A 57,671-nucleotide genomic window follows, 5' to 3' on the forward strand; every position below is an offset into this window, starting at 1 on the left:
AACCACATCGTCAATTGCATCGATTATCGCTTTTCCAACGGTTACTGTTACCGTAGCGGTATCACAATTGCTTGGGTTTAGTTTTTCACAAATCGTGTATTGTATCGTGTACTCTCCTGCTGGTGTTCCTGCAGCAACACTTACGCTTCCGTCGGTGTTTACGCTTAAGGCGGTAGTCGCTGTCGATGTTATTACTACATCTGCTGGAACTACTTTTACTCCATTTAAGGTATCATTAATCAATACATTGATCCCTGCGTCTCCTCCGTCTTTTCCATTGATTGGACCGGCAACCACATCGTCAATTGCATCGATTATCGCTTTTCCAACGGTTACTGTTACCGTAGCGGTATCGCAATTGCTTGGGTTTAGTTTTTCACAAATCGTGTATTGTATCGTGTACTCTCCTGCTGGTGTTCCTGCAGCAACACTTACGCTTCCGTCGGTGTTTACGCTTAAGGCGGTAGTCGCTGTCGATGTTATTACTACATCTGCTGGAACTACTTTTACTCCATTTAAGGTGTCATTAGTCAATACATTGATCCCTGTATCTCCTCCGTCTTTTCCATTGATTGGACCGGCAACCACATCGTCAATTGCATCGATTATCGCTTTTCCAACGGTTACTGTTACCGTAGCGGTATCGCAATTGCTTGGGTTTAGTTTTTCACAAATCGTGTATTGTATCGTGTACTCTCCTGCTGGTGTTCCTGCAGCAACACTTACGCTTCCGTCGGTGTTTACGCTTAAGGCGGTAGTCGCTGTCGATGTTATTACTACATCTGCTGGAACTACTTTTACTCCATTTAAGGTGTCATTAGTCAATACATTGATCCCTGCATCTCCTCCGTCTTTTCCATTGATTGGACCGGCAACCACATCGTCAATTGCATCGATTATCGCTTTTCCAACGGTTACTGTTACCGTAGCGGTATCACAATTGCTTGGGTTTAGTTTTTCACAAATCGTGTATTGTATCGTGTACTCTCCTGCTGGTGTTCCTGCAGCAACACTTACGCTTCCGTCGGTGTTTACGCTTAAGGCGGTAGTCGCTGTCGATGTTATTACTACATCTGCTGGAACTACTTTTACTCCATTTAAGGTGTCATTAGTCAATACATTGATCCCTGCATCTCCTCCGTCTTTTCCATTGATTGGACCGGCAACCACATCGTCAATTGCATCGATTATCGCTTTTCCAACGGTTACTGTTACCGTAGCGGTATCGCAATTGCTTGGGTTTAGTTTTTCACAAATCGTGTATTGTATCGTGTACTCTCCTGCTGGTGTTCCTGCAGCAACACTTACGCTTCCGTCGGTGTTTACGCTTAAGGCGGTAGTCGCTGTCGATGTTATTACTACATCTGCTGGAACTACTTTTACTCCATTTAAGGTATCATTAGTCAATACATTGATCCCTGCGTCTCCTCCGTCTTTTCCATTGATTGGACCGGCAACCACATCGTCAATTGCATCGATTATCGCTTTTCCAACGGTTACTGTTACCGTAGCGGTATCACAATTGCTTGGGTTTAGTTTTTCACAAATCGTGTATTGTATCGTGTACTCTCCTGCTGGTGTTCCTGCAGCAACACTTACGCTTCCGTCGGTGTTTACGCTTAAGGCGGTAGTCGCTGTCGATGTTATTACTACATCTGCTGGAACTACTTTTACTCCATTTAAGGTATCATTAGTCAATACATTGATCCCTGCGTCTCCTCCGTCTTTTCCATTGATTGGACCGGCAACCACATCGTCAATTGCATCGATTATCGCTTTTCCAACGGTTACTGTTACCGTAGCGGTATCGCAATTGCTTGGGTTTAGTTTTTCACAAATCGTGTATTGTATCGTGTACTCTCCTGCTGGTGTTCCTGCAGCAACACTTACGCTTCCGTCGGTGTTTACGCTTAAGGCGGTAGTCGCTGTCGATGTTATTACTACATCTGCTGGAACTACTTTTACTCCATTTAAGGTGTCATTAGTCAATACATTGATTCCTGCGTCTCCTCCGTCTTTTCCATTGATTGGACCGGCAACCACATCGTCAATTGCATCGATTATCGCTTTTCCAACGGTTACTGTTACCGTAGCGGTATCACAATTGCTTGGGTTTAGTTTTTCACAAATCGTGTATTGTATCGTGTACTCTCCTGCTGGTGTTCCTGCAGCAACACTTACGCTTCCGTCGGTGTTTACGCTTAAGGCGGTAGTCGCTGTCGATGTTATTACTACATCTGCTGGAACTACTTTTACTCCATTTAAGGTATCATTAATCAATACATTGATCCCTGCGTCTCCTCCGTCTTTTCCATTGATTGGACCGGCAACCACATCGTCAATTGCATCGATTATCGCTTTTCCAACGGTTACTGTTACCGTAGCGGTATCGCAATTGCTTGGGTTTAGTTTTTCACAAATCGTGTATTGTATCGTGTACTCTCCTGCTGGTGTTCCTGCAGCAACACTTACGCTTCCGTCGGTGTTTACGCTTAAGGCGGTAGTCGCTGTCGATGTTATTACTACATCTGCTGGAACTACTTTTACTCCATTTAAGGTGTCATTAGTCAATACATTGATCCCTGCATCTCCTCCGTCTTTTCCATTGATTGGACCGGCAACCACATCGTCAATTGCATCGATTATCGCTTTTCCAACGGTTACTGTTACCGTAGCGGTATCACAATTGCTTGGGTTTAGTTTTTCACAAATCGTGTATTGTATCGTGTACTCTCCTGCTGGTGTTCCTGCAGCAACACTTACGCTTCCGTCGGTGTTTACGCTTAAGGCGGTAGTCGCTGTCGATGTTATTACTACATCTGCTGGAACTACTTTTACTCCATTTAAGGTGTCATTAGTCAATACATTGATCCCTGCGTCTCCTCCGTCTTTTCCATTGATTGGACCGGCAACCACATCGTCAATTGCATCGATTATCGCTTTTCCAACGGTTACTGTTACCGTAGCGGTATCGCAATTGCTTGGGTTTAGTTTTTCACAAATCGTGTATTGTATCGTGTACTCTCCTGCTGGTGTTCCTGCAGCAACACTTACGCTTCCGTCGGTGTTTACGCTTAAGGCCGTAGTCGCTGTCGATGTTATTACTACATCTGCTGGAACTACTTTTACTCCATTTAAGGTGTCATTAGTCAATACATTGATTCCTGCGTCTCCTCCGTCTTTTCCATTGATTGGACCGGCAACCACATCGTCAATTGCATCGATTATCGCTTTTCCAACGGTTACTGTTACCGTAGCGGTATCACAATTGCTTGGGTTTAGTTTTTCACAAATCGTGTATTGTATCGTGTACTCTCCTGCTGGTGTTCCTGCAGCAACACTCACGCTTCCGTCGGTGTTTACGCTTAAGGCGGTAGTCGCTGTCGATGTTATTACTACATCTGCTGGAACTACTTTTACTCCATTTAAGGTGTCATTAGTCAATACATTGATCCCTGTATCTCCTCCGTCTTTTCCATTGATTGGACCGGCAACCACATCGTCAATTGCATCGATTATCGCTTTTCCAACGGTTACTGTTACCGTAGCGGTATCGCAATTGCTTGGGTTTAGTTTTTCACAAATCGTGTATTGTATCGTGTACTCTCCTGCTGGTGTTCCTGCAGCAACACTCACGCTTCCGTCGGTGTTTACGCTTAAGGCGGTAGTCGCTGTCGATGTAATTACTACATCTGCTGGAACTACTTTTACTCCATTTAAGGTGTCATTAGTCAATACATTGATCCCTGCGTCTCCTCCGTCTTTTCCATTGATTGGACCGGCAACCACATCGTCAATTGCATCGATTATCGCTTTTCCAACGGTTACTGTTACCGTAGCGGTATCGCAATTGCTTGGGTTTAGTTTTTCACAAATCGTGTATTGTATCGTGTACTCTCCTGCTGGTGTTCCTGCAGCAACACTTACGCTTCCGTCGGTGTTTACGCTTAAGGCCGTAGTCGCTGTCGATGTTATTACTACATCTGCTGGAACTACTTTTACTCCATTTAAGGTGTCATTAGTCAATACATTGATTCCTGCGTCTCCTCCGTCTTTTCCATTGATTGGACCGGCAACCACATCGTCAATTGCATCGATTATCGCTTTTCCAACGGTTACTGTTACCGTAGCGGTATCACAATTGCTTGGGTTTAGTTTTTCACAAATCGTGTATTGTATCGTGTACTCTCCTGCTGGTGTTCCTGCAGCAACACTCACGCTTCCGTCGGTGTTTACGCTTAAGGCGGTAGTCGCTGTCGATGTTATTACTACATCTGCTGGAACTACTTTTACTCCATTTAAGGTGTCATTAGTCAATACATTGATCCCTGTATCTCCTCCGTCTTTTCCATTGATTGGACCGGCAACCACATCGTCAATTGCATCGATTATCGCTTTTCCAACGGTTACTGTTACCGTAGCGGTATCGCAATTGCTTGGGTTTAGTTTTTCACAAATCGTGTATTGTATCGTGTACTCTCCTGCTGGTGTTCCTGCAGCAACACTCACGCTTCCGTCGGTGTTTACGCTTAAGGCGGTAGTCGCTGTCGATGTAATTACTACATCTGCTGGAACTACTTTTACTCCATTTAAGGTGTCATTAGTCAATACATTGATCCCTGCGTCTCCTCCGTCTTTTCCATTGATTGGACCGGCAACCACATCGTCAATTGCATCGATTATCGCTTTTCCAACGGTTACTGTTACCGTAGCGGTATCACAATTGCTTGGGTTTAGTTTTTCACAAATCGTGTATTGTATCGTGTACTCTCCTGCTGGTGTTCCTGCAGCAACACTTACGCTTCCGTCGGTGTTTACGCTTAAGGCGGTAGTCGCTGTCGATGTTATTACTACATCTGCTGGAACTACTTTTACTCCATTTAAGGTGTCATTAGTCAATACATTGATCCCTGCATCTCCTCCGTCTTTTCCATTGATTGGACCGGCAACCACATCGTCAATTGCATCGATTATCGCTTTTCCAACGGTTACTGTTACCGTAGCGGTATCACAATTGCTTGGGTTTAGTTTTTCACAAATCGTGTATTGTATCGTGTACTCTCCTGCTGGTGTTCCTGCAGCAACACTTACGCTTCCGTCGGTGTTTACGCTTAAGGCGGTAGTCGCTGTCGATGTTATTACTACATCTGCTGGAACTACTTTTACTCCATTTAAGGTGTCATTAGTCAATACATTGATCCCTGCATCTCCTCCGTCTTTTCCATTGATTGGACCGGCAACCACATCGTCAATTGCATCGATTATCGCTTTTCCAACGGTTACTGTTACCGTAGCGGTATCGCAATTGCTTGGGTTTAGTTTTTCACAAATCGTGTATTGTATCGTGTACTCTCCTGCTGGTGTTCCTGCAGCAACACTTACGCTTCCGTCGGTGTTTACGCTTAAGGCGGTAGTCGCTGTCGATGTTATTACTACATCTGCTGGAACTACTTTTACTCCATTTAAGGTGTCATTAGTCAATACATTGATCCCTGTATCTCCTCCGTCTTTTCCATTGATTGGACCGGCAACCACATCGTCAATTGCATCGATTATCGCTTTTCCAACGGTTACTGTTACCGTAGCGGTATCACAATTGCTTGGGTTTAGTTTTTCACAAATCGTGTATTGTATCGTGTACTCTCCTGCTGGTGTTCCTGCAGCAACACTTACGCTTCCGTCGGTGTTTACGCTTAAGGCGGTAGTCGCTGTCGATGTTATTACTACATCTGCTGGAACTACTTTTACTCCATTTAAGGTATCATTAGTCAATACATTGATCCCTGCGTCTCCTCCGTCTTTTCCATTGATTGGACCGGCAACCACATCGTCAATTGCATCGATTATCGCTTTTCCAACGGTTACTGTTACCGTAGCGGTATCGCAATTGCTTGGGTTTAGTTTTTCACAAATCGTGTATTGTATCGTGTACTCTCCTGCTGGTGTTCCTGCAGCAACACTTACGCTTCCGTCGGTGTTTACGCTTAAGGCGGTAGTCGCTGTCGATGTTATTACTACATCTGCTGGAACTACTTTTACTCCATTTAAGGTGTCATTAGTCAATACATTGATCCCTGCATCTCCTCCGTCTTTTCCATTGATTGGACCGGCAACCACATCGTCAATTGCATCGATTATCGCTTTTCCAACGGTTACTGTTACCGTAGCGGTATCGCAATTGCTTGGGTTTAGTTTTTCACAAATCGTGTATTGTATCGTGTACTCTCCTGCTGGTGTTCCTGCAGCAACACTTACGCTTCCGTCGGTGTTTACGCTTAAGGCGGTAGTCGCTGTCGATGTTATTACTACATCTGCTGGAACTACTTTTACTCCATTTAAGGTGTCATTAGTCAATACATTGATCCCTGTATCTCCTCCGTCTTTTCCATTGATTGGACCGGCAACCACATCGTCAATTGCATCGATTATCGCTTTTCCAACGGTTACTGTTACCGTAGCGGTATCACAATTGCTTGGGTTTAGTTTTTCACAAATCGTGTATTGTATCGTGTACTCTCCTGCTGGTGTTCCTGCAGCAACACTTACGCTTCCGTCGGTGTTTACGCTTAAGGCGGTAGTCGCTGTCGATGTTATTACTACATCTGCTGGAACTACTTTTACTCCATTTAAGGTATCATTAGTCAATACATTGATCCCTGCGTCTCCTCCGTCTTTTCCATTGATTGGACCGGCAACCACATCGTCAATTGCATCGATTATCGCTTTTCCAACGGTTACTGTTACCGTAGCGGTATCGCAATTGCTTGGGTTTAGTTTTTCACAAATCGTGTATTGTATCGTGTACTCTCCTGCTGGTGTTCCTGCAGCAACACTTACGCTTCCGTCGGTGTTTACGCTTAAGGCGGTAGTCGCTGTCGATGTTATTACTACATCTGCTGGAACTACTTTTACTCCATTTAAGGTGTCATTAGTCAATACATTGATTCCTGCGTCTCCTCCGTCTTTTCCATTGATTGGACCGGCAACCACATCGTCAATTGCATCGATTATCGCTTTTCCAACGGTTACTGTTACCGTAGCGGTATCACAATTGCTTGGGTTTAGTTTTTCACAAATCGTGTATTGTATCGTGTACTCTCCTGCTGGTGTTCCTGCAGCAACACTTACGCTTCCGTCGGTGTTTACGCTTAAGGCGGTAGTCGCTGTCGATGTTATTACTACATCTGCTGGAACTACTTTTACTCCATTTAAGGTGTCATTAGTCAATACATTGATCCCTGCGTCTCCTCCGTCTTTTCCATTGATTGGACCGGCAACCACATCGTCAATTGCATCGATTATCGCTTTTCCAACGGTTACTGTTACCGTAGCGGTATCACAATTGCTTGGGTTTAGTTTTTCACAAATCGTGTATTGTATCGTGTACTCTCCTGCTGGTGTTCCTGCAGCAACACTTACGCTTCCGTCGGTGTTTACGCTTAAGGCGGTAGTCGCTGTCGATGTTATTACTACATCTGCTGGAACTACTTTTACTCCATTTAAGGTGTCATTAGTCAATACATTGATTCCTGCGTCTCCTCCGTCTTTTCCATTGATTGGACCGGCAACCACATCGTCAATTGCATCGATTATCGCTTTTCCAACGGTTACTGTTACCGTAGCGGTATCACAATTGCTTGGGTTTAGTTTTTCACAAATCGTGTATTGTATCGTGTACTCTCCTGCTGGTGTTCCTGCAGCAACACTTACGCTTCCGTCGGTGTTTACGCTTAAGGCGGTAGTCGCTGTCGATGTTATTACTACATCTGCTGGAACTACTTTTACTCCATTTAAGGTGTCATTATCCAATACATTGATCCCTGCATCTCCTCCGTCTTTTCCATTGATTGGACCGGCAACCACATCGTCAATTGCATCGATTATCGCTTTTCCAACGGTTACTGTTACCGTAGCGGTATCACAATTGCTTGGGTTTAGTTTTTCACAAATCGTGTATTGTATCGTGTACTCTCCTGCTGGTGTTCCTGCAGCAACACTTACGCTTCCGTCGGTGTTTACGCTTAAGGCGGTAGTCGCTGTCGATGTTATTACTACATCTGCTGGAACTACTTTTACTCCATTTAAGGTATCATTATCCAATACATTGATCCCTGCATCTCCTCCGTCTTTTCCATTGATTGGACCGGCAACCACATCGTCAATTGCATCGATTATCGCTTTTCCAACGGTTACTGTTACCGTAGCGGTATCACAATTGCTTGGGTTTAGTTTTTCACAAATCGTGTATTGTATCGTGTACTCTCCTGCTGGTGTTCCTGCAGCAACACTCACGCTTCCGTCGGTGTTTACGCTTAAGGCGGTAGTCGCTGTCGATGTTATTACTACATCTGCTGGAACTACTTTTACTCCATTTAAGGTGTCATTAGTCAATACATTGATCCCTGTATCTCCTCCGTCTTTTCCATTGATTGGACCGGCAACCACATCGTCAATTGCATCGATTATCGCTTTTCCAACGGTTACTGTTACCGTAGCGGTATCGCAATTGCTTGGGTTTAGTTTTTCACAAATCGTGTATTGTATCGTGTACTCTCCTGCTGGTGTTCCTGCAGCAACACTCACGCTTCCGTCGGTGTTTACGCTTAAGGCGGTAGTCGCTGTCGATGTAATTACTACATCTGCTGGAACTACTTTTACTCCATTTAAGGTGTCATTAGTCAATACATTGATCCCTGCGTCTCCTCCGTCTTTTCCATTGATTGGACCGGCAACCACATCGTCAATTGCATCGATTATCGCTTTTCCAACGGTTACTGTTACCGTAGCGGTATCGCAATTGCTTGGGTTTAGTTTTTCACAAATCGTGTATTGTATCGTGTACTCTCCTGCTGGTGTTCCTGCAGCAACACTTACGCTTCCGTCGGTGTTTACGCTTAAGGCGGTAGTCGCTGTCGATGTTATTACTACATCTGCTGGAACTACTTTTACTCCATTTAAGGTATCATTAGTCAATACATTGATTCCTGCGTCTCCTCCGTCTTTTCCATTGATTGGACCGGCAACCACATCGTCAATTGCATCGATTATCGCTTTTCCAACGGTTACTGTTACCGTAGCGGTATCACAATTGCTTGGGTTTAGTTTTTCACAAATCGTGTATTGTATCGTGTACTCTCCTGCTGGTGTTCCTGCAGCAACACTTACGCTTCCGTCGGTGTTTACGCTTAAGGCGGTAGTCGCTGTCGATGTTATTACTACATCTGCTGGAACTACTTTTACTCCATTTAAGGTGTCATTAGTCAATACATTGATCCCTGTATCTCCTCCGTCTTTTCCATTGATTGGACCGGCAACCACATCGTCAATTGCATCGATTATCGCTTTTCCAACGGTTACTGTTACCGTAGCGGTATCGCAATTGCTTGGGTTTAGTTTTTCACAAATCGTGTATTGTATCGTGTACTCTCCTGCTGGTGTTCCTGCAGCAACACTCACGCTTCCGTCGGTGTTTACGCTTAAGGCGGTAGTCGCTGTCGATGTTATTACTACATCTGCTGGAACTACTTTTACTCCATTTAAGGTGTCATTAGTCAATACATTGATCCCTGCGTCTCCTCCGTCTTTTCCATTGATTGGACCGGCAACCACATCGTCAATTGCATCGATTATCGCTTTTCCAACGGTTACTGTTACCGTAGCGGTATCGCAATTGCTTGGGTTTAGTTTTTCACAAATCGTGTATTGTATCGTGTACTCTCCTGCTGGTGTTCCTGCAGCAACACTTACGCTTCCGTCGGTGTTTACGCTTAAGGCGGTAGTCGCTGTCGATGTTATTACTACATCTGCTGGAACTACTTTTACTCCATTTAAGGTATCATTAGTCAATACATTGATTCCTGCGTCTCCTCCGTCTTTTCCATTGATTGGACCGGCAACCACATCGTCAATTGCATCGATTATCGCTTTTCCAACGGTTACTGTTACCGTAGCGGTATCACAATTGCTTGGGTTTAGTTTTTCACAAATCGTGTATTGTATCGTGTACTCTCCTGCTGGTGTTCCTGCAGCAACACTTACGCTTCCGTCGGTGTTTACGCTTAAGGCGGTAGTCGCTGTCGATGTTATTACTACATCTGCTGGAACTACTTTTACTCCATTTAAGGTGTCATTAGTCAATACATTGATCCCTGCATCTCCTCCGTCTTTTCCATTGATTGGACCGGCAACCACATCGTCAATTGCATCGATTATCGCTTTTCCAACGGTTACTGTTACCGTAGCGGTATCACAATTGCTTGGGTTTAGTTTTTCACAAATCGTGTATTGTATCGTGTACTCTCCTGCTGGTGTTCCTGCAGCAACACTCACGCTTCCGTCGGTGTTTACGCTTAAGGCGGTAGTCGCTGTCGATGTTATTACTACATCTGCTGGAACTACTTTTACTCCATTTAAGGTGTCATTAGTCAATACATTGATCCCTGCATCTCCTCCGTCTTTTCCATTGATTGGACCGGCAACCACATCGTCAATTGCATCGATTATCGCTTTTCCAACGGTTACTGTTACCGTAGCGGTATCGCAATTGCTTGGGTTTAGTTTTTCACAAATCGTGTATTGTATCGTGTACTCTCCTGCTGGTGTTCCTGCAGCAACACTTACGCTTCCGTCGGTGTTTACGCTTAAGGCGGTAGTCGCTGTCGATGTTATTACTACATCTGCTGGAACTACTTTTACTCCATTTAAGGTGTCATTAGTCAATACATTGATCCCTGTATCTCCTCCGTCTTTTCCATTGATTGGACCGGCAACCACATCGTCAATTGCATCGATTATCGCTTTTCCAACGGTTACTGTTACCGTAGCGGTATCACAATTGCTTGGGTTTAGTTTTTCACAAATCGTGTATTGTATCGTGTACTCTCCTGCTGGTGTTCCTGCAGCAACACTTACGCTTCCGTCGGTGTTTACGCTTAAGGCGGTAGTCGCTGTCGATGTTATTACTACATCTGCTGGAACTACTTTTACTCCATTTAAGGTATCATTAGTCAATACATTGATCCCTGCGTCTCCTCCGTCTTTTCCATTGATTGGACCGGCAACCACATCGTCAATTGCATCGATTATCGCTTTTCCAACGGTTACTGTTACCGTAGCGGTATCGCAATTGCTTGGGTTTAGTTTTTCACAAATCGTGTATTGTATCGTGTACTCTCCTGCTGGTGTTCCTGCAGCAACACTTACGCTTCCGTCGGTGTTTACGCTTAAGGCGGTAGTCGCTGTCGATGTTATTACTACATCTGCTGGAACTACTTTTACTCCATTTAAGGTGTCATTAGTCAATACATTGATTCCTGCGTCTCCTCCGTCTTTTCCATTGATTGGACCGGCAACCACATCGTCAATTGCATCGATTATCGCTTTTCCAACGGTTACTGTTACCGTAGCGGTATCACAATTGCTTGGGTTTAGTTTTTCACAAATCGTGTATTGTATCGTGTACTCTCCTGCTGGTGTTCCTGCAGCAACACTTACGCTTCCGTCGGTGTTTACGCTTAAGGCGGTAGTCGCTGTCGATGTTATTACTACATCTGCTGGAACTACTTTTACTCCATTTAAGGTATCATTAGTCAATACATTGATCCCTGCATCTCCTCCGTCTTTTCCATTGATTGGACCGGCAACCACATCGTCAATTGCATCGATTATCGCTTTTCCAACGGTTACTGTTACCGTAGCGGTATCACAATTGCTTGGGTTTAGTTTTTCACAAATCGTGTATTGTATCGTGTACTCTCCTGCTGGTGTTCCTGCAGCAACACTTACGCTTCCGTCGGTGTTTACGCTTAAGGCGGTAGTCGCTGTCGATGTTATTACTACATCTGCTGGAACTACTTTTACTCCATTTAAGGTGTCATTAGTCAATACATTGATTCCTGCGTCTCCTCCGTCTTTTCCATTGATTGGACCGGCAACCACATCGTCAATTGCATCGATTATCGCTTTTCCAACGGTTACTGTTACCGTAGCGGTATCACAATTGCTTGGGTTTAGTTTTTCACAAATCGTGTATTGTATCGTGTACTCTCCTGCTGGTGTTCCTGCAGCAACACTTACGCTTCCGTCGGTGTTTACGCTTAAGGCGGTAGTCGCTGTCGATGTTATTACTACATCTGCTGGAACTACTTTTACTCCATTTAAGGTGTCATTATCCAATACATTGATCCCTGCATCTCCTCCGTCTTTTCCATTGATTGGACCGGCAACCACATCGTCAATTGCATCGATTATCGCTTTTCCAACGGTTACTGTTACCGTAGCGGTATCACAATTGCTTGGGTTTAGTTTTTCACAAATCGTGTATTGTATCGTGTACTCTCCTGCTGGTGTTCCTGCAGCAACACTTACGCTTCCGTCGGTGTTTACGCTTAAGGCGGTAGTCGCTGTCGATGTTATTACTACATCTGCTGGAACTACTTTTACTCCATTTAAGGTGTCATTATCCAATACATTGATTCCTGCATCTCCTCCGTCTTTTCCATTGATTGGACCGGCAACCACATCGTCAATTGCATCGATTATCGCTTTTCCAACGGTTACTGTTACCGTAGCGGTATCACAATTGCTTGGGTTTAGTTTTTCACAAATCGTGTATTGTATCGTGTACTCTCCTGCTGGTGTTCCTGCAGCAACACTTACGCTTCCGTCGGTGTTTACGCTTAAGGCGGTAGTCGCTGTCGATGTTATTACTACATCTGCTGGAACTACTTTTACTCCATTTAAGGTATCATTAGTCAATACATTGATCCCTGCGTCTCCTCCGTCTTTTCCATTGATTGGACCGGCAACCACATCGTCAATTGCATCGATTATCGCTTTTCCAACGGTTACTGTTACCGTAGCGGTATCACAATTGCTTGGGTTTAGTTTTTCACAAATCGTGTATTGTATCGTGTACTCTCCTGCTGGTGTTCCTGCAGCAACACTTACGCTTCCGTCGGTGTTTACGCTTAAGGCGGTAGTCGCTGTCGATGTTATTACTACATCTGCTGGAACTACTTTTACTCCATTTAAGGTGTCATTAGTCAATACATTGATCCCTGCATCTCCTCCGTCTTTTCCATTGATTGGACCGGCAACCACATCGTCAATTGCATCGATTATCGCTTTTCCAACGGTTACTGTTACCGTAGCGGTATCACAATTGCTTGGGTTTAGTTTTTCACAAATCGTGTATTGTATCGTGTACTCTCCTGCTGGTGTTCCTGCAGCAACACTTACGCTTCCGTCGGTGTTTACGCTTAAGGCGGTAGTCGCTGTCGATGTTATTACTACATCTGCTGGAACTACTTTTACTCCATTTAAGGTGTCATTATCCAATACATTGATCCCTGCATCTCCTCCGTCTTTTCCATTGATTGGACCGGCAACCACATCGTCAATTGCATCGATTATCGCTTTTCCAACGGTTACTGTTACCGTAGCGGTATCACAATTGCTTGGGTTTAGTTTTTCACAAATCGTGTATTGTATCGTGTACTCTCCTGCTGGTGTTCCTGCAGCAACACTTACGCTTCCGTCGGTGTTTACGCTTAAGGCGGTAGTCGCTGTCGATGTTATTACTACATCTGCTGGAACTACTTTTACTCCATTTAAGGTGTCATTAGTCAATACATTGATCCCTGCATCTCCTCCGTCTTTTCCATTGATTGGACCGGCAACCACATCGTCAATTGCATCGATTATCGCTTTTCCAACGGTTACTGTTACCGTAGCGGTATCACAATTGCTTGGGTTTAGTTTTTCACAAATCGTGTATTGTATCGTGTACTCTCCTGCTGGTGTTCCTGCAGCAACACTCACGCTTCCGTCGGTGTTTACGCTTAAGGCGGTAGTCGCTGTCGATGTAATTACTACATCTGCTGGAACTACTTTTACTCCATTTAAGGTGTCATTAGTCAATACATTGATCCCTGCGTCTCCTCCGTCTTTTCCATTGATTGGACCGGCAACCACATCGTCAATTGCATCGATTATCGCTTTTCCAACGGTTACTGTTACCGTAGCGGTATCGCAATTGCTTGGGTTTAGTTTTTCACAGATTTGGTAAACTAAACTGTAGTTTCCTGCTGGTGTTCCTGCTGCTACAACTACATTAGTTCCTGATAAGGTAATTCCTGTATTGGTTGCTGATACAAATGTTGTAGTCACTTTAGTTGGATCAACCAAAGATCCGTTTAAGGTATCGTTAGAAAGTACATTTGTTAATGATGTTCCGCCTATGAAGCCGTTTACACTTGCTCCTGCATCATCAATTGCATCGATTATCGCTTTAGTTACTGTTACCGTTACTGTAGCTTGATCACAATTCGTTGGGTTTAATTTCTCACAGATTTGGTAAACTAAACTGTAGTTTCCTGCTGGTGTTCCTGCTGCTACAACTACATTAGTTCCTGATAAGGTGATTCCTGTATTGGTTGCTGATACAAATGTTGTAGTCACTTTAGTTGGATCAACCAAAGATCCGTTTAAGGTATCGTTAGAAAGTACATTTGTTAATGATGTTCCGCCTATGAAGCCGTTTACACTTGCTCCTGCATCATCAATTGCATCGATTATCGCTTTAGTTACTGTTACCGTTACTGTAGCTTGATCACAATTCGTTGGATTTAATTTCTCACAGATTTGGTAAACTAAACTATAGTTCCCTGCTGGTGTTCCTGCTGCTACAACTACATTAGTTCCTGATAAGGTAATTCCTGTATTGGTTGCTGATACAAATGTTGTAGTCACTTTAGTTGGATCAACCAAAGATCCGTTTAAGGTATCGTTAGAAAGTACATTTGTTAATGATGTTCCGCCTATGAAGCCGTTTACACTTGCTCCTGCATCATCAATTGCATCGATTATCGCTTTAGTTACTGTTACCGTTACTGTAGCTTGATCACAATTCGTTGGGTTTAATTTCTCACAGATTTGGTAAACTAAACTGTAGTTCCCTGCTGGTGTTCCTGCTGCTACAACTACATTAGTTCCTGATAAGGTGATTCCTGTATTGGTTGCTGATACAAATGTTGTAGTCACTTTAGTTGGATCAACCAAAGATCCGTTTAAGGTATCGTTAGAAAGTACATTTGTTAATGATGTTCCGCCTATGAAGCCGTTTACACTTGCTCCTGCATCATCAATTGCATCGATTATCGCTTTAGTTACTGTTACCGTTACTGTAGCTTGATCACAATTCGTTGGATTTAATTTCTCACAGATTTGGTAAACTAAACTATAGTTCCCTGCTGGTGTTCCTGCTGCTACAACTACATTAGTTCCTGATAAGGTGATTCCTGTATTGGTTGCTGATACAAATGTTGTAGTCACTTTAGTTGGATCAACCAAAGATCCGTTTAAGGTATCGTTAGAAAGTACATTTGTTAATGATGTTCCGCCTATGAAGCCGTTTACACTTGCTCCTGCATCATCAATTGCATCGATTATCGCTTTAGTTACTGTTACCGTTACTGTAGCTTGATCACAATTCGTTGGATTTAATTTCTCACAGATTTGGTAAACTAAACTGTAGTTCCCTGCTGGTGTTCCTGCTGCTACAACTACATTAGTTCCTGATAAGGTGATTCCTGTATTGGTTGCTGATACAAATGTTGTAGTCACTTTAGTTGGATCAACCAAAGATCCGTTTAAGGTATCGTTAGAAAGTACATTTGTTAATGATGTTCCGCCTATGAAGCCGTTTACACTTGCTCCTGCATCATCAATTGCATCGATTATCGCTTTAGTTACTGTTACCGTTACTGTAGCTTGATCACAATTCGTTGGATTTAATTTCTCACAGATTTGGTAAACTAAACTGTAGTTCCCTGCTGGTGTTCCTGCTGCTACAACTACATTAGTTCCTGATAAGGTGATTCCTGTATTGGTTGCTGATACAAATGTTGTAGTCACTTTAGTTGGATCAACCAAAGATCCGTTTAAGGTATCGTTAGAAAGTACATTCGTTAATGATGTTCCGCCTATGAAGCCGTTTACACTTGCTCCTGCATCATCAATTGCATCGATAACTGCTTTAGTTACTGTTACCGTTACTGTAGCTTGATCACAATTCGTTGGGTTTAATTTCTCACAGATTTGGTAAACTAAACTGTAGTTTCCTGCTGGTGTTCCTGCTGCTACAACTACATTAGTTCCTGATAAGGTAATTCCTGTATTGGTTGCTGATACAAATGTTGTAGTCACTTTAGTTGGATCAACCAAAGATCCGTTTAAGGTATCGTTAGAAAGTACATTTGTTAATGATGTTCCGCCTATGAAGCCGTTTACACTTGCTCCTGCATCATCAATTGCATCGATTATCGCTTTAGTTACTGTTACCGTTACTGTAGCTTGATCACAATTCGTTGGGTTTAATTTCTCACAGATTTGGTAAACTAAACTGTAGTTCCCTGCTGGTGTTCCTGCTGCTACAACTACATTAGTTCCTGATAAGGTGATTCCTGTATTGGTTGCTGATACAAATGTTGTAGTCACTTTAGTTGGATCAACCAAAGCTCCGTTTAAGGTATCGTTAGAAAGTACATTCGTTAATGATGTTCCGCCTATGAAGCCGTTTACACTTGCTCCTGCATCATCAATTGCATCGATAACTGCTTTAGTTACTGTTACCGTTACTGTAGCTTGATCACAATTCGTTGGATTTAATTTCTCACAGATTTGGTAAACTAAACTGTAGTTCCCTGCTGGTGTTCCTGCTGCTACAACTACATTAGTTCCTGATAAGGTGATTCCTGTATTGGTTGCTGATACAAATGTTGTAGTCACTTTAGTTGGATCAACCAAAGATCCGTTTAAGGTATCGTTAGAAAGTACATTCGTTAATGATGTTCCGCCTATGAAGCCGTTTACACTTGCTCCTGCATCATCAATTGCATCGATAACTGCTTTAGTTACTGTTACCGTTACTGTAGCTTGATCACAATTCGTTGGATTTAATTTCTCACAGATTTGGTAAACTAAACTGTAGTTCCCTGCTGGTGTTCCTGCTGCTACAACTACATTAGTTCCTGATAAGGTAATTCCTGTATTGGTTGCTGATACAAATGTTGTAGTCACTTTAGTTGGATCAACCAAAGATCCGTTTAAGGTATCGTTAGAAAGTACATTTGTTAATGATGTTCCGCCTATGAAGCCGTTTACACTTGCTCCTGCATCATCAATTGCATCGATTATCGCTTTAGTTACTGTTACCGTTACTGTAGCTTGATCACAATTCGTTGGGTTTAATTTCTCACAGATTTGGTAAACTAAACTGTAGTTTCCTGCTGGTGTTCCTGCTGCTACAACTACATTAGTTCCTGATAAGGTGATTCCTGTATTGGTTGCTGATACAAATGTTGTAGTCACTTTAGTTGGATCAACCAAAGATCCGTTTAAGGTATCGTTAGAAAGTACATTTGTTAATGATGTTCCGCCTATGAAGCCGTTTACACTTGCTCCTGCATCATCAATTGCATCGATTATCGCTTTAGTTACTGTTACCGTTACTGTAGCTTGATCACAATTCGTTGGATTTAATTTCTCACAGATTTGGTAAACTAAACTATAGTTCCCTGCTGGTGTTCCTGCTGCTACAACTACATTAGTTCCTGATAAGGTAATTCCTGTATTGGTTGCTGATACAAATGTTGTAGTCACTTTAGTTGGATCAACCAAAGATCCGTTTAAGGTATCGTTAGAAAGTACATTTGTTAATGATGTTCCGCCTATGAAGCCGTTTACACTTGCTCCTGCATCATCAATTGCATCGATTATCGCTTTAGTTACTGTTACCGTTACTGTAGCTTGATCACAATTCGTTGGGTTTAATTTCTCACAGATTTGGTAAACTAAACTATAGTTCCCTGCTGGTGTTCCTGCTGCTACAACTACATTAGTTCCTGATAAGGTGATTCCTGTATTGGTTGCTGATACAAATGTTGTAGTCACTTTAGTTGGATCAACCAAAGATCCGTTTAAGGTATCGTTAGAAAGTACATTTGTTAATGATGTTCCGCCTATGAAGCCGTTTACACTTGCTCCTGCATCATCAATTGCATCGATTATCGCTTTAGTTACTGTTACCGTTACTGTAGCTTGATCACAATTCGTTGGATTTAATTTCTCACAGATTTGGTAAACTAAACTGTAGTTCCCTGCTGGTGTTCCTGCTGCTACAACTACATTAGTTCCTGATAAGGTGATTCCTGCGTTAGTTGAAGATACAAATGTTGTAGTCACTTTAGTTGGATCAACCAAAGATCCGTTTAAGGTATCGTTAGAAAGTACATTTGTTAATGATGTTCCGCCTATGAAGCCGTTTACACTTGCTCCTGCATCATCAATTGCATCGATAACTGCTTTAGTTACTGTTACCGTTACTGTAGCTTGATCACAATTCGTTGGGTTTAATTTCTCACAGATTTGGTAAACTAAACTGTAGTTTCCTGCTGGTGTTCCTGCTGCTACAACTACATTAGTTCCTGATAAGGTGATTCCTGTATTGGTTGCTGATACAAATGTTGTAGTCACTTTAGTTGGATCAACTAAAGATCCGTTTAAGGTATCGTTAGAAAGTACATTCGTTAATGATGTTCCGCCTACAAATCCGTTTATGTTTGTTCCTGCATCATCAATTGCATCGATTATCGCTTTAGTTACTGTTACCGTTACTGTAGCTTGATCACAATTCGTTGGATTTAATTTCTCACAGATTTGGTAAACTAAACTGTAGTTTCCTGCTGGTGTTCCTGCTGCTACAACAACATTAGTTCCTGATAAGGTGATTCCTGTATTGGTTGCTGATACAAATGTTGTAGTCACTTTAGTTGGATCAACCAAAGATCCGTTTAAGGTATCGTTAGAAAGTACATTCGTTAATGATGTTCCTCCTACAAATCCGTTTATGTTTGCTCCTGCATCATCAATTGCATCGATAACTGCTTTAGTTACTGTTACCGTTACTGTAGCTTGATCACAATTCGTTGGATTTAATTTCTCACAGATTTGGTAAACTAAACTGTAGTTCCCTGCTGGTGTTCCTGCTGCTACAACTACATTAGTTCCTGATAAGGTGATTCCTGTATTGGTTGCTGATACAAATGTTGTAGTCACTTTAGTTGGATCAACCAAAGATCCGTTTAAGGTATCGTTAGAAAGTACATTCGTTAATGATGTTCCGCCTACAAATCCGTTTATGTTTGTTCCTGCATCATCAATTGCATCGATTATCGCTTTAGTTACTGTTACCGTTACTGTAGCTTGATCACAATTCGTTGGATTTAATTTCTCACAGATTTGGTAAACTAAACTGTAGTTTCCTGCTGGTGTTCCTGCTGCTACAACTACATTAGTTCCTGATAAGGTGATTCCTGTATTGGTTGCTGATACAAATGTTGTAGTCACTTTAGTTGGATCAACCAAAGATCCGTTTAAGGTATCGTTAGAAAGTACATTCGTTAATGATGTCCCTCCTACAAATCCGTTTACTGAACTTCCTGTATCATTAATCGCGTCAATCACAGCTGCAGAAACAGGTACACTTACTGTAGCTGGGTCACAATTTGTTGGATTCAATACCTCACAAATTTTGTAAACCAAACTGTAGTTCCCTGCTGGCGTTCCAGCTGCTACCAATACATTTGTTCCTGATAAGGTGATTCCTGCGTTAGTTGAAGATACGAAAGTCGTATTCACTTTAGAACCAACAACCGCTACTCCATTTAAAGTGTCATTGGACAAGACATTAGTGAATGAAGTTCCACCTACAAATCCGTTTACTGAACTTCCTGTATCATTAATCGCGTCAATCACAGCTGCAGAAACAGGTACAGTTACTGTAGCTGGGTCACAATTTGTTGGATTCAATACCTCACAAATTTTGTAAACCAAACTGTAGTTTCCTGCTGGCGTTCCAGCTGCTACCAATACATTTGTTCCTGATAAAGTGATTCCTGCGTTAGTTGAAGATACGAAAGTCGTATACACTTTAGTTGGATCAACTAATGCTCCATTTAATTTATCGTTAGAAAGTACATTCGTAAATGATGTCCCTCCCACAAATCCGTTTACACTTGCTCCTGCATCATCAATCGCGTCGATTGTTGTATTTATCGGTACAGGTGTAGATGTAGAAGTATTATTATATGGATTCGGATCTATATTGTCAGTCGTAATTGTTGCTGTGTTAGCATAATTCCCTGTAAGGTTAACAGTGGCAACTATTGTTAACGTTTCCGTTTTATTTTTGTTTAAAGTTCCTATAGTCCAAGTAGATGACGACGAAATAGTCCCAGCTGAAGGAGTTGCACTAATTAGCGTATAACCAGATGGGATAACATCACTAACAACTACATTTGAAGCATTATTAACTGTACTTAAATTTTGTGCAGTTATTGTAAAAGTGATAGTACCTCCTTTATACGGAGTCTCATTACTTGCTACTTTTATAACAGCAATATCAGTAGTACATAAGTCAACATTAACAGGAGGAGATTCAACAACTTCTCCACAAGATAATGTGGCTGCAACAGTATAAGCTCCAATTTGTGATGCTGTGTATGTATTTGATGTTGCTCCAGATATAGCTACCCCATTCAAATACCATTGATATGGTCCAAAACCAGCATCAGCAGTTAAGAGTGCTTCACCATTTGAACAACCATTTTTTGTTTTGTATGTTACCGTTGGCGTATTAGGTTGTTCCACAAAGTTTGAAAAGAATGCGGACATTGAAAATCCACCACCTTGCTGAATTAGCGAAACAACAATTCTACTAGTTGATGATATCGTTATTTTATTGGGCGTATTAATTTGAGCACTGGTGAAATCAATAAGATACCAACCAGTATTTCCTAACTGTCTTCTAGCACCAACTGCTGCTGTCTCTATATTACTACCGTTTAAATTAACCGGAGCTGTAGCACTTTGAATTAAAACATATCCAAAATAAGTTAAATCAGTATCGTCGTATTTTTTAAACTTTGATGTTTCAACAAAGTAAGAACCTCCACAGGCAGATGTTGGAGAAATGGCACTAATATCCACTTCACATAATTGAGCTGATCCAGTGAATACGGCTACTTTTTTATCACTAAGGATACGATTCGCTGAATAGGGAGTAGAACCATCACCATTATAAAAAGTATAAAAATCTCCTGCATTAACTAAGGTTATATTGCTGGAGCTAATAAAACTTCCACTAAGAGCATATTTGCTTATTGTAACAACGGTATTAGCTTCACTCGCTACAATAGTTGATTGCTCTGATGTAACTGGAATCCCATTAGTTGTATTAGAACCTTGGGTTCTTACAAGGAAATATTCCTTACCTAAAACACTTACTGGAGGAATTTGACATAATGTACCATCACCACATGTATCAGGATTATCAAGTATAGCCCCTGTATTCATAACGACACCTGCAGATGTTTCAACCAAAGACCCAATTGCTGCTTTAAATAAATAACTTTGACCCGCTTGCAAAGTGGTTAAAGTAGTACCATTTAACTTTACAACAGTGTTGTTTACAATGGCCATAACACTGTATGTAGGCAATTGATTTTGTATGCTCGTTTCCCATTGAAATGGACCTAATGTCCCATTTCTATAGTACCCGACTCTGAACTTAATACCAATTCCAGGATTACCATAACTTGTCAAAGAAGCATTTCCTTTAATGTATTTATCGGGATTATTCCCATTAACATTAGGAATATTATCCGAAGCTATATTTCTCAAATTAACAAGTGTTGGAGCACTACTTGTAATTATTAATCCAGCATTTGTTAAAACTGTATTTAGACTTAAATAATTTAACCCAACAGGATTTCCTGCAAACCTATATACTGCTGGACTCCCACTAATTGTACTTATAGTAGCAACAGTAGTTCCATCACTCTTTTTAATAGTGACATTAACCGTAGAAGTTGATTGTGTCGAAATTACAAGAGCATTTGCATCCGAATAATAATTCCAAGGAGCAGGTGCAATATAATGCGTAGTGTAAAATTGCGAATATGAATTTATCGAAACCAGAAGACACAAAAGAAAAAACATTATTTTTCTTAAAGTTATTATCTTTAAAGTAGTTTTGTACATAATTTACAGTAGGTATTTCAAATAATAAATTGGGGCGAAATAATAAAATAAAACAACATTTTTTTTCGTACAAAAAAGACAATACAAAATGAAGGAATTTTATTAACAATATTTTGTGCAAAACTAAAAAAATAAAAATAAAAAAAAATTAAATTCCTTTAAATACATATATACCCGATTAAATGTAAATAAAAGCAGGTGTTTGATTACACGCAAAATAGCAATTAATACATGACTCGCCCATTATTAACTTTCTTACAAAAGATCGACCTGAGAATTCCTTAAAATTTAGGCCTTTATAATGCAAATACAACAAAATATTAATAGTTAAAAAGTGAATTTTGTAAGAAAAAAAAAGAGAAAGACCATTTCAATCACTTATATTTCACACTATTCCATCTTAGCTTACCATCATCTGTTAAATTAAAAAATCTAAAATAAAAATTCGGGTCACTATTGCCTTTCATCTCCTAAAACACTAATCTCATATGACTGCTTCCTTAATCATTTGGTAATATTTAAATCAATTCAGAAGTAATTCACTTTATGTATCTTTAAAAAAGCAAATAAAATGATTTAAAAGAATGATAGACTACTCCTCAGCCTCCCATAAAACAATATTAATCACACCTTTAAATTGGGGTTTAGGACACGCATCGAGATGTATCCCTATTATAAAAGCGCTGCAAGAAAACAACTATATCCCAATTATCGCTTCAGATGGTATAGCATTGGATTTATTACGTAAAGAATTTCCATATTTAAAAATGCTTGAGCTACCTTCTTACCAAATAGAATACCCTAAGAATAGCACTTATTTTAAATGGAAGCTTTTTCTTAATTCTCCTAAAATGATGGTAGCTATTTGGAAAGAAAAAAAAATAGTTTCAAAATGGATTGACCAGTACGAAATTGATGGAATTATATCAGATAATCGATTAGGGTGTTATTCAAAAAGAATACCTTCTGTTTACATTACACACCAAATAAATGTATTGACAGGCAAAACAACTTGGATAACTAGTAAACTGCATCAGAAAATAATCAAAAAATATTCAGAATGTTGGATTCCAGATGTAGAAAAAATACCAAATTTAGCAAGTAAATTAAGTCATTTAAAAAAATCAAATCTAAATTTGAAATATATTGGCCCACTTAGCCGAATGATAAAAAAAGAACTTCCCATTAAATATGATTTAATGGTGATCCTTTCTGGTCCTGAACCTCAAAGAAGTTTATTGGAAGAAAAAATAAAAGTCGAACTTAAACGATATAAAGGAGAAGTTATATTCATTAAGGGAATTATTGAAAAGGAACAAACAAAGGAGAAGATTAAAAACATACTCTTTTATAATTTCATGAATAGTCGCCAATTAGAGCAAGCTTTCAATGAAAGTGAGATCATTCTTTGTCGTTCTGGCTACACAACAATTATGGATTTAGTAAAACTTGGAAAGAAAGCTTTTTTTATTCCAACACCAGGACAATACGAACAAGTTTATCTAGCACAAAAATTAAAAGAGGAAGGGCTCGCTCCATTTGCCAATCAAGACGAATTCAAAATCGAAAACTTATTCGAATTAAACAAATATAGCGGACTTCAAACTATTAATAATAAAATAGATTGGGAGAACTTATTTGAAGTTTTTCAATAAAAAAAGCTGACTTTTACATCTAAGATTGATACAAAAGTCAGCTTTCAATTATAAAAATAAATTATTTTTTGTCGTTTAATTTTTCATGCTTAATGGTTTTAGCATTAATCATAAAGTAAACAGACTCAGCAATATTAGTACAATGATCTGCAATTCTTTCAAGATGTTTTAAAGCCATGATAAGATTGGTCCCAGATACAACTGTTTTAGAATTGTTCTTCATTTCACCAATAATATTTTCAATAGCTTCCCCACTTTTATCTTTGATACTATTATTCAAGAAGAATATATCATCAATTTTAGACTCATCCAAAACTTCAAAACATTGATTCGTTTTCAGTATTATCATTTCAACTTCACCAGTAATTTCAGCAATATTAAATTTAGATATTAATTCATGCTTTTCCTTTATACTTTTTGACAACTTAATGATACTCATCGACAAATCACCAATTCGTTCAATCTGATTGCTCATTTGCATTGCAGACATAATAAATCTTAAATCAGAAGCAACTGGTTGTTGTAACGCAAAAACACTTTGACAAATATCATCAATTTTGACATCTAGTTTATCAATTTTACTTTCCGTTTTTTTTACTTCTTTACTTTCAGAACCTGGTTCAGATAGTAATGATTTTACAGCTTCACTCACTTGAGACTCCGCTAAATTTCCAATTTTTATTATGATGCTTTTAAGCTTACCTAATTCTGTTTCTAAGTGTGATGCCATTTTTTAAAGATTTAAAGATTTAAAGTTAAACGATTCTGAAATCAAATCAAAATCAATATTATCCAAATCTTCCTGTTATATAATCTTCTGTTTGCTTAATTGCTGGTTTAGTGAAGATTGTCTTTGTTTTATCATACTCAATCAATTTACCCATATAGAAAAAAGCAGTATTATCACTAACACGACCTGCTTGTTGCATGTTATGGGTAACAATAACTATAGTATATTTATTTTTTAATTCATAAATAAGCTCCTCAATTTTTGAAGTCGAAATTGGATCTAATGCAGACGTAGGTTCATCCATTAACAAAACCGAAGGTTGAATAGCTAAAGCTCTAGCAATACAAAGGCGCTGTTGTTGTCCTCCTGAAAGTTCAAAAGCAGACTTTTTAAGTTTATCTTTCACTTCATCCCAAAGTGCTACTTGCTCAATAGATGTAATTACTCTTTCTTCAATTATTTTTTTATCCGTAATACCATTAACTCGTAATCCATAAGCAACATTTTCAAAAATTGTTTTTGGAAAAGGGTTTGGTTTTTGAAAAACCATTCCAACATTTTTACGCAAATCATCTACGTTTGTTTGTTTTTCATAAATATCAACTCCATCAATAAGAATACTCCCTGTCATATGAGTATTATCAATCAAGTCATTCATTCTATTTAATAGACGTAAATAGGTAGATTTCCCACAACCTGAAGGACCGATTAATGCTGTAACGGTATTTTCCTTCATTGAAATTGTAATGTCGTGCAACGCTTGAAATTCCCCGTAATTAAAATTTACGTTTTTTGATTCTATTTTATGCATGTTAATTCGTTTTTACTTTTTTTCCATAATATTTACGAAGTGCATTCGCTAATAAATTAGAAATTAATACAATTATAATTAAAACAAGTGCTGTACCATATGCCATAGCTCTTGAAGCTTCTATATTAGTTCCACTAGTTGAAATCACATATAAATGATAAGGCAAAGCCATTGCTTGGTCAAAAATTGACGTTGGTAATTTTGGTAAAAAATAGGCTGCTACTGTAAATAAAATTGGAGCAGTTTCTCCAGAAACTCTTCCTATAGATAAAATTAATCCAGTAATAATGTTTGGGAATGCTATAGGAAATACAATCTTACTTGTCGTTTCCCATTTACTTGCCCCTACTCCATAACTCGCTTGTCTAAAAGTATCTTCAACTGCTTTCAATGACTCCTCAGTAGTTCTAATAACAATTGGTAAAACTAACAATCCTAACGTTAATCCACCTGCTAAAATAGAATCCCCAAAACCCATTTTATTTACAAATAATGACATTCCAAAAAGTCCAAAAACGATTGACGGTACACCTGCAAGATTGTTTGTCATTTGTTTGATTATTTTCTTTATCCAGCCATCTTTTACATATTCATTCATATAAATTGCTGCCAAAACACCAACTGGAAAAGCAAATACCATACTTACTAAAACTAAGCAAAGCGTACCAACTATTGCTGGAAAAATTCCGCCTTCTGTCATTCCATTTTTAGGCATTTCAGTAATAAACTCCCAACTGATTACACCAATACCTTTTACCACAATAAAAGCTAATATTACGAATAAAAGAGCAACTATCGCATAACTAGTAACACTAAATATACCAAAAGCAATATTTTGATTTCTTCTTTTCCTCTTTGCTAAACTACTTTGTTGACTCATTTTAATGTTTTTTATGAGATTTTCTATTTGTAACAACCTCTACTAGCATATTTATTATAAAAGTGATAATAAATAAAATACAACCCAAAGCAAATAAAGCCTCATAATGCAAACCACCATTTGGAGCCTCACCTAATTCAGCAGCAATAGTTGCAGGGATAGTACGTACTGGTTCAAGAAGCGTATGAGGAATTACAGCTGCGTTACCTGTAACCATCAAAACAGCCATCGTTTCTCCAATGGCACGACCAATACCTAATATTGCGCCCGCAGTTATTCCCGAAGCGGAATTTGGAATTACAATTTTATAAATGGTTTGCCACTTGCTTGCACCCAAAGCTAAACTCGCTTCTTTCATAGCACGAGGCGTATTGCGCATAGCATCTTCAGAAATAGTAATAATAGTTGGCAAAGCCATAATAGCTAGAACTACACTACCTGCCAGTCCTGTTTCTCCAACAGGTAAATTAAAAGTACTTTGAATTAACGGAACAATGATTACCAACCCAAAAAAACCATAAACAACTGATGGAATCCCTGCAAGTAACTCAATAAGTGGCTTTAGAAGACTACGTGTTCTTTTCTTAGCAATTTCACTTAAGTAAATAGCTGCCGCTAATCCTATAGGCAAAGCCAATAAAATAGCACCAAAACTAACCCACAAAGTACCGTATATTAATGGCTTTACTCCCATTTGTGCTATAGGCTGTGCCGTAGGAAACCACTCTTCCCCTGATAAAAATTCAGAAACTTTAATTTTATCAATATCTAACTCTCTTCCCTTAAAATCTTTTGCTTTATACTTATCAGAAAAAAATGCAATTATACCTGGTGTTTTTGCTATAAGTTCATTGATTTTATCAGGAAAGAATTCAAAGTTTTTCCCTAATTCTTCATCAGTATAATAATCAGTTATATCTCCCGCTCTAAATAAAACAATTGGTTCATTCTTGCCTCCAAGCTGACTCCAATTGGTGATTTTTTGATCATAAATATCTTTTATCTCTGAAGGTTTTAGTTTTTTAACTGGATTATCAACTGACACTGCTAATAAAAATCCATCATCAATGGGTTTTTTACTAAAAACTCCAGCTCCTTCAATAAATAGAAAAAAGACAATCAAAATAACTGTAATACTAGTAGCAGCACTACTTAGCATTAAAATTGTTTCAATAACCTTTTCTTTAATCTGTTTAAAATTTGTTTTCAAATCAGTATATTTTATTTTTAGCAAAACTACGCTAGGTAAACGTCCCTAATGTTTTCACATCATTATCCTTATGTTAACTTAATGTTAAGCGATTGTAATGGCTTTTAAAAGTACAACTCTTTTTTTTAATAAAAAAAGGCCGTCTTAAATAAGACGGCCGTTCTTCATTTATAAATTAACCTTTATTAATTCAATGGTACATAACCTACTTCTGAAACCACTTTTTGTCCTTCAGGTGAAAGTGCAAAATCAACAACAGACTTTACTTTTGCTGCATTAGTTTTATCAAACATATAAAACAATGGTCTAGAAATTGGATATGATTTATCTTTCGCACTTGCTACAGATGGCTCAATAAAAGTTTTACCTTGGTCATAAGAAACAGCCAATTGTTTTACTTCTTTAGTCTCATAAGCTAATCCAATATACCCAATAGCTCCCTTAGTTTGACCAACCGCTTGAACGATAGCCCCAGTAGCTGGTAAACTTAAAATGTTAGTTGCGTAATTTTTCTTCTCCATTACTTCCTCCTTAAAGAACTCATACGTACCAGAAGAAGATTCTCTTGAATAAGCTACAATTTTCGCATCTTCACCACCTACTTCTTTCCAGTTTTTAATTTCACCTGTAAAGATTTTTTCTAATTGCTCACGTGTCAATTGAGAAACTTTGTTAGCTGGATTTACAATAACAGTTAATGCATCATAAGCAATAACCACTTCTTCAATATCTTTTTTTAATTCAGCGAATTTTAATTTCTCTTCTGTTTTCATGTCTCTTGAAGCCATTGCAATATCAGTAGTACCATCAATCAAAGCTGTCAAACCTACACCTGAACCACCACCTACTACAGTAACACTAACATCCGAATTTGATTTCATCAAATCTTCAACTTCTTTTTGAGCTAAAGGTAAAACAGTATCGCTTCCTTTCATCGTAATAGACACACTAGCTGCTTTAGCTTCAGTTCCTTTATCTTCAGTTTTTGCTTTACCGCAACTTAACATCCCTATTAAAGGTAACATTAAAAATAATTTTGTGTTATTTTTCATAATGGTTTTTTTAAATTTTTGACAAATGTACTAACTCTATGTTAAGCTAATATTAAGTCAATATTATCCAATCTTTATATTTTTTACCCTAAAAATACAATTGAAAACTAAAAAACCGCTTAAAAACGGTTCTTTATTAAAATAGCTATATTCCTATCTCCACTTGTACACGAGCATACCAGCTACCAGAAGTATTTCCTGTATAAAACTTTTCATTTTCATACGAAAATTCAGTCTGAATTTTTAATTTGTGATCTAAAATATATTTAGACAAACTGATTGCATACTCATCTACATTAGGACTTATTGTTTCAATATCTGCACCCACTTTTTGAGTAGAATACCTACCCGCTAATGAATATTTAGAAGGAAACACATAACTTAATTGCGTATCAACTCCATGACCTACAAAAACTGCTTGTTTTTTAGTGACATCTAAAGGATTCACAGTAATTGCATTATCCGTCATTCTAGACATATAAGCTGTTGATGCCGTCCATCCATTGTATTTAAACATCGCGTCAAAAAATACTGATTGTAATGTTCTCGCTTCAAATAGATCATTACCTAATTGGCCTTGAGATCTACCTGCATTATTGTTTTGACTAAAAGCCCCTGATAGCATTAATTTTGGCGTTTTCTCTCTCATTAAATCCCCTTCAAAATGAGATCCGTTTTTTGTAAAAGAACCTAGAGGAAACAATTCAACTTTACCTGTTAAGGAAATACCATCATTTAAACTTTTAGTATAATTTCTACCTTCCCCTTTTGTAATAGCTCCTTTTAATGCATACGAAAAGTGATTTGCATCTTCTTTTGAATAATCAAGAAACAAACCAAAATCACGATCTATGTTAAACTTTGAATTGTTAATTGTACGATCTGTAAATTCTAAAGATCCTGATGAAACTACCCTTTGATTGTTTCCTGGTAACTTTGTTTGTCCAAATCCAATTGTCCAATTTTTTGCAGGTTTGTAAAAAAGCACCCCGTCCAGAATTACATTTCCACTATTTCCAGATAATGCCATGTCTCTTGCAGAAAACCCTAGTTCCACCTTATACCCGAACTTAGGATTATACACAAAACCATCTAGTTTTAATCTCATTCTTCTAATTTCTCCCTCAACAACACCCGTTTCTCCTTCACTTTTATGAAACCCTGCTCTACTTTGAATTCTAAAGCCTATATTCACCTGAAACAAACTATCTTTTGCGGTAAACCCTAGTTTTTTACCCGAATTTAGGTATTGTGTAGACTCTGTTTTTTTGTCTGTTATCTTTTTTTCAACTGTACCTTCCTGAGCTGATGCAATAAAAGAAAACACTAGCATGATACTTAATAAAAAATTTTTCATTTTAACAATTTGTTATTTTATTATTATTTTGATGCAAAACTAATGTTAATTATAGCCTTAGATATTAAGAAAAGGTTATCATAATGAAAAGTAATCGTGATATAACTAATAAAAAACAATGAAAATCAGCAATAAAACAACTCCATATAACAAAAAAATCAAGTAAATACAGTGCTTTACAACCTATATTTTAGTTAACATTATATTAACATTGGTAAAAAAACACTTGATTTACCAGTTTTCATTTATAAGTATTTTCTTTAATAAACCTAAAAAACAAAAAAAGTGTGTCGTTTTAAACAACGACACACTTTTTTAAAAGTAATAAAAACCTTGTTAATCTATTGTTTCTATTAATTTGACAAAGGTCAATTTAAACAACACTACGCTTTCTTTTTAAATAAATAGAATTTTAAATCCATGTACACATTGTAGAAATAAATTAAAAAAGTCACCAACAGCATTTTATAAATTCTGTTGGTGACTTTTAATTAAACCTAAATTTAAGCAACCCTAATTTAGCATCCTTAAAAAATATAATTTTTATAAAAAAGGCTTATAAATTAAACTCTGCATTTATAAACACTTTTGATTGAGAAGGTACACCAGATTGCTCAAAATTATACCCTTGATAATCTAATGCCAATTTCAATCCTTTAGAAGGAGCATATTGAAAACCCGTAATCATTAAATTACCATCTTTAGCTGCATTCCAAACAGTTGTTGCTCCAGATAACATATTTGATTTCTCGTGATCAAAACGACCAAATATTTCGATTTTCTTGTTTATTACATAAGTTGAATAAAAAGACACAACTCTTAATTCATGGTCAACAGCAGGAACTGCAAAAGATGTACCGTTTAACAATTGATTGTATTCCGCACCAAATCTAAATTTACCCGTATTATATCCTGCAAATAACGCCATTGTTGCAACTGCTTTAGATCCAGTTGCGCTTTGAGTATCGAAATATACTTTTGTTATCAAACCTTTTATCGGAGTATAAACTAAACTACTCCCAATTCTTTGATTACCATTAGTATCCTGTATGTTTCTAAAACCTTCACCATTGACAACAAGAACATTCCATTTCAAATTTTTAGTTAAAGTAAATTCAGCATTAACACCTAAATCAGCACTACTACCTATTCCGTCTAGATCATCAGAAACTCTATATATATAACGGTAACCCCAAAAATCTTCTTGATCATTAAATTGTTTCAAACCAATCATACCCATACTCAGTTTTACACCAGTGGCTACTTTCCAGTCTAATTGTGCTATTTTCAAAAACGCAGTATAAGCACTACCTGCTGTATTATTTCCTACATCAAATATAACTTTAGCAGCTATTTTATCGCTAAAATCATATTTATAACCCAAATAGGCTCTGTCTAATGCAAAGGCACTTTTTTTGACTGCATTAGGAGTAAAATCTTGGCTGTAATTCCAAAATACTTTGAAAATAGGTGCGCCACTTGGGACAAAATCTTTATCAGCAGTTTGAGCCATTAATGACAATGACGAAATAAAGAAAACACATAAAAATAACGAGATATTTTTCACAATAATTTTTTTTGATTTTATTGTGCAAATATCCTATTTTATGTTAAGCTAATTTAAAATTTATGTTATTTTATTACGTCCTAAATGTTATTAAATTGTTACCAAATTTTTATAACATACTTACGTACAAAAATTTAGCACACATTAAAAAATTTAGATCAAATAATAAAACCCAATGTTTATACTAATTAAGTGACTAAATATTTCATTATGAAAAGGGATTATTTAACCTGTTTTACTACTTTTTCAAGGGTAAAAGAAAATTCAGATCCAATACCAAATTCACTTTCCACATAAATTTTTTCTTTATGTGCTTCTATGATGTGTTTTACTATTGCTAAACCTAAACCGGAGCCACCCTCTGAACGAGATCCACTTTTATTCACTCTATAAAAACGTTCAAAAAGTCTAGGGATATTTTGTTTTTCAATACCTTCTCCATCATCACTAACACGAACCAACACTTTTTCTTTAGTCAAGTTCACTACTGCAACTTCGGTGGTACCATTTACTTTTCCGTATTTAATTGAATTAACAATTAAATTTTCAATGATTTGTTGAATTCGATCTTTGTCTCCTCTAACTAAGTTAGGTAAAATATGATAGTTTTCGAAAGCCAAAGTAATCTTCTTCTTTTCAGCTTTCATTTCTAATAAGTCAAAAACATTTTGAATTAATTCTACAATATCAAATTCAGAATATTCAAGATTAAGATCCCCAACTTCCAATTTGGTAATCATATCTAAATCTTCTACAATATAAATAAGACGTTCCACTCCTTTTTCGGCACGCTTTAAATATTTTTTTCGAATCGCTTTATCATCCATCGCTCCATCCAGCAATGTAGATATATAACCCTGTACTGTAAATAATGGTGTTTTAAGCTCGTGCGATACATTTCCCAAAAATTCTCTTCGGTATTCCTCTCTCACTTGAAGTAATTCTATCTCCAATTTTTTATCGGTGGCAAATTTTCGTACTTCCCTAGTCAGGGTTTCCATATCTGTGGTGATGGGCTGATTGATAAAGCTGCTGGACTCTAATAATGACACTTCATCATAGATCTTTTTTACACGTCTATATATAAAACGTTCTACCCTATATTGCAAAACAATAAATGAAAAAACATAAAGGATTAAGGTAAAAATAAAACCAAACAACCACAGCTTTTGTATAGTATAATTAAATATAGAAGTCACCAAAAGCATTACAAATCCTGTTGAAAAAAGACTGATATATAAAGCAGATTTTACGGCAAACTTATAGGTTTTTTTAAAACTTAATTTCATTTATTACTTGCATTGTTTTTTTAACTAAGAATAGAATTGAGATTATTCGAATTAATAATCACTCTAACTATACTTCAAACTTGTATCCAACTCCTTTTATTGTTTTAAAAAGATCTTCTCCAATTTTTTCTCTAAGTTTTCTAATATGTACATCTATTGTTCTACCACCTACTACAACTTCATTTCCCCAGACTTTATCCAGAATTTCGTCGCGCTTAAATACTTTTCCAGGTTTAGAAGCTAATAAATAAAATAATTCAAATTCTTTTCTAGGCAAAGCAATTTCAATATTGTCTTTAACTATTTTATATTCTTCTCGATTTATTTCGATTCCACCTACATTAAGTGTTTCGCTATTTTGCTCTTTTTCTTTCAATCGACGCAATAAAGCTTTCACTTTACTAACCAATAACTTTGGTTTTATGGGTTTTGTTATATAATCATCAGCTCCTGCGTCAAATCCAGCAACCTGAGAATAATCTTCACTCCTTGCTGTTAAGAAAGTAATGATTACATTAGATAATTCTGGAATCTTTCTAATATTCTCACAAGCTTCCATTCCATCCATTTCAGGCATCATCACATCCATTATGATTAAGTCTGGTAATTCTTTTTTTGCTTTTGCAATTGCTTCTTTACCATTTGAAGCGGTAAAAATTTGATACCCTTCTTGATTCAGATTATATCCTACGATTTCTAAAATATCCGGTTCGTCATCAACCAATAAAATCTTTGTGTGTTTTTTCTTCATTTGAGCAAATTTACGCTTACGAATGTAAATATAACAATAAATGAATTGTTAAAAATAACTATTAACCGTAATTTAATTTGGTAACTATTTAGTAATACTGTGGAAACAAAATCTTAATAACCCAGTAACACGAACTTTACAAAGACACTATTACTTTGCAAAAAATTAAACACAATTATGAAACTGAAATTATTCATTTTAACGCTTTTTATCAGTACCCTAACTTTTGCACAAACTAAAGGTACTATTTCTGGAGTACTAACTGATAAAGATTCAAACAACGAAACATTACCTTTTGCTAACGTATTATTAAAAGGCACATCTATAAATGCAACGACCGACATTGATGGAAAATACACTGTAAATGCACCAGCAGGAAATTATGTAATACAATTTAGCTTCATTGGCTATGAATCTATAGAAATTCCAGTTATCGTTAAAAGTGGCGAAACTATTGCACTTAATCAAGCACTTGGTTCTTCTAGTTACAAATTAGACGATGTTGTTATTACAACAAATGTAAACAAGCAAAAAGAGACCGCTCTATTATTAGATCAAAAGAATGCTGTTGAGATAAAACAAAGTATTGGCTCTCAAGAACTAGCTAGAAAAGGCGTTAGTGATGTTGCTACAGCTGTCACAAAAACTACTGGAATAACTAAACAAGAAGGATCTGGAAATATTTTTGTAAGAGGATTAGGAGACCGTTATAATTCAACTACAATGAATGGATTACCTATACCATCAAACGATCCTGAAAAGAAAAACTTAAATCTTGAAATTTTCTCCACTGACATCGTTGAGTATATTTCAATAGACAAGGTATACAATGGTAAAATCTACGGAGATTTTGCGGGTGGAAACGTAGATATTATTTCAAAAGATTACAAAGGAAGTGGTTTTTTAAAATTAGATATTGGAACAAAAGTAAATACGAATGCTTTAGCCGAAAACAATTTTAAACTTCAAGGTGGAATGAGCAGAACGGGTTTTACAAACAAAGGAATCCCTACCAATGCATTAACACAATATAACTACAGCTCTCTAAAAATGCAAGACTATACTCCAATTGCAAGTTCATTTGGAATTTCTGGAGGAAAATCATTTGATGTAGGTTCAGAAGGAAAACTTAGCTTTTTTGCAACAGCATCATTCAATAACGATTTCTCATCTAAAAGTAATGGAACTGCAAAGGCAAGTGTAAATGGTAACGGAATCGCTAATAAAAACTTCGAAAAATATAGCGAAATGAAATATGAAACCAATACTACTGGAATGGCTAATATTGGTTACAAAATAAACAACAACAACAAAGTAAGTTTCAATTCACTTTATATTAATACTTCTACGCAGTCAAAAGAAGAGTATTATGGGTACATTGTAGATATCGCTAACGATGGAAACGGTTTAATTCGTCGTTTCAATTATGAGAAAAATAGTTTATGGATTAACCAAATATTAGGAGACCACAAGATTGGGGATCGTTCTAAATTAAATTGGGGTGTTTCATACAACATCATTGACGGAAGCATGCCAGACAGAGTTCAAAATATTTTCAGAAAAGAAGCTACTGGATATCAATTATCAAGTATTTCAGCTCCAGACAATCACAGGTATTTTCAAAAATTAAAAGAAGACGAACTAGCTGCAAACGCTTCATATGATTATAAATTCAGTAAAAATGCATCAGGTGATTTTCTAGGAAAAATTACAGTGGGTGCAAATGAAAGAATTAAATCAAGAGGTTTTCAAGCAACTCAATTCAACTTTAAGGCTAACAATGGGTACACCAATACTGTTGTAGATCCAAATAACCTAGATTTGTTTTATAACCAAGATAATTTCAATAATGGCTATTTTTCTATAGCAACATTTCGTGGTAATTCACAAGTATTTAATGCATTAGATCCTCAAACTTACGGTGGCGACCAGATAATCCATGGTGCTTTCTTAAATACGGAATATACATTCAATAAGTTAACTGCAATAGTAGGCTTAAGAGGAGAACAAATTACTCAAAAAGTAAATTGGTACACTCAGTTAGGTGGTATTGGTAATGATAAATTGGAAAAAACAGCGTTTTTACCAAGTGTAATCATGAAGTATGAATTAAACGATAAACAAAATTTACGTTTAGGAGCAAGTAAAACGTACACTTTACCTCAGTTTAAAGAAAGAGCATTATTTGTTTACGAAGAAGTATTACAAGTAAAAGTAGGAAATCCATTCTTGTATGAATCTGATGATTATAACTTAGACCTTAAATGGGAAATGTTCCCTAAAAGTGATGAACTAATTTCGGTTACTGCTTTTGGAAAATATATTTTGAACCCAATGAACGAAGTAACAATTTCTTCCTCTTCAAATGATATCTCATTTATCAATACAGGAGATTATGGATATGTTGCGGGTGGAGAAATTGAGTACAGAAAACAACTTTTTAATTTTGACACTGAAAATTCTAAAAAACTATCCGCTGGTATTAACGCTTCTTATTTATATAGCAACCAAGAACTAAATGCTGGAAAGGTAAATAGTGAAACCAACTACCAAGTTGACTTTACAAATAAGAAAAGTAAATTTACAGGAGCATCTGATTTACTATTAAATGCCGACTTAACTTTATTTAACGAATGGAATAATAAAAACAGCAACCTAAACACAACTTTAGCTTACTCTTACTTTTCAGACAGAGTAAATGCTATTGGAACAAATGGTAAAGGAGATTTAGTAGACAAAGCATTTGGCTCATTAGACTTTATCGCAAAATCTAAACTTACTGAACAATTAGGACTAGGATTAGTAGTGAAAAACATTTTAGACCCGTCAATCAATAGAGTACAAGAAAATGCTACTGGTGATGTAAATGTACTTTCATATAAAAAAGGGATGACATTAAGTCTAAGTCTGAACTATCAATTTTAATTAAAAAATCAAAATAAGGAACTTATAAAGAACAGCTAATTGCTGTTCTTTTTTTTTACTCAATTCTTTAAGAAATCACAAAAGCAACAAACCATAAGGTTACTTAAATAACATTGGCTTAATGTTCAATTGTCCTTTTATTAAACAAACAATTACATTTAGATAACATCCAAAAAAAGTTCTTATTGCATCTTTGTACCAACAAAATAACTAAAATATTATTTAAAGAATCATGAAAAAAACAACTTTAAAATTATTCGGATTTTTAGCATTAACTGCAGGTTTAATGACTAGCTGTTCATCTAATGACACTCCTACACCTACTACACCTCCTTCTTCAACTTTTGTTGCTGACGCAACAAATTTCCAAGGAACGATATCTGACGGTGAAGTAACTTTAGACGCGACAAAAACATACAAATTAACAGGTAAAATTCAAGTAAACAGCGGAGCAACATTAATTATTCCTGCTGGAACAGTTATCGAAGGTACAGGTGGAACTTCTGCATATATAGCAATTGCTCAAGGTGGAAAACTAAATGTAAACGGTACAGCTGCTAAACCAGTTGTTATGACTAGTGGATTAACTACTAAAAAAGCTGGAGACTGGGGTGGATTAGTTATCTGTGGTAAAGCACCTATTAATCGTGTAACTGGTGGAACAAGTACTGCTCAATCAGAAGTAGCCGACTTAAGTTACGGTGGAACTGTTTCTAATGACAATTCAGGATCAATCAAATACCTTAGAATTGAATATGCTGGAGCTGCTTTTAACAGTGAAAAAGAATTTAACGGACTTTCATTATTTGGAGTTGGTTCAGGAACTACAATTGACTATGTAGAATTTTTCCAAGGAGCTGATGATGGAGTTGAATTTTTTGGAGGAACAGTAAATACTTCAAACTTAATTTCTATCGGAAATGAAGATGATCAATTTGACTGGACTGAAGGATGGTCTGGAACAAACACAAACTGGTACGGAAAATTAGATTTTGGAAAAGGGAATAGAGGAATCGAAGCAGATAACTTTGAATTAGGATATTCTAACACTCCTATCGCTAACCCATCAATCACTAACTTAACTCTTGTAGGACCTGGTAGTGCTCCAACAACTGGAACATGGTTAGAAAATGATGCAATGAAATTAAGAAGAGGAACTAAAGGGATTTTTACAAACTTAGTATTTAGCGGATGGGCTGTAGGTTTCAACGTTGAAAACGACGAAACTATCGCTTGGATTCCTACTGCTTTAAAAGCAGTTAATGTTAACTTCATCGCAGATGTTGCTGTAAAAACTAAAGGAAAATTAAATGCTGTAGCACCTGCGACTAGCGGAGTTAGTGTTGATGTTTCTGCAATTGTTACTGCACAATCTACAACTGCAACTGGAGCTGGAAACGGAGTTGGAATGCCAGCTTGGGCTACTGGATGGTCTGTAGGTTTCTAATCTAAAAAGAACCAAATTTATATTAAAAACACCTTTCAATATGAAAGGTGTTTTTTTTGGTACAGTATTTGCATTTTTTTAGTATATTTACTAATCAAAATTAAGCTGATGGCAAAAAATTACTTTTATACTATACTCTTATTGGTTTTTTTCTTTTCCATGAGCACTAACGCTCAAGACGTAAAGCAACAACCAAAAACTCAAGAAACTTCAGTTATTGAGGGTTTAAACTTGTACCCAAACCCTGTGAGCAATGGTAAAGTATACATTTCTACAAAAAACGACCTAGAAAAAGAAGTTATCATTTTTGACCTCCTTGGAAAAAAAGTACTTCAAACGATGATTAGTTCAAGAGAATTAAACATCCCAAACATTTCACCTGGTGTTTACATTATAAAAATAAATGAAAACAATGCTTCGGCAACAAGGAAGCTCATCGTAAGATAAAAATTACTTAAAAAAGCATAATTTAAAAGCTTCAATTTCAATTGAAGCTTTTTTTATTTTATAGCCTTACTCGTTTAGAACTATTAAAGCGTTTTTAAAATTTATACCTTTGCAAAAAAAACTTGATTACAACTGACACTATATTTGCAATTTCTGGTCAAAAGCAATTTGAAAAAATAGCTTTAAAAGTATTCCGTTTTCAATATGAGAATAACTTGGTCTATAAAGAATTTTGTAACTTATTGAATGTTGAAGTTTCAAAAGTAAAATCAATACAACAAATTCCATTTTTACCTATTCAATTTTTCAAAAGCCACCAAGTTCTCTCCAACACAAATGCTATTGAAGAAACATTTACAAGTAGTGGTACCACAGGAATGATCACTAGTAAGCATTTAGTGACAGATGCTTCAGTATATGAAGAAAGTTATCGAAAAGCGTTTTCGGAATTTTATGGAAACATTGAAGACTATGTTGTCTTAGCTCTATTACCTTCTTACCTAGAAAGAGAAGGCTCTTCATTGATTTATATGGTCGAAGATTTAATTCAATTATCAAAACATCCTGAAAGCGGTTTTTACCTTCATAATCATGATGAATTAATCCAGAACCTCATCACATTAGATCAATCAGGTCAAAATGTCATCTTGATTGGTGTTACCTATGCATTATTAGACTTAATAGAAAAACAGTCCTTTCAATTACAGAATACGATTATCATGGAAACGGGCGGGATGAAAGGGAAACGCAAAGAAATGATTCGCGAGGAACTTCATGAACAACTGTGCAATGGTTTTGGAGTACCTGCAATCCATTCTGAATATGGTATGACTGAATTACTCTCTCAAGCTTATTCGTTGGGTAACGGAGTCTTTGAATGCCCTTCTTGGATGCAAATCCACATTCGTGATACCGAAGATGCTTTGACTTATATTGAAAACGGAAAAACTGGCGGAATCAACGTCATTGATTTGGCTAACATTAATTCCTGTTCCTTTATTGCCACACAAGATTTAGGCAAAAAAAATCCCAACAACTCTTTCGAGGTATTGGGACGTTTTGATAATTCGGATATTCGAGGTTGTAATTTAATGGTTTTGTAAAAGTTGATGCGGTTATTTGTTTAATCGGTTATCCGAATAAACAGTTAAACAATCCTTACCACAAAATAATTTTTCTTCCCACTTTGCAACAATACAAATTGATTGTTAATTAAATCTTTTGAAGACAAAACAAAGTCCTCTTTTACTTTTTCTTTATTTACTGAAATTGAATTTGCCGTTAAAGCACGTCTGGCTTCCCCATTCGATTTAAAAAACCCTGTTTTATCATTTAAAACAGTGATAATTTCAATTCCAGCTTCCATTTCATTTCTCGCAATTTCAGCTTGAGGAACCCCGTCAAAAACTTCCAAGAAAGTAGCTTCATCTAGTTCCTTCAAATCATCAGCAGTCGCGTTTCCAAATAAAATAGCCGATGCTTTTATCGCTTTCTCTAGGTCTTCTTGAGAATGAACAAAAACGGTTAACTCTTCAGCTAATTTGCGTTGTAATACTCTTAAATGAGGCGCTGTTTTATGTTCTTCAATTAAGCTATCGATTGAATCTTTATCTAAAAATGTGAAGATTTTAATATATTTCTCCGCATCAACATCAGTCGTGTTCAACCAAAATTGGTAGAATTTATAAACCGAAGTTTTATCAGTAGTCAACCAAACATTTCCACCTTCGGATTTTCCAAATTTAGAACCGTCTGCTTTAGTAATTAAGGGGCAAGTCATGGCGTATGCTTTAGCTTCCTCCCCTACATTCATACGACGAACTAGCTCCGTTCCAGTTGTGATATTTCCCCATTGATCAGAACCTCCCATTTGTAACAAACAGTTGTATTCTTTATGTAAATGGTAAAAATCATACCCTTGAATCAATTGATACGTAAACTCCGTAAATGACATCCCTTCTCCTTCACCAGCTAATCTTTTCTTTACAGAATCCTTAGCCATCATGTAGTTTACCGTAATTCTTTTACCCACATCACGAGCAAAATTAATAAAGGATAAATTTTTCATCCAGTCGTAATTATTTACTAAAACTGGAGCATTTATCTCATTCGAATTAAAATCCAAAAACCGTGATAAAACACTTTTTATACCTTCAACATTATAGTTTAATGTGGCTTCATCTAATAAGTTTCGCTCATCCGATTTTCCTGATGGATCTCCAATCATTCCAGTTGCGCCTCCTACTAAAGCAATAGGTTTATGTCCAAAGTTTTTTAAATGAACCAAAAGAATTATAGGAACTAAACTCCCAATATGCAATGAATCTGATGTGGGATCAAATCCGATGTAAGTCGTAGTCATTTCTTTCAAAAGTTGTTCTTCTGTTCCAGGCATGATATCGTGAACCAATCCACGCCATTGTAATTCGGAAATAATATTTTTCATTTTCTAAAAATCAATTTTCACAAAGATAGTTTTAATTGCATAATTTGAAAATCAATCGGTCTAAAAATCAAACAATCTATTTATCTTTACAAAATGGTATTAGTAACAGGAGGAACAGGGTTAGTAGGAGCGCATTTACTGCTGCATTTAATAGAATCTGGAAGCACAGACAATAAAAAAATACGCGCCACTTATCGTGAACTAAAAAGCATCCAAAAAACAAAATCTTTATTTGAAAGTTACAATAAAGCCCCTTTATTTGATGCTATCGAATGGATAAAAGCTGATATTATAGACGTTCCTTCCTTAGAAGAAGCCTTTCAAGAAATTGAATATGTATATCATTGTGCTGCCGTAATTTCATTTGACCCAAAAGACGAAGCCCTTTTACGAAAAACTAATATCGAGGGGACTGCAAATGTGGTTAACTTATGTCTTGTCAATAAAATTAAAAAATTATGTCATGTAAGTTCTACCGCTGCACTTGGTGATTTAACTGGAAATGAATTAATTATTACTGAAGAAACGGAATGGAATCCAGAAAAACCCCATAGCGATTATGCTATTTCTAAATATGGCGCCGAAATGGAAATTTGGCGTGGTCAACAAGAAGGACTAAACGTTATAATAGTTAATCCGGGCGTTATTATTGGCCCTGGATTTTTAAATCAAGGAAGCGGACAATTATTTGAAAAAATGAGAAACGGATTGTCATTTTACACCACCGGTTCCACTGGATTTGTCGCCGTAAGTGATGTGGTTAAAATCATGACACAATTGATGAAAAGTACTATTACAAACCAACGGTTTACAGTAATTTCTCAAAATATAATTTTTAGAGATCTACTAAATATGATTTCGGACGCTTTGAATACAAACAGACCTAAACATCATGCCAATCCTTTTTTATTAAGTCTTGCTTGGAGAGCAGATTGGTTTTTATCAAGTATTTTTCAGAGCAAAAGAAAAATCACTAAAGCAACTGCCAAAGCATCTTATTCCATAAATGAATATTCGAATGAAAATGTAAAAACTGCCTTAGAATATCATTTTCAAGAAGTGGAAGAGTATATTAAAAAAATTACTCCTTTATTTTAAAATGTGATAATCCGTTAAAACAGTATCTCTTCGAGTGTTGTTTTTATTAACGGTACTGATTTTCTTTTTCAAGGAATCTCCTTTTTTAGACAAAGGATTCGTTATGCCTTTTATGGAATCTAATTTTATTTTATTCTTGTTCTCCACCTTTACTAGTGAATCTACAATCACTTTCCTACTGTCAATTCGCTTAATTACTTGATCAAACATCCCTTTGTATTCCACATAATTTGAGGCATAATAGACATTACTTTGCGCAAATTGAAGACTGTCAATTTTATATTTTTTATAAATATAATCTGGAGCGTTTATTTTATTAGTGTTTAAAGACGTCGGGTTTTGGTACTTAATCGCTTCTAAAAGTGCCAAATCATACATAATATTCACCATCTTCCCTTTTTCAATAAGACCCTCCGGTTTAGTAATCACTTCCTCTTTACAACTCAGAAATGTGACTACAATTAATAAAAATGACAGCAGCTTTTTCATCTATTTTCTTTTAACGATCAAATAACAATCTTTTTCCAGCACGAATCTCTTTCACTTTAAAAGCGGCATAAACTAATCTTCCATTTACAAAAGTATGGGTAACTCTTGACTTAAAAGTAAAGCCCATAAACGGAGACCAACCACATTTAGCCAAAATATTTTCTTTCTTTACACTCCAAGGAAGGCCAGCATTTACAATAACTAAATCCGCATAATATCCTTCTTTTATAAATCCGCGTTTCTCAATTTTGAAAATTTTTGCCGGATTATGGCACATTTTTTCCACAATCTTCTCCACACTTATTTTTCCTTGATGAAACGCTTCAAACATAGCCACGACAGCATGTTGAACTAAAGGACCTCCCGAAGGTGCTTTTAAGTACGATTGTTTCTTCTCCTCCAATGTATGTGGTGCATGATCCGTAGCAATCACATCAATTCTATCATCGAGTAACGCTTCCCAAAGTACTTTTCTATCATTAGCAGTTTTTACTGCAGGGTTCCATTTTATAAGATTTCCTTTGGTTGCATAATCATCATTGGTAAACCACAAATGATGCACACAAACTTCGGCAGTAATTTTCTTTTGTTCTAATGGAATTTTATTGGTAAATAAATCCATTTCTTTTGCAGTCGAAAGATGAAAAATATGCAAACGAGCACCCGTTTTCTTGGCTAAAGCAACTGCTTTAGAAGAAGAAATATAACAAGCCTCTTCTGATCGAATAAGGTGATGTGCCGTAACAGGTACATCGTCGCCATACTCTGCTATATATTTTTCCAAATTATTCTTAATTGTCGCCTCATCTTCACAATGAACAGCAATAAGCATCGGAGTACTTGAAAAAATCTTTTCTAAAGTAGCTTCGTTATCCACCAACATATTTCCTGTTGAAGAACCCAAAAATATTTTTATTCCAGCAACATTCTTAGGATTTGTTTTTAAAACTTCTTCCAAATTATCATTGGTAGCCCCCATCATAAACGAATAATTCGCATAGGACTTTTCAGCAGCAATTTGGTATTTTTGTTCTAATATTTCTTGAGTAACTGCATTAGGAACCGTATTAGGTTGCTCAATGTAAGAGGTGATTCCTCCCGCAACAGCTGCTCTGGATTCCGATTCAATATCCCCTTTGTGAGTCAATCCTGGCTCTCTAAAATGAACTTGATCATCAATAGCTCCAGGCATCAAATAGTTACCTTCAGCATCGATAATAACATAATCAGATGACTTGGCACTTATGCTTTCTGAAATCTCAACAATTAAGTCATTCTCAATTAAAACATCGCCTTCAAAAATTACCCCTTCATTTACTATTTTGGCATTCTTAATTAAAACCCTATTCATTGTATATTTTTCTTATAAACTATTAACTAATTTTTTTAATCGCAGAGAAATCACTCCAAACACAGCTTCAACAATAATTGAATTACTCATTTTGGATTCTCCTTTTGTTCTATCTGTAAAAATTATCGGCACTTCAACGATGCTGAATTTTTTACAAAAAGTACGGTATTTCATTTCAATTTGAAAGGCATAACCAACAAATCGGATTTTATTGAGGTTAATTCCCTCAAGGACTTCTCTTTTATAACAGACAAAACCCGCAGTAGCATCATGAATTTTCATTCCCGTGATAATACGCACGTAAACAGAGGCAAAATAAGACATTAAAACTCGGTTTAAAGGCCAGTTAACCACATTTACTCCAGTAACATATCGAGATCCTATAGCTAAATCTGCATTGCCAAAATGGCAAGCATTATATAACTTTTCTAAATCGTTAGGGTTGTGAGAAAAATCAGCATCCATTTCAAAAATAAAGTTGTATTTTCTCTCCAATGCCCATCTAAAACCATGAACATAAGCAGTTCCTAAACCTGATTTCTTTTTTCTGTTTTCCAAAAATAATCGACCATCAAACTCTTTTTGCAGTAAAACAACCTTGTCTGCAGTTCTATCTGGAGAATTATCATCAACAATAAGAATATGAAAAGGCTTGTGCTGTGAAAGCACCGATCTGATAATGCTTTCGATATTTTCAATTTCGTTATAGGTTGGAATTATAACAATACAATCGTTCATATATCTCGTAATTTCACCGCAAAAGTAACCTTTTTATGCGATTTGATTCATAATAAATTTATAATAAAAAGATTGATATAAAAAATTAGTAATTTTGCACCATTATGATTGATCACTTACTTCATCCAAGGATAACTGAAAACAAAGATTGGGCAACTGCTTTGTTTGTTTTGGCTTTTGCTATAATTGCCTTTACCAAATCTGTTTATGAAAACCGTTTTGAGGATTTTATGAATTTAATCTTCTCTGATAAATACTCAAAGGTTTACAGAGATAGTAGCAACTTAAATAGCAGCTTTACCATTTCATTATTCTTTGTACAAGTAATTTCGTTTGCTTTTTTCATACAGCTCTCATTAAGCGTTTTAGGCAATGCCTCAAAGACGGATTGGCTCCTGTACATCCAAATAGTTACTTTTTTAATTTTCTTTATTTTAGCCAAATATTTGATTGAAAAAATCATTGCTACCGCATTCAATATTGAAGAGTTTGTCGAACAATTTAACTTGCAAAAAGTAACTTATAGGACCTATATTGGCTTAATTATACTTCCTATCAGTGTTATTCTGTTTTATTACGATACAATCTCTAGAAATATTTTACTAATAATAATACTCATTTTCTTGATTTTCAATGTATTAGCTTATTTGATTTCAATAAAAAACTATCAAAATTTAATATTCGGTAAGTTGTTTTATTTTATTTTATATCTTTGCACTCTCGAAATAGCCCCTTATTTTTTTATGTATTATTGGTACACTAAAGGGGGCGCTTAGAAAACGTTAATATATGAAAGTGAAAACAATTTTGGTGTCACAACCCGAGCCTAAAGTAGAGAATTCTCCTTACTTTGAACTCCAACAAAAGCATAAAGTTAAAATTGATTTCAGACCTTTTATCCATATAGAAGGAGTTAATGCCAAAGAGATTAGACTTCAAAAAATCGATCTCAATCATTATACTGCAATTATTTTAACTAGTAGAAATGCGGTTGATCATTTTTTCAGAGTTGCTGATGAAATGCGTTACAAGGTACCTGAAGGATTGAAATATTTTTGTCAATCAGAAGCCGTTGCTTTTTACCTACAAAAATATGTCGTTTATAGAAAACGTAAAATTTATGTTGGACCTAAAGATTTCGCAGATTTATCTCCATTGATTAAAAAATATAAAGACGAAAAGTTTTTACTACCTGCTTCTGATCAATTGAATGCTGACGCGCCTATCACTTTAAACAATTTAAAAGTGGATTGGACTCAAGCTGTTTTTTACAAAACGGTAATGAGTGACTTATCTGATCTTGCTGATGTTTATTATGATGTATTGGCCTTTTTTAGTCCAACAGGAATTAAATCATTATATAAAAACTTTCCAAGCTTCGAGCAAAACAACACAAGAATTGCTGTTTTTGGTAGCACAACTCAAAAAGAAGCTTTGGATCACGGATTAAGAATTGATATTCTTGCTCCTACACCTGATACCCCTTCCATGACAATGGCCTTAGAAAAGTACATCATCGAAGCCAACAAAGGAAAATAAGATACTTTTATTTTACATACTACAAAAAGCCGCTATATTTGCGGCTTTTTGCATTTTAAATTTTAAATTAAAACCGAGCTAACACGAAACATATTCTTTTTTTATTTAATTTTGATTTACAATTATAACTAAAAATCATTTTTTGGTTCTAAAATTAAACTTATGAAAATAAATTCCCTTCAAGTTGAAATAGACGGTATAGACAAAGAGATTCTTAGAGATTTAATGAATGACGCCCGCAAACCCATTCTTCAAATCGCTAATAAAATTGGGATTTCAGGAGCAGCCATTCATCAACGATTGCGAAAATTAGAGCAGTCTGGTGTAATATCTGGTTCTAAATTTACAGTGAACCACAAAATATTAGGATATAACACTATGGCCTTTGTCGGAATATACCTTGATAAAGCGGCACGCAATCCAGAAGCCGTAAAAGATTTAAAAAAAATTCCCGAAGTACTAGAATGTCATTACACGACAGGAAACTGGTCCATACTAATAAAAATGATTTGCAGAGATAACGAACACTTAATGCAATTATTAAATACTAAAATTCAAGCTATCGAAGGGGTTTCAAGAACAGAAACCTTCATCTCCCTTGACCAACAAATCGACAGACAGATTCAACTTTAAATTAAATTACAGCAAAAAGCGCCTTGTTTAATAAACAAGGCGCTTTTTTTATTTTCGAGAAAGACATTAATTCCTTCTACTTCCTCCCATATAAATGGAGACATAATATAATAAAGTTGCAATAGAACCTAAAGCTGCTACCACATACGTTCTCGCAGCCCATTTTAACGCATCTTTTGCCCCTGCTTGTTCTTGTTGTGTAAGCATTCGTTTGTTCTCCAACCAAGCTAAAGCTCTATTACTCGCATCATACTCAACTGGCAATGTAATTATCGAAAATACAGTGGTTGCCGCAAACAATACGATTCCAACCAATAATAATTGTGGAAAGGTTTTCATCATTAAAATCCCTCCTAGTAAAATCCACTGCATATAGCTTGATGCCACATTTACAAATGGAACCAATTTAGAGCGCATGGTTAACCATTGATATCCTACAGCATGTTGTACCGCATGCCCACATTCGTGAGCAGCAACAGCTGCCGCAGCGGCATTGCGCTGATTGTAAACTGCTTCGCTTAGATTCACTGTTTTATCCATCGGGTTGTAATGATCTGTTAAACGACCCGAAACCGATATTACTCTCACATCACGAATTCCGTTATCAGCTAGCATTTTCTCAGCAATCTCAGCACCTGACATTCCGTTTTGCAAATGCAATTTTGAATATTGTTCAAATTTACTCTTTAGTCTTGAACTTACTAACCAGCTGAAAAGCATAATAGCTCCCGCAAGAATTAAATAACCCATTCCCATATTTTAGTGTTTTAGTTTTTATAAATTTACTAATGAAATAGCAAAATCTGAACCAAATTTAAAGAATGTCAATTTGACATCCGTTAAATAAAATCTAAATAAAAAAATCCAAATTCCAGCAGATGTGGAATTTGGATTTTGATATACAATCAATTTATGTAACGTAATAATAATTTACCCAACCAAATTAATAATTTTACCCGGAACAATAATCACCTTGTTTGGCGTTCTCCCTTCTAATTGCTTTATTGTTCTTTCGTCTTTCATAACGATTTCTTCAATTTGCTCCTTAGTTAAATCTAAAGGTAATACGATTGTGAAACGCATTTTCCCATTGAAAGAAACGGGATATTCTTTTTCTGATTCTACTAAATGTTTCGGCTCGAAAACAGGAAAAGGAACCGTAGCAATAGAACCTGTATTTCCTAATAATGACCATAATTCCTCCCCAATATGCGGCGCATAAGGCGAAATTACAATTGCTAATGGTTCTAGAATCGCACGAGAATGACATCCTTGAGTAGACAATTCATTCACACAAATCATAAATTGAGAAACCGAAGTGTTGAAAGAGAAATTCTCAATATCATCTGCTACTTTCTTAATGGTTTTGTGCAAGGTTTTTAAGTTGTCTTTTGTTGGTGCTTCATCAGTAACAATCATGTTGTGCTCATCAAAATACAAACGACACAATTTTTTCAAGAAACCAAAAACTCCCGAAATTCCTGCAGTATTCCAAGGCTTAGCTTGTTCAAGCGGTCCTAAGAACATTTCGTACAAGCGCAAAGTATCCGCACCATATTCATTACAAATATCATCCGGAGTCACGACGTTGTATTTCGATTTAGACATTTTCTCTACTTCGCGACCTACAATGTACTTACCGTTTTCATCACAAATGAATTCAGCATCTTTATAATCTTCTCTCCAAGCTTTGAATTTTTCAACATCTAATTCATCTGAAGAATTAACCATTGAAACATCTGCATGGATTGGTTGCACATTTTGTCCTTCGATTTTATTTTTAGAAACAAAGGTATTCGTTCCCTCCACTCTATAAACAAACGCACTTGTTCCCAAAATCATTCCCTGATTGATCAGTTTTTTGAATGGTTCTTCGGTAGGTGCAAAACCTTTGTCTTTTAAAAATTTATTCCAAAAACGAGAATACAATAAATGTCCTGTTGCATGTTCGCTTCCGCCAATATATAAATCAACGCTTTCCCAATACGCCAAGGCTTCTTTGCTTGCAAACTCCTTTTCATTGTGTGCATCCATATAACGCATCCAGTAAAATGAACTTCCTGCCCAACCTGGCATGGTGTTCAATTCTAATGGAAATATCGTTTTATGATCTACTAAATCCGTATTGACTACTTTATTTGTTGTTGTATCCCAAGCCCACACTAAAGCATTTCCTAAAGGCGGCAAGCCGTCCTCCGTTGGCAAATATTTCTCTACTTCTGGCAAAACAATAGGCAAATGTTGCGCATCAATCATTTGCGGCAAGCCATTTACATAATAAACTGGAAAAGGTTCTCCCCAATAACGCTGACGAGAGAAAACGGCATCACGCAAGCGGTAATTGATTTTTCCGTATCCTTGATTTAATTTTTCTAAGGCTTCAATTGCTTTTTTAGTCCCTTCCTTATACGTCAACCCGTCTAAAAAATCAGAATTGGCAATAATCACATTGTCTTTGGATCCATAGGCCACTTCTGAAATATCAACATTTGCAAAAATATTTTTGATTGGCAACATTCCGCTTTGCCCTTTGAAGAAATTCGCAAAAGCATAATCTCTTTCGTCTCCGCAAGGAACGGCCATTACAGCTCCGGTTCCATATCCTGCTAGAACGTAATCCCCAATCCATACTGGAACTGGTTCTTTGGTAAATGGATGCTCTGCATAGGCACCAGTGAACACACCCGAAATGGTTTTCACATCCGCCATACGCTCTCTTTCAGAACGTTTTGATGATGCTACTATATAATCGTTTACTTTATCTAAATATTCTGTAGTTGTGATTTCTTGAACCAAAGGATGTTCTGGAGCTAATGTCATAAACGTTACTCCAAAAATAGTATCAGGACGCGTTGTAAAAACTTCAATCCCTTTTTCTTCTTGGCTCTTGTCTCCTGCAATTACTTTGAAAGTAACCATCGCACCTATTGATTTTCCGATCCAGTTGCGCTGGCTTTCCTTGATGCTTTCGCTCCAATCAATATCATTTAATCCTTGCAACAAACGTTCCGCATAAGCTGAAATACGCATGCTCCATTGTGTCATTTTCTTTCGCACCACAGTAAACCCACCACGTTCCGAAACACCATTTACAATTTCGTCATTAGCTAGAACTGTTCCTAATCCTGGACACCAGTTTACTTCGGTTTCTGCTAAATAAGTTAATCTATATTGTAATAGGATTTTTTCTTGTTCTTCTTTTGAAAAAGCATTCCATTCACTTCCAGAAAAAGGAACAATTTTATCATCACAAACGGCATTGACAGTTGCATTTCCTTCTTTTTCGAATATAGCAACCAAAGTCGAAATATCTTCCGCTTTATCTGAGTTTTTATTGTACCAAGAATTAAATAATTGGATAAAAATCCACTGGGTATGTTTGTAATAATCCGGATTTGAAGTTCGCACTTCACGACTCCAATCGAATGAAAAACCTATTTTATCCAATTGTTTTCTGTAACCTGCAATTTGGTTTCCTTCTTTATCAAAACCACCGTCAATATTAACGCGAGTCGTATCTTCTGGACGTTGACCCGTTTGAATTGCATATTGTTCCGCTGGTAATCCAAAACTATCATAACCCATTGGGTGCAACACATTAAAACCTTGATGTCTTTTGTATCTTGAATATACGTCAGAGGCAATATAACCTAAGGGATGCCCTACGTGTAATCCTGCACCAGATGGATAAGGGAACATGTCTAAAACATAATGCTTTGGTTTTACAGAATTATTTGAAGCGGCAAATGTTTGATTTTCTGCCCAATACTTTTGCCACTTGGCTTCTATTTCGTTCGGATTGTATTTCATACTAGGAATTACTGAGTTACAAAGTAACTGAGTTCTATTTTTTTGTTATTATGAATCTTTTCAGGTGCCAAATTTACGTTTATTGTACGAAAGTTGAAACTTTGGACGTTATTAACTTCAAATAAAGAAATTCTTTATTATTTTTACCCCATAATTAAAGTAAACTATGAGTTCTTCATTTGATAAATTTCAAAAACGCAGGTTAATTTCCTCTTATTTTTCGGTAGTGCTAAGTGTATTCTTGGTTTTATTTCTATTGGGGATTTTAGGATTGTTCATTATAAATTCTCAAAAATTAGCCAATGATTTTAAAGAAAAAATCGCCATGACGGTCTTCTTTAAAAATGAAGCTAATGACAGTATCCTAAAATCTTTTGGAGGTGAACTGAAAAAAGCACCTTATGCAAAAACAACTGTTTATGTAACCAAAGAGCAAGCGGCAAAGCAACATACGGATATAATTGGAGAAGATTTCATGACATTCCTAGGTGAAAATCCTTTACAAAACTCGTATGACATTCACCTTAAAGCGGATTATGTAGAGAAAGATAGCATTGCAAAAATTGAAGCCAAACTGCGAAAAAATCCTATGATTTCTGATATTGTTTACGACAAGCAGTTAGTGAATCTTGTTAATGACAATATTAAAAAAGTGAGTATGTGGATTTTAATAATCAGCGGATTCTTGACTTTTATTGCTGTATTACTAATCAATAGTTCATTACGCCTTTCGATTCATTCTAATCGTTTTATCATCAAAACCATGCAAATGGTAGGAGCTACAAAATCATTTATTAGAAAACCATTTGTGATGCGTAGCATTAAACTAGGTATGATAGGTGCAGTACTAGCCATTTTATCATTAATTGGTGTATTGATTTATGTAGAAACAAGTTTTCCAGATCTTGGAATTCTAGATAATAAAGTACTTATCGCACTTGTTTTATTAGGCGTTTTAGGAATTGGTATTTTAATTACTTGGCTAAGTACCCATTTTGCAACACAACGTTTCTTAAACTTAAGAACAGACGACCTTTATTAATTTTTAGAATTTAAAAAAACAGCATGAAAGATAACAGCCCAAAACACGAATTCCTTTTTGAAAATATAAACTACAAAATTCTATTAATTGGAATTGGAGTAATTACACTTGGATTCATACTAATGTCAGGTGGTGGAAGTGACGATCCAAATGTGTTCAGCGAAGCAATTTTTGATTTTAGAAGAATCCGTCTAGCGCCAACAACCGTTTTAATTGGTTTTGGAATTACTGTTTATGCCATATTAAAAAATCCAAAAAAAGCATAAATGAATACATTACAAGCTATTGTTCTTGCCATAATTGAGGGAATTACGGAGTTTTTGCCCGTTTCTTCTACAGGACACATGATTATCGCTTCTTCCTTTTTCGGGATTGCTCATGATGACTTTACTAAACTTTTTACTATTGTCATCCAGTTGGGAGCAATTCTTTCAGTAGTAGTTTTGTATTTCAAACGCTTTTTTCAAACTTTTGATTTTTATTTTAAACTTCTAGTTGCTTTTATACCTGCAGTAGTTTTAGGACTACTATTAAGCGACAAAATAGATGAATTATTAGAAAGTCCACTGACTGTTGCTATCTCCCTTTTGATTGGAGGAATCGTTCTTTTAAAAGTGGACGATTGGTTCAACAATTCTGAAGATACCGAAATCACTTATATGCGAGCATTAAAAATTGGGTTTTTCCAATGCTTAGCGATGGTTCCTGGAGTTTCACGCTCTGGAGCAAGTATTGTAGGTGGAATGTCACAAAAACTTGCTCGTACATCAGCAGCTGAATTTTCGTTCTTTTTAGCTGTTCCAACAATGCTAGGAGCTACTGCAAAAAAATGCTATGATTATTATAAAGCTGGCTTTGTACTAAGTCACGATCAAATTAATTTACTAATCATTGGGAATGTTATTGCTTTTATAGTAGCACTTTTGGCTATAAAAAGTTTTATTGATTTTTTAAGCAAAAAAGGATTTAAAATATTTGGCTACTATAGAATAGCAGCCGGAATTATTTTATTGATTATCCATTATTTCATACATCCCTTGACAATTATTTAATGACTGAAGAAGACTACTTAAACGGACAAATTTTATTGATTGACAAACCCTTGACATGGAGTTCTTTTCAGGCGGTGAATAAATTAAAATATGCTCTAATCAACAAACTAGGTCTTCCAAAAAAATTCAAAATTGGTCATGCAGGCACTTTAGATCCGTTAGCAACTGGATTATTATTAGTATGCACCGGAAAATTCACCAAACGAATTACGGAACTTCAAGGTCAAGCCAAAGAATATACTGGAACATTCTTTATAGGAGCTACTACTCCATCTTACGACTTAGAAACTGAAGTTGACGCCACTTTCCCAATAGAACATATTGACGAGGCTTTAATTCACGAAACTGTAAAACAGTTCCTTGGGGAGATTGACCAAAAACCACCCATTTATTCGGCTATAAAAAAAGACGGAGTTCGCTTATATGAACATGCTCGTGCTGGAGAAACAATTGAAATCGCCTCAAGAAAAACGACTATACACGAATTTGAAATTACTCGAATTGCGCTTCCTGAAATTGATTTTAGAGTAGTATGTAGTAAAGGAACTTACATACGTTCCTTGGCTTTTGATTTTGGTTATGCTATGAAATCTGGCTCTCACTTGACCGCTTTAAGAAGAACGAAAATTGGTGATTATAATGTGGATGATGCTATAGATGTCACTTTATTTGAAGAAAGCTTAGAATCCTAAATGCTATAAAAAGCAAAAACACATGACAAATACATAAAAGAATTTGCGATGTGTTTTTCTTAAAAGTAAAGTACTTTTATTCCATACTTTTTTTGTCTAAATGGCTTTCACCATTGGTTTAATAATTAGTTATATTTTCTCCACCAAAAAGTAAAGTTGACAAATAATCATAAAACCTTTCAAATAGCTTTTTCATAAGGATGTTTTTTAAATTGTGATACAATATTTAAACACCAATAAAAAAAGTAAATCAAATAATAGACCTGGGTTGGCACTGGCCAAAATACGAATTTTTTATTAAAACACAAAAAAAATAAAGTTAATTATTACCCTAAAATGGTGTGTAAGTTCTTGTGCTTTAATTCATAATAAAAAAATGATCAAGCTACTGTTTTCAAGTAGTGTGAGAAAAATTACTTTGTAAAAAATAAAAAATAGATCCTATTCTACATTATTTTAAGCTTATTTTCAACCCACAAAACTTTGTTTTTACTTTTAATACCATCACAAAAGTGTCGTTAACTTTCATTTAATAATTTTTTTTCCAAAATAAAACAGCAAGTATTGCTTTCAAAAATCTTATTGATCTAAATCTATCATCATATCAATAATTTCAGATTGAGTAGATAATCCCTTATCATGCAAATACCACAATTGCAAATCAGCTTTAGCAGTTTCGTCTATTGCTCCATGTTCTTTTTTATAATTAGCGATTAAATCCGTGGCACCCTTAGGCCTTGGCCCCCAATGCGCAAGTGCCGAACCCGTTTCTCTATTTATCAAAATTAATTTTGGAATTGCTTTTGCTTTATTAGTTAAAAACAAATTCATTAACTCTTCATTTTCATCACGCAAAACGATTCTTAGCTCAACGTTCCCTTCGGAAGCTACTGCCATTTTATCAAAAATAGGAAGCAATTGTGCTGCATCACCGCACCAACCTTCGGATATAACCAACCAAAGGTATTCTCCTTTTAATTCTTTTAATTTAATCGAAACTTCTGTTGGTATTTTCAATGTTTTTTCTAATCGATTCATTCGAGTTTCATTCAAAATACTATAATGTGTCAATTCTTTGGATTGCTCATTACCTGTAGATTTTTCTTCTCGTAATAAATCAGTAACTAACTTTCTATATTCTAAATAAGAATGACTATTAAATAATGCTTTAGCTATTGTGGATTTCATAATTCTTTTGTTTACGTAAAGTTACCATAATTTACTTGTTATAAATAATACAATAAACCTTTTTTAGAAGGCAAAAAGTGTATTTTTATATCAAATAAAAAAAGAATGAATTTAAAAACACAATCACTTGGTCTTGTCCTTTCTGGAGGCGGATCAAAAGGATTAGCACATGCTGGCGTTATTAAATTTTTGGAAGAAAAAAACATTCGACCTAATCGCATAGCAGGTACAAGCGCAGGATCTATCGTAGGGGCATTATACGCTTGGGGCAAAACACCCGAAGAAATACTAGAATTTTTCAAATCAATATACTTATTTCATTGGCGACACTTAACTTTTACAAAGCCCGGTTTCATAGACTCAGAATCTTTTAAATCTGATTTTCAAACCATCTTCGAGGACGCCGCTATTGGAGATATGAAAATTCCAATTCAGATTACTGCAACTGATATGGTAAAAGGAAGGTTGAAAATTTTTGAACCAGAAACAAAAATTATTGATGCCATTTTAGCATCATCTGCATTTCCAGGAATAATATCACCTTACATCATCAAGGGAGAGCCGTATAGCGATGGCGGTATATTGAATCATTTTCCTTCAGACATTTTACAAGGGCAGTGCGAAACCATCATAGGTGTTTATGTGAGTCCTATTCAAAAAATCGTAGCTAGTGACCTTCATTCGATAAAAGCTGTTACTACAAGGGCTTTTGATATCCTTTCGGCAAATTCAAATGTTCATAAATTCAACAACTGTGATTGGGTCATAGAGCCCGAGGAATTAAGCCTGCATAGTACATTTGAAATGAATAAAATAAAAATGGATACTATTTTCAACATAGGATATGAAGCTGCAAAAAGTTCTTACGAGAAACTTAATTTATAAAATTTAAGCCACAGTATTTCAAAAAAAAAAGTATATGACTATATTTGCACCAAATAACTCAACAAACACATGAAATATAAAAGAATTCTTCTGAAATTAAGTGGCGAAGCATTAATGGGAGATAGACAATACGGAATTGATCCTGTAAGACTTGCTGAATATGCTGAAGAAATCAAAAAGATTCACGATAAAGGAGTGGAAATTGCCATTGTAATTGGTGGTGGAAATATTTTTAGAGGAGTTGCTGGAGCCAGTAACGGAATGGATAGAGTTCAAGGTGATTATATGGGAATGCTTGCTACTGTAATTAACGGAATGGCGTTACAAGGCGCATTAGAAGATAAAGGAATGCTTACTCGTTTACAAACAGCATTGAAAATTGAAGCTATTGCAGAACCTTATATCAAAAGAAGAGCAGTACGCCATTTAGAGAAAGGTAGAATTGTAATTTTTGGTGCAGGAACTGGAAACCCTTATTTTACAACTGATACCGCTGCTGTACTTCGCGGTGTAGAAATTCATGCCGACGTAATCCTAAAAGGAACACGTGTGGATGGTGTTTATGATTCAGATCCTGAAAAAAACCCTTCAGCAGTAAAATTTGACACTATCTCTTTTGTTGATGTAATTAAAAAAGGGTTAAATGTAATGGATTCGACAGCTTTCACTTTAAGTCAAGAAAATAAATTACCAATTGTAATTTTTGACATGAACAAAAGCGGGAATCTGGAAAAAATCTGTGAAGGCGAAAACATAGGAACCGAAGTAAATATATAAGTTAATGGTTCGACATTTTACTTTTAGAAAATCTAAATGTTAAAACTTGAATCCCAAAACCTAAAAAAATGACTGAAGAAATTGAATTTATATTAGATAGTGCCAAAGAATCCATGACGGGTTCTATTGCTCATTTAGAAAAAGAATTTTTGAATATCCGTGCTGGAAAAGCATCTCCAGCAATGCTTGGAAGTGTTTTTGTTGATTATTATGGATCAGCAACGCCACTTTCTCAAGTGTCAAAAATCAGTGTGCCTGATGCACGAACAATTACACTGCAGCCTTTTGAAAAAAACATGTTGCATACCATTGAAAAAGCAATTATGATTGCTAACATAGGCTTTAACCCAATGAATAATGGTGATTTAATCATTATTAGCGTTCCGCCTTTAACAGAAGATAGAAGACGTGATCTAGCTAAACAAGCCAAAGTAGAGGCTGAAGATGCAAAAATTGGTATTAGAAATGCTCGTAAAGATGCAAATACAGATATTAAAAAATTAGAAAAAGACGGAACATCAGAAGACATTTGTAAAAGTGCTGAAGAAGAGGTTCAAAACATCACTAATAGTTTCATAAGAAAAGTAGACGAACTTCTTGTAACAAAAGAAGCTGAAATCATGAAGGTATAAGCTTACCTAATATTAAAAATTAAATCCGTCTTGTTTCTAGAAATAAGACGGATTTTTTATTACTACTTTTGCTCTAATAAAAAAGGATAATATCCGTTTTTAAATAAACCGTTTTTATGAGGCAAATTTGTTTTCTTTTTTTCTTTATTAGCATATCACTTCATGCGCAATTTCAAGCAAATGGAATTGTAAAAGACTTTTCAACAAACAAACCTTTGCCTTTTGCTACTATTACAACTAATGACGGAATCAATTTCATTTCGGATGTAGATGGCAAATTTAGCATTTCATCGAAAAAAGAAATTAGTAGTTTTACCGTTTCTTATATTGGGTATTTAAAAACTTCGGTTGCAATTGTAAAAGATAAAAAATACTATGCAATCTCACTTTTGCAAAAAGCAAATGACCTCAGTGAAGTAATTATAGGTTACGAAAACCCTGCACTAGCCATTATAAGAAAAGTCATTGCCAATAAAAGAAACAATAATCCCCAAGAAAAACTAAGCAGCTTTGAATTTAAATCTTACAACAAACTAGTTGTGACAGCAAATCCTGATTCCATTTCGGGAAAATTAGACTCTGTTTTTGTACAAAAATCAATTGGGAAAGAATTTACTAAAATCGATTCATCCAATTATAAATTTAAAGAACTAATAAATAAACAACACCTTTTTCAAACCGAAAAAGTATCACAATTACAATTTAATAACAATACACTAAAAGAAACGGTTTTAGGCACAAAAATGGCTGGTTTCAAACACCCAATTTATGAAATCCTTGCTTTCAACCTGCAATCTTTTTCTATCTACGACAATAGCTATGAACTATTTGAAACTAAATACAACAGTCCAATAGCAACTGATGCATTACTAGATTATAATTATAGACTATTAGATACTGTAGCTATAAATGGTCGACAATCCTACGTGGTTTATTTTAAAAATAAAAAAAGAAGTAAAGCTACTGGACTTGAAGGCGTATTGTACGTTGACCAAAATAGTTTTGCCATATCTAAAGCCATTATGCGTATAAAAGGAGTTCTTGATATTAGTGGTATCCATGAATTTCAATATATTC

34 protein-coding genes (2 of these 34 cut by a window edge) are annotated in these 57,671 nt (G+C 36.0%); 17 read left to right on the forward strand and 17 right to left on the reverse strand.

All coding sequences use genetic code 11. The annotated features are described in order from the left end of the window. Positions 1-22,059, reverse strand: the 5' portion of a protein-coding gene (locus tag AB3G33_RS02320; protein WP_367772320.1) for a gliding motility-associated C-terminal domain-containing protein. Its footprint begins 6,753 nt before the window's first position; 22,059 of the gene's 28,812 nt are visible here — the first part of the coding sequence; the start codon lies at positions 22,057-22,059; its stop codon lies off the left edge, out of view. A 626-nt stretch (positions 22,060-22,685) separates the two neighbouring features. Here AB3G33_RS02320 and AB3G33_RS02325 point away from each other — a divergent pair. Then, the gene (locus tag AB3G33_RS02325) at positions 22,686-23,756 is read left to right on the forward strand and encodes a glycosyltransferase (protein WP_367772321.1); all 1,071 of its coding nucleotides are present in this window, start codon (positions 22,686-22,688) and stop codon (positions 23,754-23,756) included. A 61-nt stretch (positions 23,757-23,817) separates the two neighbouring features. On the opposite strand, the gene phoU is transcribed toward AB3G33_RS02325, so the two are convergent. The 9 genes from phoU to AB3G33_RS02370 form a co-directional block, all read right to left on the reverse strand. Continuing rightward, positions 23,818-24,486: a phosphate signaling complex protein PhoU gene (gene phoU / locus AB3G33_RS02330; protein ID WP_367755595.1), complete on the reverse strand. Its 669-nt coding sequence runs from the start codon at positions 24,484-24,486 to the stop codon at positions 23,818-23,820. Between the two features lie 58 nt (positions 24,487-24,544). After that, on the reverse strand, positions 24,545-25,297 hold the full coding sequence (gene pstB / locus AB3G33_RS02335) for a phosphate ABC transporter ATP-binding protein PstB (protein ID WP_367755597.1): 753 nt from the start codon (positions 25,295-25,297) through the stop codon (positions 24,545-24,547). 1 nt (position 25,298) lies between these two features. Beyond that, the gene (gene pstA / locus AB3G33_RS02340) at positions 25,299-26,177 is read right to left on the reverse strand and encodes a phosphate ABC transporter permease PstA (RefSeq protein WP_367772322.1); all 879 of its coding nucleotides are present in this window, start codon (positions 26,175-26,177) and stop codon (positions 25,299-25,301) included. A 1-nt stretch (position 26,178) separates the two neighbouring features. After that, a complete protein-coding gene (gene pstC / locus AB3G33_RS02345) occupies positions 26,179-27,387 on the reverse strand; it encodes a phosphate ABC transporter permease subunit PstC (protein ID WP_367772323.1) in 1,209 nt (402 codons plus the stop codon). Positions 27,388-27,572: 185 nt separating this feature from the next. Then, positions 27,573-28,439, reverse strand: a complete 867-nt coding sequence (locus tag AB3G33_RS02350; RefSeq protein ID WP_367755603.1) for a PstS family phosphate ABC transporter substrate-binding protein — start codon at positions 28,437-28,439, stop codon at positions 27,573-27,575. A gap of 145 nt (positions 28,440-28,584) precedes the next feature. Next, positions 28,585-29,796 carry a porin gene (locus AB3G33_RS02355; RefSeq protein WP_367772325.1) on the reverse strand — a complete coding sequence of 404 codons (1,212 nt, stop codon included), beginning with the start codon at positions 29,794-29,796 and terminating at the stop codon, positions 28,585-28,587. A gap of 556 nt (positions 29,797-30,352) precedes the next feature. Further along, positions 30,353-31,363 carry a hypothetical protein gene (locus AB3G33_RS02360; protein WP_367772327.1) on the reverse strand — a complete coding sequence of 337 codons (1,011 nt, stop codon included), beginning with the start codon at positions 31,361-31,363 and terminating at the stop codon, positions 30,353-30,355. Positions 31,364-31,584: 221 nt separating this feature from the next. Further along, on the reverse strand, positions 31,585-32,652 hold the full coding sequence (locus AB3G33_RS02365; RefSeq protein WP_367772329.1) for a sensor histidine kinase: 1,068 nt from the start codon (positions 32,650-32,652) through the stop codon (positions 31,585-31,587). Positions 32,653-32,719: 67 nt separating this feature from the next. Then, a complete protein-coding gene (locus AB3G33_RS02370) occupies positions 32,720-33,403 on the reverse strand; it encodes a response regulator transcription factor (RefSeq protein ID WP_367755611.1) in 684 nt (227 codons plus the stop codon). A gap of 177 nt (positions 33,404-33,580) precedes the next feature. On the opposite strand from AB3G33_RS02370, the gene AB3G33_RS02375 reads away from it, so the two are divergent. The 4 genes from AB3G33_RS02375 (at position 33,581) to AB3G33_RS02390 (ending at position 39,325) form a co-directional block, all read left to right on the forward strand. Continuing rightward, a complete protein-coding gene (locus tag AB3G33_RS02375; protein WP_367772331.1) occupies positions 33,581-36,328 on the forward strand; it encodes a TonB-dependent receptor in 2,748 nt (915 codons plus the stop codon). A gap of 232 nt (positions 36,329-36,560) precedes the next feature. Further along, the gene (locus tag AB3G33_RS02380) at positions 36,561-37,775 is read left to right on the forward strand and encodes a hypothetical protein (RefSeq protein WP_367772333.1); all 1,215 of its coding nucleotides are present in this window, start codon (positions 36,561-36,563) and stop codon (positions 37,773-37,775) included. Positions 37,776-37,883: 108 nt separating this feature from the next. Then, positions 37,884-38,222 carry a T9SS type A sorting domain-containing protein gene (locus AB3G33_RS02385; RefSeq protein ID WP_367772335.1) on the forward strand — a complete coding sequence of 113 codons (339 nt, stop codon included), beginning with the start codon at positions 37,884-37,886 and terminating at the stop codon, positions 38,220-38,222. Between the two features lie 122 nt (positions 38,223-38,344). Further along, a complete protein-coding gene (locus AB3G33_RS02390) occupies positions 38,345-39,325 on the forward strand; it encodes an acyl transferase (protein ID WP_367772337.1) in 981 nt (326 codons plus the stop codon). A 44-nt stretch (positions 39,326-39,369) separates the two neighbouring features. Here the strand turns inward: AB3G33_RS02390 and tyrS are convergent, their stop codons facing one another. After that, positions 39,370-40,668: a tyrosine--tRNA ligase gene (gene tyrS / locus AB3G33_RS02395; RefSeq protein WP_367772338.1), complete on the reverse strand. Its 1,299-nt coding sequence runs from the start codon at positions 40,666-40,668 to the stop codon at positions 39,370-39,372. 93 nt (positions 40,669-40,761) lie between these two features. On the opposite strand from tyrS, the gene AB3G33_RS02400 reads away from it, so the two are divergent. Continuing rightward, complete coding sequence (locus tag AB3G33_RS02400; RefSeq protein ID WP_367772340.1) at positions 40,762-41,766, forward strand: NAD-dependent epimerase/dehydratase family protein; 1,005 nt, start codon at positions 40,762-40,764, stop codon at positions 41,764-41,766. Here AB3G33_RS02400 and AB3G33_RS02405 read toward each other — a convergent pair. From AB3G33_RS02405 to AB3G33_RS02415, 3 genes are read right to left on the reverse strand one after another with little or no spacing between them, the layout of a single operon-like run. Further along, a complete protein-coding gene (locus tag AB3G33_RS02405) occupies positions 41,758-42,255 on the reverse strand; it encodes a DUF4296 domain-containing protein (protein WP_367755625.1) in 498 nt (165 codons plus the stop codon). The genes AB3G33_RS02400 and AB3G33_RS02405 overlap by 9 nt on opposite strands. A 10-nt stretch (positions 42,256-42,265) precedes the next feature. Next, complete coding sequence (locus AB3G33_RS02410; RefSeq protein ID WP_367755627.1) at positions 42,266-43,606, reverse strand: dihydroorotase; 1,341 nt, start codon at positions 43,604-43,606, stop codon at positions 42,266-42,268. 12 nt (positions 43,607-43,618) lie between these two features. After that, positions 43,619-44,344 carry a polyprenol monophosphomannose synthase gene (locus AB3G33_RS02415; protein WP_367755629.1) on the reverse strand — a complete coding sequence of 242 codons (726 nt, stop codon included), beginning with the start codon at positions 44,342-44,344 and terminating at the stop codon, positions 43,619-43,621. Positions 44,345-44,448: 104 nt separating this feature from the next. Here AB3G33_RS02415 and AB3G33_RS02420 point away from each other — a divergent pair, with 104 nt between their 5' ends. The 3 genes from AB3G33_RS02420 to AB3G33_RS02430 all read left to right on the forward strand — a co-directional run bounded on the left by AB3G33_RS02420 (position 44,449) and on the right by AB3G33_RS02430 (position 46,516). Then, a complete protein-coding gene (locus AB3G33_RS02420; RefSeq protein ID WP_367772342.1) occupies positions 44,449-45,120 on the forward strand; it encodes a DUF4271 domain-containing protein in 672 nt (223 codons plus the stop codon). A 13-nt stretch (positions 45,121-45,133) separates the two neighbouring features. Then, the gene (locus AB3G33_RS02425) at positions 45,134-45,883 is read left to right on the forward strand and encodes a uroporphyrinogen-III synthase (protein WP_367755633.1); all 750 of its coding nucleotides are present in this window, start codon (positions 45,134-45,136) and stop codon (positions 45,881-45,883) included. 162 nt (positions 45,884-46,045) lie between these two features. Further along, entirely contained in the window at positions 46,046-46,516 is a 471-nt protein-coding gene (locus AB3G33_RS02430) for an Lrp/AsnC family transcriptional regulator (protein WP_367755635.1), read from the forward strand. A 66-nt stretch (positions 46,517-46,582) separates the two neighbouring features. On the opposite strand, the gene AB3G33_RS02435 is transcribed toward AB3G33_RS02430, so the two are convergent. Next, a complete protein-coding gene (locus tag AB3G33_RS02435) occupies positions 46,583-47,272 on the reverse strand; it encodes a zinc metallopeptidase (RefSeq protein WP_367755637.1) in 690 nt (229 codons plus the stop codon). 174 nt (positions 47,273-47,446) lie between these two features. Then, complete coding sequence (gene leuS / locus AB3G33_RS02440; protein WP_367772344.1) at positions 47,447-50,326, reverse strand: leucine--tRNA ligase; 2,880 nt, start codon at positions 50,324-50,326, stop codon at positions 47,447-47,449. A 166-nt stretch (positions 50,327-50,492) separates the two neighbouring features. Between leuS and AB3G33_RS02445 the strand changes: the two genes are divergently transcribed. Genes AB3G33_RS02445 through truB form a run of 4 tightly spaced genes read left to right on the forward strand, consistent with a single transcriptional unit; the run spans position 50,493 to position 53,112 of the window. Next, positions 50,493-51,368 (forward strand): cell division protein FtsX, encoded by an 876-nt coding sequence (locus AB3G33_RS02445; protein ID WP_367755641.1) that lies wholly within the window; start codon positions 50,493-50,495, stop codon positions 51,366-51,368. A 23-nt stretch (positions 51,369-51,391) separates the two neighbouring features. Further along, positions 51,392-51,634 (forward strand): DUF3098 domain-containing protein, encoded by a 243-nt coding sequence (locus AB3G33_RS02450; RefSeq protein ID WP_367772346.1) that lies wholly within the window; start codon positions 51,392-51,394, stop codon positions 51,632-51,634. Next, positions 51,635-52,420, forward strand: coding sequence for an undecaprenyl-diphosphate phosphatase (locus AB3G33_RS02455; RefSeq protein ID WP_367755644.1), 786 nt, complete (start codon positions 51,635-51,637; stop codon positions 52,418-52,420). Continuing rightward, positions 52,420-53,112 (forward strand): tRNA pseudouridine(55) synthase TruB, encoded by a 693-nt coding sequence (truB, locus tag AB3G33_RS02460; RefSeq protein ID WP_367772348.1) that lies wholly within the window; start codon positions 52,420-52,422, stop codon positions 53,110-53,112. Before AB3G33_RS02455 ends, truB begins: the two co-directional genes overlap by 1 nt. A 579-nt stretch (positions 53,113-53,691) precedes the next feature. On the opposite strand, the gene AB3G33_RS02465 is transcribed toward truB, so the two are convergent. Beyond that, the gene (locus tag AB3G33_RS02465; RefSeq protein WP_367755648.1) at positions 53,692-54,300 is read right to left on the reverse strand and encodes a thioredoxin family protein; all 609 of its coding nucleotides are present in this window, start codon (positions 54,298-54,300) and stop codon (positions 53,692-53,694) included. Between the two features lie 105 nt (positions 54,301-54,405). Between AB3G33_RS02465 and AB3G33_RS02470 the strand changes: the two genes are divergently transcribed. The 4 genes from AB3G33_RS02470 to AB3G33_RS02485 form a co-directional block, all read left to right on the forward strand. Continuing rightward, positions 54,406-55,185, forward strand: coding sequence for a patatin-like phospholipase family protein (locus tag AB3G33_RS02470; protein WP_367755650.1), 780 nt, complete (start codon positions 54,406-54,408; stop codon positions 55,183-55,185). A 69-nt stretch (positions 55,186-55,254) separates the two neighbouring features. After that, positions 55,255-55,962 carry a UMP kinase gene (gene pyrH, locus AB3G33_RS02475; RefSeq protein WP_367772350.1) on the forward strand — a complete coding sequence of 236 codons (708 nt, stop codon included), beginning with the start codon at positions 55,255-55,257 and terminating at the stop codon, positions 55,960-55,962. Between the two features lie 68 nt (positions 55,963-56,030). Next, positions 56,031-56,594 carry a ribosome recycling factor gene (frr, locus tag AB3G33_RS02480; protein WP_367772352.1) on the forward strand — a complete coding sequence of 188 codons (564 nt, stop codon included), beginning with the start codon at positions 56,031-56,033 and terminating at the stop codon, positions 56,592-56,594. A 116-nt stretch (positions 56,595-56,710) separates the two neighbouring features. Then, on the forward strand, positions 56,711-57,671 hold the 5' portion of the coding sequence (locus tag AB3G33_RS02485) for a DUF5686 family protein (RefSeq protein WP_367772354.1). The gene runs 1,538 nt beyond the window's last position; 961 of the gene's 2,499 nt are visible here — the first part of the coding sequence; the start codon lies at positions 56,711-56,713; its stop codon lies beyond the right edge, outside the window.

It is taken from the genome of Flavobacterium sp. WC2421, from assembly GCF_040822115.1.
Classification (GTDB): domain Bacteria; phylum Bacteroidota; class Bacteroidia; order Flavobacteriales; family Flavobacteriaceae; genus Flavobacterium.

What these genes read in the sequence shown, in the direction of transcription:
- AB3G33_RS02325 (WP_367772321.1), top strand. Translation starts at nt 22,686, where the DNA reads ATGATAGACTACTCCTCAGCCTCCCATAAAACAATATTAATCACACCT.
- phoU (WP_367755595.1), bottom strand. Translation starts at nt 24,486, where the DNA reads ATGGCATCACACTTAGAAACAGAATTAGGTAAGCTTAAAAGCATCATA.
- pstB (WP_367755597.1), bottom strand. Translation starts at nt 25,297, where the DNA reads ATGCATAAAATAGAATCAAAAAACGTAAATTTTAATTACGGGGAATTT.
- pstA (WP_367772322.1), bottom strand. Translation starts at nt 26,177, where the DNA reads ATGAGTCAACAAAGTAGTTTAGCAAAGAGGAAAAGAAGAAATCAAAAT.
- AB3G33_RS02350 (WP_367755603.1), bottom strand. Translation starts at nt 28,439, where the DNA reads ATGAAAAATAACACAAAATTATTTTTAATGTTACCTTTAATAGGGATG.
- AB3G33_RS02355 (WP_367772325.1), bottom strand. Translation starts at nt 29,796, where the DNA reads ATGAAAAATTTTTTATTAAGTATCATGCTAGTGTTTTCTTTTATTGCA.
- AB3G33_RS02365 (WP_367772329.1), bottom strand. Translation starts at nt 32,652, where the DNA reads ATGAAATTAAGTTTTAAAAAAACCTATAAGTTTGCCGTAAAATCTGCT.
- AB3G33_RS02370 (WP_367755611.1), bottom strand. Translation starts at nt 33,403, where the DNA reads ATGAAGAAAAAACACACAAAGATTTTATTGGTTGATGACGAACCGGAT.
- AB3G33_RS02375 (WP_367772331.1), top strand. Translation starts at nt 33,581, where the DNA reads ATGAAACTGAAATTATTCATTTTAACGCTTTTTATCAGTACCCTAACT.
- AB3G33_RS02380 (WP_367772333.1), top strand. Translation starts at nt 36,561, where the DNA reads ATGAAAAAAACAACTTTAAAATTATTCGGATTTTTAGCATTAACTGCA.
- AB3G33_RS02385 (WP_367772335.1), top strand. Translation starts at nt 37,884, where the DNA reads ATGGCAAAAAATTACTTTTATACTATACTCTTATTGGTTTTTTTCTTT.
- tyrS (WP_367772338.1), bottom strand. Translation starts at nt 40,668, where the DNA reads ATGAAAAATATTATTTCCGAATTACAATGGCGTGGATTGGTTCACGAT.
- AB3G33_RS02400 (WP_367772340.1), top strand. Translation starts at nt 40,762, where the DNA reads ATGGTATTAGTAACAGGAGGAACAGGGTTAGTAGGAGCGCATTTACTG.
- AB3G33_RS02405 (WP_367755625.1), bottom strand. Translation starts at nt 42,255, where the DNA reads ATGAAAAAGCTGCTGTCATTTTTATTAATTGTAGTCACATTTCTGAGT.
- AB3G33_RS02410 (WP_367755627.1), bottom strand. Translation starts at nt 43,606, where the DNA reads ATGAATAGGGTTTTAATTAAGAATGCCAAAATAGTAAATGAAGGGGTA.
- AB3G33_RS02415 (WP_367755629.1), bottom strand. Translation starts at nt 44,344, where the DNA reads ATGAACGATTGTATTGTTATAATTCCAACCTATAACGAAATTGAAAAT.
- AB3G33_RS02420 (WP_367772342.1), top strand. Translation starts at nt 44,449, where the DNA reads ATGATTGATCACTTACTTCATCCAAGGATAACTGAAAACAAAGATTGG.
- AB3G33_RS02425 (WP_367755633.1), top strand. Translation starts at nt 45,134, where the DNA reads ATGAAAGTGAAAACAATTTTGGTGTCACAACCCGAGCCTAAAGTAGAG.
- AB3G33_RS02430 (WP_367755635.1), top strand. Translation starts at nt 46,046, where the DNA reads ATGAAAATAAATTCCCTTCAAGTTGAAATAGACGGTATAGACAAAGAG.
- AB3G33_RS02435 (WP_367755637.1), bottom strand. Translation starts at nt 47,272, where the DNA reads ATGGGAATGGGTTATTTAATTCTTGCGGGAGCTATTATGCTTTTCAGC.
- leuS (WP_367772344.1), bottom strand. Translation starts at nt 50,326, where the DNA reads ATGAAATACAATCCGAACGAAATAGAAGCCAAGTGGCAAAAGTATTGG.
- AB3G33_RS02445 (WP_367755641.1), top strand. Translation starts at nt 50,493, where the DNA reads ATGAGTTCTTCATTTGATAAATTTCAAAAACGCAGGTTAATTTCCTCT.
- AB3G33_RS02450 (WP_367772346.1), top strand. Translation starts at nt 51,392, where the DNA reads ATGAAAGATAACAGCCCAAAACACGAATTCCTTTTTGAAAATATAAAC.
- AB3G33_RS02455 (WP_367755644.1), top strand. Translation starts at nt 51,635, where the DNA reads ATGAATACATTACAAGCTATTGTTCTTGCCATAATTGAGGGAATTACG.
- truB (WP_367772348.1), top strand. Translation starts at nt 52,420, where the DNA reads ATGACTGAAGAAGACTACTTAAACGGACAAATTTTATTGATTGACAAA.
- AB3G33_RS02465 (WP_367755648.1), bottom strand. Translation starts at nt 54,300, where the DNA reads ATGAAATCCACAATAGCTAAAGCATTATTTAATAGTCATTCTTATTTA.
- AB3G33_RS02470 (WP_367755650.1), top strand. Translation starts at nt 54,406, where the DNA reads ATGAATTTAAAAACACAATCACTTGGTCTTGTCCTTTCTGGAGGCGGA.
- pyrH (WP_367772350.1), top strand. Translation starts at nt 55,255, where the DNA reads ATGAAATATAAAAGAATTCTTCTGAAATTAAGTGGCGAAGCATTAATG.
- frr (WP_367772352.1), top strand. Translation starts at nt 56,031, where the DNA reads ATGACTGAAGAAATTGAATTTATATTAGATAGTGCCAAAGAATCCATG.